This is a genomic window from Mesorhizobium sp. M0340 (genome assembly GCF_040321535.1).
In the GTDB taxonomy this organism is placed as follows: Bacteria; Pseudomonadota; Alphaproteobacteria; order Rhizobiales; family Rhizobiaceae; genus Mesorhizobium.
Map to the genome: position 1 here is coordinate 55,792 of NZ_JAMYRR010000008.1, position 54,502 is coordinate 110,293.

The 54,502-nt window shown below is 63.5% G+C and carries 62 protein-coding genes and 1 pseudogene (2 of these 63 running past the window's edge); 35 read left to right on the forward strand and 28 right to left on the reverse strand.

The features are described from left to right. The 6 genes from mtaB to NKI79_RS14005 form a co-directional block, all read left to right on the forward strand. Window positions 1-1,126, forward strand: partial view of a tRNA (N(6)-L-threonylcarbamoyladenosine(37)-C(2))-methylthiotransferase MtaB gene (gene mtaB, locus NKI79_RS13980; RefSeq protein WP_352802170.1) — the 3' portion only. The gene continues 176 nt to the left of window position 1, outside the view; 1,126 of the gene's 1,302 nt are visible here — the last part of the coding sequence; its start codon lies off the left edge, out of view; it ends in the stop codon at window positions 1,124-1,126. 11 nt (window positions 1,127-1,137) lie between these two features. Beyond that, window positions 1,138-2,970, forward strand: a complete 1,833-nt coding sequence (ftsY, locus tag NKI79_RS13985) for a signal recognition particle-docking protein FtsY (RefSeq protein ID WP_352802171.1) — start codon at window positions 1,138-1,140, stop codon at window positions 2,968-2,970. Window positions 2,971-3,030: 60 nt separating this feature from the next. Next, a complete protein-coding gene (locus tag NKI79_RS13990) occupies window positions 3,031-3,705 on the forward strand; it encodes a septation protein A (protein ID WP_352479735.1) in 675 nt (224 codons plus the stop codon). A 67-nt stretch (window positions 3,706-3,772) separates the two neighbouring features. Beyond that, window positions 3,773-4,393, forward strand: a complete 621-nt coding sequence (locus tag NKI79_RS13995; protein ID WP_352649358.1) for a pyridoxamine 5'-phosphate oxidase family protein — start codon at window positions 3,773-3,775, stop codon at window positions 4,391-4,393. Between the two features lie 33 nt (window positions 4,394-4,426). After that, window positions 4,427-4,687 (forward strand): NADPH-dependent FMN reductase, encoded by a 261-nt coding sequence (locus tag NKI79_RS14000; protein ID WP_352802173.1) that lies wholly within the window; start codon window positions 4,427-4,429, stop codon window positions 4,685-4,687. Further along, window positions 4,672-4,959 carry an NADPH-dependent FMN reductase gene (locus NKI79_RS14005; RefSeq protein WP_352802174.1) on the forward strand — a complete coding sequence of 96 codons (288 nt, stop codon included), beginning with the start codon at window positions 4,672-4,674 and terminating at the stop codon, window positions 4,957-4,959. The genes NKI79_RS14000 and NKI79_RS14005 overlap by 16 nt, the downstream gene beginning before the upstream one ends. A 7-nt stretch (window positions 4,960-4,966) precedes the next feature. Here NKI79_RS14005 and NKI79_RS14010 read toward each other — a convergent pair whose 3' ends face one another. Both NKI79_RS14010 and NKI79_RS14015 read right to left on the reverse strand, forming a co-directional pair. Continuing rightward, the gene (locus tag NKI79_RS14010) at window positions 4,967-5,176 is read right to left on the reverse strand and encodes a tautomerase family protein (protein ID WP_352802176.1); all 210 of its coding nucleotides are present in this window, start codon (window positions 5,174-5,176) and stop codon (window positions 4,967-4,969) included. Between the two features lie 32 nt (window positions 5,177-5,208). Beyond that, window positions 5,209-6,126 (reverse strand): SMP-30/gluconolactonase/LRE family protein, encoded by a 918-nt coding sequence (locus NKI79_RS14015; protein ID WP_352802177.1) that lies wholly within the window; start codon window positions 6,124-6,126, stop codon window positions 5,209-5,211. Between the two features lie 263 nt (window positions 6,127-6,389). Between NKI79_RS14015 and NKI79_RS14020 the strand changes: the two genes are divergently transcribed. Beyond that, the gene (locus NKI79_RS14020) at window positions 6,390-6,557 is read left to right on the forward strand and encodes a hypothetical protein (RefSeq protein ID WP_254817861.1); all 168 of its coding nucleotides are present in this window, start codon (window positions 6,390-6,392) and stop codon (window positions 6,555-6,557) included. A 34-nt stretch (window positions 6,558-6,591) separates the two neighbouring features. Here the strand turns inward: NKI79_RS14020 and NKI79_RS14025 are convergent, their stop codons facing one another. From NKI79_RS14025 to ccmA, 4 genes are all read right to left on the reverse strand, one after another. After that, window positions 6,592-7,167 (reverse strand): DsbE family thiol:disulfide interchange protein, encoded by a 576-nt coding sequence (locus NKI79_RS14025; protein WP_254817862.1) that lies wholly within the window; start codon window positions 7,165-7,167, stop codon window positions 6,592-6,594. Beyond that, window positions 7,164-7,331 (reverse strand): heme exporter protein CcmD, encoded by a 168-nt coding sequence (ccmD, locus tag NKI79_RS14030; protein WP_352802178.1) that lies wholly within the window; start codon window positions 7,329-7,331, stop codon window positions 7,164-7,166. Before ccmD ends, NKI79_RS14025 begins: the two co-directional genes overlap by 4 nt. Window positions 7,332-7,457: 126 nt before the next feature. Beyond that, a complete protein-coding gene (gene ccmB, locus NKI79_RS14035) occupies window positions 7,458-8,123 on the reverse strand; it encodes a heme exporter protein CcmB (RefSeq protein ID WP_352479674.1) in 666 nt (221 codons plus the stop codon). 88 nt (window positions 8,124-8,211) lie between these two features. Then, a complete protein-coding gene (ccmA, locus tag NKI79_RS14040) occupies window positions 8,212-8,820 on the reverse strand; it encodes a heme ABC exporter ATP-binding protein CcmA (RefSeq protein WP_352802366.1) in 609 nt (202 codons plus the stop codon). A 283-nt stretch (window positions 8,821-9,103) separates the two neighbouring features. On the opposite strand from ccmA, the gene acnA reads away from it, so the two are divergent. Next, window positions 9,104-11,794, forward strand: a complete 2,691-nt coding sequence (gene acnA / locus NKI79_RS14045; RefSeq protein ID WP_352802180.1) for an aconitate hydratase AcnA — start codon at window positions 9,104-9,106, stop codon at window positions 11,792-11,794. Between the two features lie 18 nt (window positions 11,795-11,812). Here acnA and NKI79_RS14050 read toward each other — a convergent pair whose 3' ends face one another. Then, on the reverse strand, window positions 11,813-12,499 hold the full coding sequence (locus tag NKI79_RS14050; RefSeq protein WP_352802181.1) for a ceramidase domain-containing protein: 687 nt from the start codon (window positions 12,497-12,499) through the stop codon (window positions 11,813-11,815). A gap of 175 nt (window positions 12,500-12,674) precedes the next feature. Between NKI79_RS14050 and NKI79_RS14055 the strand changes: the two genes are divergently transcribed. Both NKI79_RS14055 and NKI79_RS14060 read left to right on the forward strand, forming a co-directional pair. Further along, window positions 12,675-13,424: a DUF1223 domain-containing protein gene (locus tag NKI79_RS14055; RefSeq protein WP_352802182.1), complete on the forward strand. Its 750-nt coding sequence runs from the start codon at window positions 12,675-12,677 to the stop codon at window positions 13,422-13,424. A gap of 477 nt (window positions 13,425-13,901) precedes the next feature. Next, a complete protein-coding gene (locus NKI79_RS14060) occupies window positions 13,902-14,288 on the forward strand; it encodes a DUF2794 domain-containing protein (protein WP_254817869.1) in 387 nt (128 codons plus the stop codon). Window positions 14,289-14,292: 4 nt separating this feature from the next. Here the strand turns inward: NKI79_RS14060 and NKI79_RS14065 are convergent, their stop codons facing one another. From NKI79_RS14065 to NKI79_RS14080, 4 genes are all read right to left on the reverse strand, one after another. After that, window positions 14,293-14,862: a GNAT family N-acetyltransferase gene (locus tag NKI79_RS14065; RefSeq protein ID WP_352802184.1), complete on the reverse strand. Its 570-nt coding sequence runs from the start codon at window positions 14,860-14,862 to the stop codon at window positions 14,293-14,295. 109 nt (window positions 14,863-14,971) lie between these two features. Further along, entirely contained in the window at window positions 14,972-15,751 is a 780-nt protein-coding gene (locus NKI79_RS14070; protein WP_254817871.1) for a Bax inhibitor-1/YccA family protein, read from the reverse strand. Window positions 15,752-15,970: 219 nt separating this feature from the next. Further along, window positions 15,971-18,520: an ABC transporter permease gene (locus tag NKI79_RS14075; RefSeq protein WP_352802185.1), complete on the reverse strand. Its 2,550-nt coding sequence runs from the start codon at window positions 18,518-18,520 to the stop codon at window positions 15,971-15,973. Beyond that, the gene (locus NKI79_RS14080; protein ID WP_352802187.1) at window positions 18,520-19,230 is read right to left on the reverse strand and encodes an ABC transporter ATP-binding protein; all 711 of its coding nucleotides are present in this window, start codon (window positions 19,228-19,230) and stop codon (window positions 18,520-18,522) included. Before NKI79_RS14080 ends, NKI79_RS14075 begins: the two co-directional genes overlap by 1 nt. A gap of 109 nt (window positions 19,231-19,339) precedes the next feature. Here NKI79_RS14080 and NKI79_RS14085 point away from each other — a divergent pair, with 109 nt between their 5' ends. The 4 genes from NKI79_RS14085 (at window position 19,340) to NKI79_RS14100 (ending at window position 21,476) form a co-directional block, all read left to right on the forward strand. Beyond that, window positions 19,340-19,984 carry an arylesterase gene (locus tag NKI79_RS14085; RefSeq protein ID WP_352802189.1) on the forward strand — a complete coding sequence of 215 codons (645 nt, stop codon included), beginning with the start codon at window positions 19,340-19,342 and terminating at the stop codon, window positions 19,982-19,984. A 137-nt stretch (window positions 19,985-20,121) separates the two neighbouring features. After that, on the forward strand, window positions 20,122-20,718 hold the full coding sequence (gene thpR / locus NKI79_RS14090) for an RNA 2',3'-cyclic phosphodiesterase (protein WP_352507345.1): 597 nt from the start codon (window positions 20,122-20,124) through the stop codon (window positions 20,716-20,718). 6 nt (window positions 20,719-20,724) lie between these two features. Beyond that, on the forward strand, window positions 20,725-21,021 hold the full coding sequence (locus NKI79_RS14095; RefSeq protein ID WP_352802191.1) for a 4a-hydroxytetrahydrobiopterin dehydratase: 297 nt from the start codon (window positions 20,725-20,727) through the stop codon (window positions 21,019-21,021). A gap of 92 nt (window positions 21,022-21,113) precedes the next feature. Then, window positions 21,114-21,476, forward strand: coding sequence for a YkvA family protein (locus tag NKI79_RS14100; RefSeq protein ID WP_352802193.1), 363 nt, complete (start codon window positions 21,114-21,116; stop codon window positions 21,474-21,476). A 40-nt stretch (window positions 21,477-21,516) separates the two neighbouring features. On the opposite strand, the gene NKI79_RS14105 is transcribed toward NKI79_RS14100, so the two are convergent. Next, window positions 21,517-22,125 carry a methyltransferase family protein gene (locus NKI79_RS14105; RefSeq protein WP_352479686.1) on the reverse strand — a complete coding sequence of 203 codons (609 nt, stop codon included), beginning with the start codon at window positions 22,123-22,125 and terminating at the stop codon, window positions 21,517-21,519. 360 nt (window positions 22,126-22,485) lie between these two features. Here NKI79_RS14105 and NKI79_RS14110 point away from each other — a divergent pair, with 360 nt between their 5' ends. The 3 genes from NKI79_RS14110 to NKI79_RS14120 all read left to right on the forward strand — a co-directional run bounded on the left by NKI79_RS14110 (window position 22,486) and on the right by NKI79_RS14120 (window position 24,934). Beyond that, on the forward strand, window positions 22,486-22,992 hold the full coding sequence (locus NKI79_RS14110) for an invasion associated locus B family protein (RefSeq protein WP_352802194.1): 507 nt from the start codon (window positions 22,486-22,488) through the stop codon (window positions 22,990-22,992). Window positions 22,993-23,252: 260 nt separating this feature from the next. Next, entirely contained in the window at window positions 23,253-24,485 is a 1,233-nt protein-coding gene (gene rlmN / locus NKI79_RS14115; RefSeq protein ID WP_352802196.1) for a dual-specificity RNA methyltransferase RlmN, read from the forward strand. After that, the gene (locus NKI79_RS14120; protein WP_352802198.1) at window positions 24,482-24,934 is read left to right on the forward strand and encodes a hypothetical protein; all 453 of its coding nucleotides are present in this window, start codon (window positions 24,482-24,484) and stop codon (window positions 24,932-24,934) included. Before rlmN ends, NKI79_RS14120 begins: the two co-directional genes overlap by 4 nt. Before the next feature lie 46 nt (window positions 24,935-24,980). Here NKI79_RS14120 and NKI79_RS14125 read toward each other — a convergent pair whose 3' ends face one another. Continuing rightward, window positions 24,981-25,622 carry a LysE family translocator gene (locus NKI79_RS14125; RefSeq protein WP_254817881.1) on the reverse strand — a complete coding sequence of 214 codons (642 nt, stop codon included), beginning with the start codon at window positions 25,620-25,622 and terminating at the stop codon, window positions 24,981-24,983. Between the two features lie 168 nt (window positions 25,623-25,790). On the opposite strand from NKI79_RS14125, the gene NKI79_RS14130 reads away from it, so the two are divergent. Both NKI79_RS14130 and NKI79_RS14135 read left to right on the forward strand, forming a co-directional pair. After that, entirely contained in the window at window positions 25,791-27,014 is a 1,224-nt protein-coding gene (locus tag NKI79_RS14130; protein ID WP_352802200.1) for an argininosuccinate synthase, read from the forward strand. Further along, the gene (locus NKI79_RS14135; RefSeq protein WP_352802201.1) at window positions 27,011-27,823 is read left to right on the forward strand and encodes a hypothetical protein; all 813 of its coding nucleotides are present in this window, start codon (window positions 27,011-27,013) and stop codon (window positions 27,821-27,823) included. Before NKI79_RS14130 ends, NKI79_RS14135 begins: the two co-directional genes overlap by 4 nt. On the opposite strand, the gene NKI79_RS14140 is transcribed toward NKI79_RS14135, so the two are convergent. Continuing rightward, window positions 27,775-28,572, reverse strand: coding sequence for a lytic murein transglycosylase (locus NKI79_RS14140; protein WP_352802368.1), 798 nt, complete (start codon window positions 28,570-28,572; stop codon window positions 27,775-27,777). The two genes, NKI79_RS14135 and NKI79_RS14140, sit on opposite strands and share 49 nt — an antisense overlap. Window positions 28,573-28,757: 185 nt before the next feature. Between NKI79_RS14140 and NKI79_RS14145 the strand changes: the two genes are divergently transcribed. The 7 genes from NKI79_RS14145 (at window position 28,758) to rpsP (ending at window position 35,797) form a co-directional block, all read left to right on the forward strand. After that, window positions 28,758-30,005 (forward strand): flavin monoamine oxidase family protein, encoded by a 1,248-nt coding sequence (locus tag NKI79_RS14145; RefSeq protein WP_352802203.1) that lies wholly within the window; start codon window positions 28,758-28,760, stop codon window positions 30,003-30,005. 90 nt (window positions 30,006-30,095) lie between these two features. Then, window positions 30,096-31,190: a zinc-binding metallopeptidase family protein gene (locus tag NKI79_RS14150; RefSeq protein WP_352802204.1), complete on the forward strand. Its 1,095-nt coding sequence runs from the start codon at window positions 30,096-30,098 to the stop codon at window positions 31,188-31,190. 63 nt (window positions 31,191-31,253) lie between these two features. Next, window positions 31,254-31,856 (forward strand): DUF1236 domain-containing protein, encoded by a 603-nt coding sequence (locus NKI79_RS14155; protein WP_352479695.1) that lies wholly within the window; start codon window positions 31,254-31,256, stop codon window positions 31,854-31,856. 147 nt (window positions 31,857-32,003) lie between these two features. After that, the gene (locus NKI79_RS14160) at window positions 32,004-32,972 is read left to right on the forward strand and encodes a CPBP family intramembrane glutamic endopeptidase (protein WP_352802205.1); all 969 of its coding nucleotides are present in this window, start codon (window positions 32,004-32,006) and stop codon (window positions 32,970-32,972) included. 410 nt (window positions 32,973-33,382) lie between these two features. After that, entirely contained in the window at window positions 33,383-35,011 is a 1,629-nt protein-coding gene (ffh, locus tag NKI79_RS14165; protein ID WP_352701218.1) for a signal recognition particle protein, read from the forward strand. Window positions 35,012-35,018: 7 nt separating this feature from the next. Next, window positions 35,019-35,345, forward strand: coding sequence for a chorismate mutase (locus tag NKI79_RS14170; protein WP_254817890.1), 327 nt, complete (start codon window positions 35,019-35,021; stop codon window positions 35,343-35,345). 50 nt (window positions 35,346-35,395) lie between these two features. Beyond that, a complete protein-coding gene (rpsP, locus tag NKI79_RS14175; RefSeq protein ID WP_254817891.1) occupies window positions 35,396-35,797 on the forward strand; it encodes a 30S ribosomal protein S16 in 402 nt (133 codons plus the stop codon). Between the two features lie 71 nt (window positions 35,798-35,868). Here rpsP and NKI79_RS14180 read toward each other — a convergent pair whose 3' ends face one another. Then, a complete protein-coding gene (locus tag NKI79_RS14180; protein WP_023680734.1) occupies window positions 35,869-36,132 on the reverse strand; it encodes a YMGG-like glycine zipper-containing protein in 264 nt (87 codons plus the stop codon). 206 nt (window positions 36,133-36,338) lie between these two features. Continuing rightward, a complete protein-coding gene (locus tag NKI79_RS14185; RefSeq protein WP_352802207.1) occupies window positions 36,339-36,749 on the reverse strand; it encodes a DoxX family protein in 411 nt (136 codons plus the stop codon). Between the two features lie 252 nt (window positions 36,750-37,001). Between NKI79_RS14185 and NKI79_RS14190 the strand changes: the two genes are divergently transcribed. Further along, on the forward strand, window positions 37,002-37,409 hold the full coding sequence (locus NKI79_RS14190) for an ACT domain-containing protein (protein ID WP_352802209.1): 408 nt from the start codon (window positions 37,002-37,004) through the stop codon (window positions 37,407-37,409). A gap of 185 nt (window positions 37,410-37,594) precedes the next feature. On the opposite strand, the gene NKI79_RS14195 is transcribed toward NKI79_RS14190, so the two are convergent. Both NKI79_RS14195 and NKI79_RS14200 read right to left on the reverse strand, forming a co-directional pair. Beyond that, window positions 37,595-38,629 carry an aspartate-semialdehyde dehydrogenase gene (locus NKI79_RS14195; protein ID WP_352802211.1) on the reverse strand — a complete coding sequence of 345 codons (1,035 nt, stop codon included), beginning with the start codon at window positions 38,627-38,629 and terminating at the stop codon, window positions 37,595-37,597. A 106-nt stretch (window positions 38,630-38,735) separates the two neighbouring features. Then, window positions 38,736-38,885, reverse strand: a complete 150-nt coding sequence (locus tag NKI79_RS14200; protein ID WP_254817894.1) for a hypothetical protein — start codon at window positions 38,883-38,885, stop codon at window positions 38,736-38,738. A gap of 201 nt (window positions 38,886-39,086) precedes the next feature. Here NKI79_RS14200 and NKI79_RS14205 point away from each other — a divergent pair, with 201 nt between their 5' ends. The 3 genes from NKI79_RS14205 (at window position 39,087) to NKI79_RS14215 (ending at window position 42,488) form a co-directional block, all read left to right on the forward strand. Beyond that, the gene (locus NKI79_RS14205) at window positions 39,087-40,934 is read left to right on the forward strand and encodes a DEAD/DEAH box helicase (protein ID WP_254817895.1); all 1,848 of its coding nucleotides are present in this window, start codon (window positions 39,087-39,089) and stop codon (window positions 40,932-40,934) included. Between the two features lie 87 nt (window positions 40,935-41,021). Continuing rightward, entirely contained in the window at window positions 41,022-41,735 is a 714-nt protein-coding gene (locus NKI79_RS14210) for a DUF805 domain-containing protein (protein ID WP_254817896.1), read from the forward strand. 108 nt (window positions 41,736-41,843) lie between these two features. Beyond that, window positions 41,844-42,488 carry a DUF805 domain-containing protein gene (locus NKI79_RS14215; RefSeq protein ID WP_352802214.1) on the forward strand — a complete coding sequence of 215 codons (645 nt, stop codon included), beginning with the start codon at window positions 41,844-41,846 and terminating at the stop codon, window positions 42,486-42,488. Here NKI79_RS14215 and NKI79_RS14220 read toward each other — a convergent pair. The 6 genes from NKI79_RS14220 to leuD form a co-directional block, all read right to left on the reverse strand. Further along, window positions 42,478-42,963 (reverse strand): GNAT family N-acetyltransferase, encoded by a 486-nt coding sequence (locus tag NKI79_RS14220; RefSeq protein WP_254817898.1) that lies wholly within the window; start codon window positions 42,961-42,963, stop codon window positions 42,478-42,480. The genes NKI79_RS14215 and NKI79_RS14220 overlap by 11 nt on opposite strands. A gap of 4 nt (window positions 42,964-42,967) precedes the next feature. Next, complete coding sequence (gene leuB / locus NKI79_RS14225) at window positions 42,968-44,071, reverse strand: 3-isopropylmalate dehydrogenase (RefSeq protein ID WP_254817899.1); 1,104 nt, start codon at window positions 44,069-44,071, stop codon at window positions 42,968-42,970. A 138-nt stretch (window positions 44,072-44,209) separates the two neighbouring features. Next, a complete protein-coding gene (locus tag NKI79_RS14230) occupies window positions 44,210-44,560 on the reverse strand; it encodes a VOC family protein (RefSeq protein WP_352802370.1) in 351 nt (116 codons plus the stop codon). A 51-nt stretch (window positions 44,561-44,611) separates the two neighbouring features. Then, window positions 44,612-44,995, reverse strand: coding sequence for a RidA family protein (locus tag NKI79_RS14235; protein WP_352802216.1), 384 nt, complete (start codon window positions 44,993-44,995; stop codon window positions 44,612-44,614). 305 nt (window positions 44,996-45,300) lie between these two features. Beyond that, a complete protein-coding gene (locus NKI79_RS14240) occupies window positions 45,301-46,227 on the reverse strand; it encodes an Ivy family c-type lysozyme inhibitor (protein WP_352802218.1) in 927 nt (308 codons plus the stop codon). 61 nt (window positions 46,228-46,288) lie between these two features. After that, window positions 46,289-46,894 carry a 3-isopropylmalate dehydratase small subunit gene (gene leuD, locus NKI79_RS14245; RefSeq protein ID WP_254817902.1) on the reverse strand — a complete coding sequence of 202 codons (606 nt, stop codon included), beginning with the start codon at window positions 46,892-46,894 and terminating at the stop codon, window positions 46,289-46,291. Between the two features lie 155 nt (window positions 46,895-47,049). Here leuD and NKI79_RS14250 point away from each other — a divergent pair, with 155 nt between their 5' ends. The 4 genes from NKI79_RS14250 (at window position 47,050) to NKI79_RS14265 (ending at window position 48,851) form a co-directional block, all read left to right on the forward strand. Beyond that, entirely contained in the window at window positions 47,050-47,475 is a 426-nt protein-coding gene (locus NKI79_RS14250; protein ID WP_352802220.1) for a GNAT family N-acetyltransferase, read from the forward strand. Window positions 47,476-47,567: 92 nt separating this feature from the next. Further along, entirely contained in the window at window positions 47,568-47,879 is a 312-nt protein-coding gene (locus NKI79_RS14255) for an ArsR/SmtB family transcription factor (protein ID WP_352802372.1), read from the forward strand. Beyond that, on the forward strand, window positions 47,879-48,325 hold the full coding sequence (locus tag NKI79_RS14260) for an SRPBCC family protein (protein WP_352650262.1): 447 nt from the start codon (window positions 47,879-47,881) through the stop codon (window positions 48,323-48,325). Before NKI79_RS14255 ends, NKI79_RS14260 begins: the two co-directional genes overlap by 1 nt. A 37-nt stretch (window positions 48,326-48,362) precedes the next feature. After that, window positions 48,363-48,851: an SRPBCC family protein gene (locus NKI79_RS14265; RefSeq protein ID WP_352802222.1), complete on the forward strand. Its 489-nt coding sequence runs from the start codon at window positions 48,363-48,365 to the stop codon at window positions 48,849-48,851. A gap of 36 nt (window positions 48,852-48,887) precedes the next feature. On the opposite strand, the gene NKI79_RS14270 is transcribed toward NKI79_RS14265, so the two are convergent. From NKI79_RS14270 to NKI79_RS14285, 4 genes and pseudogenes are all read right to left on the reverse strand, one after another. Then, window positions 48,888-50,054, reverse strand: a complete 1,167-nt coding sequence (locus tag NKI79_RS14270; RefSeq protein WP_352802224.1) for an NAD(P)/FAD-dependent oxidoreductase — start codon at window positions 50,052-50,054, stop codon at window positions 48,888-48,890. 30 nt (window positions 50,055-50,084) lie between these two features. Next, the gene (locus NKI79_RS14275; RefSeq protein WP_352802225.1) at window positions 50,085-51,671 is read right to left on the reverse strand and encodes an ATP-binding protein; all 1,587 of its coding nucleotides are present in this window, start codon (window positions 51,669-51,671) and stop codon (window positions 50,085-50,087) included. After that, window positions 51,659-52,350: pseudogene (locus tag NKI79_RS14280) on the reverse strand (response regulator). The gene NKI79_RS14275 and the pseudogene NKI79_RS14280 overlap by 13 nt, the downstream one beginning before the upstream one ends. Before the next feature lie 4 nt (window positions 52,351-52,354). Continuing rightward, window positions 52,355-53,899, reverse strand: a complete 1,545-nt coding sequence (locus tag NKI79_RS14285) for a DUF4153 domain-containing protein (RefSeq protein WP_352802227.1) — start codon at window positions 53,897-53,899, stop codon at window positions 52,355-52,357. A gap of 281 nt (window positions 53,900-54,180) precedes the next feature. On the opposite strand from NKI79_RS14285, the gene NKI79_RS14290 reads away from it, so the two are divergent. Further along, window positions 54,181-54,502, forward strand: the 5' portion of a protein-coding gene (locus NKI79_RS14290; RefSeq protein ID WP_352802374.1) for an HpcH/HpaI aldolase/citrate lyase family protein. Its footprint extends 557 nt past the window's final position; the window shows 322 of its 879 coding nt (coding positions 1-322); it begins with the start codon at window positions 54,181-54,183; its stop codon lies off the right edge, out of view.

Genomic DNA, 54,502 nt, shown 5'->3' on the forward strand with positions numbered 1-54,502 from the left:
GCAGTCGATCAGAAAAGCCCGCCGTGAGAACCCGGCCGCCCGCATCATCGTCACCGGCTGCGCCGCGCAGACCGGCCCGCAGGATTTCGTCGCCATGGACGAGGTCGACCTCGTCCTCGGCAATGAGGAAAAGCTGAAGGCGCATTCCTATCGTGCGCTGCCGGATTTCGGCGTCAACGACACCGAAAAGGCGCGCGTCAACGATATTTTTTCGGTGCGCGAGACGGCCGCCCACATGGTCGACGCCATCGAGGGCCGGGCACGCGCTTTCGTCCAGGTGCAGAACGGCTGCGACCACCGCTGCACCTTCTGCATCATTCCTTACGGTCGCGGCAATTCGCGTTCGGTGCCGATGGGCGCCGTGGTCGAGCAGGTCAAGCGACTCGTCGGCAATGGTTATGCCGAGATCGTGCTGACCGGCGTCGACATGACCAGTTTCGGCGCCGATCTGCCGGGCGCGCCGAAGCTTGGCAAATTGGTCAAGACCATCCTAAAGCAGGTGTCGGACGTGAAACGCCTGCGGCTTTCCTCCATCGATTCGATCGAGGCCGACGACGATCTGCTGGACGCCATCGCCACCGAGCCCAGGCTGATGCCGCATCTGCATCTGTCGCTGCAATCGGGTGACGACATGATCCTGAAGCGGATGAAGCGCCGGCACAGCCGCGACCAGTCGATCCGCTTTTGCGAGGATGTGCGCAAACTGCGCCCCGGTATCGTTTTCGGCGCAGACATCATCGCCGGCTTCCCGACCGAGACGGACGCAATGTTCGAAAACTCGCTGGAGATCGTCGAGGAATGCGGCCTGACGCATCTTCATGTCTTCCCGTTTTCGCCGCGCGAAGGCACGCCCGCCGCGCGCATGCCGCAGCTGCGCCGCGACGTCGTCAAGCAACGAGCGGCACGCCTGCGCACCGCCGGCGAGGCCGCCTATCGCCGCCATCTTGCCTCGCTCGCCGGAACGCATCAGTCGATCCTGGTCGAGCGTGACGGCCTTGGCCGCACCGAGGGGTTTACGCTGGCAGTGTTGTCGGCGGGCGCGCCTGGCGACATCGTCGAGGCTGATATCGCCGGCCATGACGGTATCAGACTGATCGCCGCGCCGCTTGCCGCCCGCGGCGTCTGAGAGCGCAAGACATGGCTGGTTTTTTCAAGAAGATATTTTCGTTCGGCAAGAAGGAAGTGGTCGAGGAGCGGCCCGACGAGACCGCACCGCTGCCGCCGATCAAATGGGACGAACTGGAGGCGCTGAAGCCGGCCGCCAAGCAGACCGTTCCGGAGTTTTTGAAACGCGAAGAGCCTCGCCCCGAGACCGAAGCCGTACCGCCGGTCGAGGCGGAAGCACCTGCGCCGCAGCCGGCGCCTGTTGAAGAGGCCGAGCCCGAACCTGCGCCGACCCTTCCGCCCGAGCAGGACACCCAGCCAGAACCCGCTCCGGTCGAGGAGCCAGAGGCGCCTGCCGAACAGGCGGCGTCAGACGCCGCTCCCGTCGTTCCCGAGCCAGCCCCGGAGCCAGAGCCGAAGGAAATTCCTGAGCCAGAGCCGACGCAGCCAGAAATCGTCCAGACTGAGCCTCCGCCATCCGAACGTGGCGCTGCCCCTCATCCGCCTGCAGGCACCTTCTCCCCGTATAGTGACGGGGAGAAGGGTGCTGATCGTCACGCCGAGCCTCGTTTTGAAAGCGGCAAAGAAAAAGCTCCGGCGCTGACGCCCCCCTCTCCCCGTCCCTTACGGGGGTCCGAAGGACGGGTGAGACAAGCGGCTCGCCCCGGAACGGGTAGGGGTGAGGGGCAGCGCCAACCTGGGCAAGACGCGGCACCCACTGCCGAAATCACGCCACCAGCACCCGAAGCGCCGCCGCCGGCCGAAATCCCGCCGCCGATCCGCCAGCCAGCGCCCGTCGAGACGAAGCCGCCGCTCGCCGAGATCGCGCCCGAGCCGGAGGCCGTCCCGCAACCATCGCCGGAGCCAAAGCCCGCCCCCGGCAAAGTCACCGTAACCAAGAAGGTCGAGCAGAAAGCCGAGCCGCAGAAGGCGCCCGAACCGGCGCCGAGGCGCTCCTGGTTCCAGCGCATGCGAGACGGGCTTGCGCGCTCTTCCCGGGAGTTGTCCGGCAACATCGCCGGCGTCTTCACCAAGCGGAAACTCGACGAGGACACGCTGCAGGACCTGGAGGACGTGCTGATCCGCGCCGATCTCGGCATGGAGACGGCTTTGCGCGTAACCGATGCACTCTCCGCCAGCCGCTACGGCAAGGACGTCTCCGATACCGAAGTCCGCGCCATCATGGCGGCCGAGGTGGAGAAGGTGCTGTCCCATGTCGCCATGCCGCTGGAACTCGACCTCAGCCATAAGCCGCATGTCATCCTGGTGGTCGGCGTCAACGGCACCGGGAAAACAACGACTATCGGCAAGCTCGCCGCAAAGCTCACCGATGGCGGCCTTTCGGTGATGCTCGCCGCCGGCGATACTTTCCGCGCAGCCGCCATAGAGCAGCTGAAGATCTGGGGCGAGCGCACCAACTCGCCAGTCATTGCCTCGAAGCTCGGCGCCGACGCCGCCGGCCTCGCCTATGACGCATTCGAGCGGGCGAAGGAGGCCGGCTCCGACGTGCTGATCATCGACACCGCCGGGCGGCTGCAGAACAAGACCGAACTGATGGCGGAACTGGAAAAGATCGTCCGGGTGCTGGGCAAGCTCGATCCGGAAGCGCCGCACACGGTGCTGCAGACGGTCGATGCCACCACCGGCCAGAACGCGCTCAACCAGGTCGAGATCTTCCGCAATGTCGCCGGCGTCAACGGCCTGGTGATGACCAAGCTGGACGGCACGGCGCGCGGCGGTATTCTGGTGGCGATCGCGGCAAAGCATAAATTGCCGGTCTATTTCATCGGCGTCGGCGAACAGGTCGACGACCTCGAACCCTTTTCCGCAAGCGAATTCGCCAGGGCGATCGCTGGCGTGGCTTGACGAGCATGATCCCAATAAGGTGCAGGCTTTTTGGATTGAATCGTGCGTAAGAAGGACCTTATGAGCCCACCCATTCTCGAACGCGACCCATCCGACCCGCAAAAGCAGAAGAAGGAAGCCGTCAATCCGCTGCTCAAGCTGGTGCTGGAGCTTGGCCCGCTGATGGTATTCTTCTTCGCCAATGCGCGCGGCGCATGGCTGGTGCAGAAATTCCCGGCGCTGGGCGAGTTCGGCGGACCGATCTTCGTCGCGACCGGCCTGTTCATGGCCGCGACCGCGATCGCGCTGATCGCTTCCTGGCTGCTGACCCGTACCTTGCCGATCATGCCGATGGTGTCGGGCGTCGTCGTCTTCATCTTCGGCGCGCTGACGCTCTATCTGCAGGACGATATCTTCATCAAGATGAAGCCGACCATCGTCAACACGCTGTTCGGCGGCGTGTTGCTCGGCGGCCTGTTCTTCGGCAAATCGCTGCTCGGCTATGTCTTCGAATCGGCCTTCAATCTCGACGCCGAGGGTTGGCGCAAGCTCACCTTCCGCTGGGGCCTGTTCTTCCTGTTCCTAGCCCTTGTCAACGAAGCGGTCTGGCGGAATTTTTCCACCGATACATGGGTTACCTTCAAGGTCTGGGGCATCATGCCGATCACGCTTCTGTTCACCTTCAGCCAGATGCCGCTGATCCTGCGCCATTCGCTCGAGGACAAGACCGAGAAAGCGGGAAAGGCCAGCAAGTAGCAATTCCAGGAAAAGGTGTGTGCTACGGTTTCCCTGGGGAATTGCGTCAGAATAGGAGGGGACGAGGATGGAATTCATCATCACGCGCGACGAGCTGAGGACGATCTACAAGACGCCTCGGCCGACCGACGGCTCGATCCGCAAGGAATTGAAGACATTGGACGGCCACTGCCGTTCCTTCATCGGCAAGAGCCCGTTCGTGCTGATCGGCTCGTCCGACGGCGCCGGCAATGCCGATGTGACGCCCAAGGGCGACAGGCCGGGCTTTGTGGCAGTGCTCGACGAGAAGACCATCGCCATCCCCGACCGGCCGGGCAACAACCGGCTCGACACGCTGGAGAACATCCTTCTCAATCCCTCGGTCGGGCTGCTCTTCCTCATTCCCGGCATGAACGAAACGCTGCGTGTCAACGGCGATGCCCGCATCACCGTCGATGCGGCATTGCGCGAGCGACTGGCGGTCGACTGCAAGGCACCGCAAAGCGTGGTCGTGGTGACGGTCAAGGCTGCCTACATGCATTGTGCCAAGGCCTTCATGCGCTCCGAACTGTGGAAGCCCGAAACCTGGTACGACCGTGCGACGCTGCCGACGCTCGGCCAGATCCTGCGCGACCAGCTGGCGCTTGCCGAAACGGCGGAGGCCACCGACCGCTGGCTTGACGAGGATTACAAGCAGACCATGTGGTAGCGTGCCCGGCAACGAATCGCCGAGCCGGTCCCTTTGCTGAACATTCTCGCCATTTCCGGCAGCCTGCGCGCCGCCTCGACCAATTCGGCCCTGGTCGCGGCCCTCACGCAAAACGCGCCGCCTGACTGTCACGTCTCCGTCTATGACGGGCTTGGTCGGCTGCCGATCTTCAACCCCGACGACGAAGGCGAGCGGACGCCGCCGCAAGCAGCGGCGCTGATCGATGCCGTCCCGCCGCTGACGGCGTCATCGTCTCCTGCCCGGAATACGCACACGGCGTGCCAGGCGGCCTGAAGAACGCGCTCGACTGGCTGGTGTCGCGCGATGCCGCCGTCGGCAAGCCAGCCATGCTGGTGCATGCCTCGCCGCGCTCGCTGTTTGCCCGCGCCGCACTGGTCGAGGTCATGCGGACAATGTCTTTCGCGCTCTATGAGGAAGCAGCGCTCGAAATCGCCCTGCTCGGCAAGAGGCGGCCGGAGGTGGAGAAAATCCTGGCGGAACCGGAAAACCGGCTGGCGATGCGCGGCGCCGTTTCGGATTTCGCCGAGTTCATCCGCGTCGGCTGAGCGGCGCTCAAACCTTGCCTCTGCGCGTCTCGACGTCGGTCTCGCCGACGAACCAGTCGCGTGCGGCGACCTCCTCGAAGACCACCCAGACATCGTTGTTGGTCAGGCCGGTGACGCCGGTTATGGCCGCTGTCACCTGGGCGGCGATCGCGGCCTTTTTGCCGGCCGGGTCATCGGCAATCACCTCCTTGACCAGGCGGATGTTCACGAATGGCATGGGTCCCTCCCTTGGATATGCCTGGCGTCCGCTCAGTAGGTTTTGGCGCCGTTGACCATGAGCCGGACCATGTAGAGCGAGGTCGTGCCGGCGATATAGAGGCAGTTCAGCTTGTTGCCGCCGAACACGCAATTGGCAACGACTTCCGGTACCTTGACCTTGCCGATCAGCGTCCCGTCTGGATCATAGCAGTGCATGCCGTCGGCGGCGCTGGTCCAGATGCGGCCGTCCGCATCCAGCCTGAAACCGTCGAACAGGCCGGCGGTGCAGTCGGCAAAGACCTTTCCGCCTGAGACCGTCTTGCCGCCCTGGCCGACATTGAACACCCGGATGTGCGCCGGGTTTTGCGCACCATGCGTGCGGCCGGTGTCGGCGACATAGAGTTGGCGCTCGTCGAGCGAGAAGGCGAGTCCGTTGGGTCTGACCATGTCGGTGATCACCGCCTCGGTCTCGCCGGTGCCGGGATCGACCCGATAGACATGGCAGGCGCCGATCTCGCTTTCGGCCTTGTCGCCCTCGTAATCGGTATCGATGCCGTAGCTCGGATCGGTGAACCAGATCGAGCCATCGGACTTGACCACCGCGTCATTGGGCGAGTTCAGCCGCTTGCCGCGCCATTTGTCGGTAATGGTGATGACCGAGCCGTCATGCTCGGTGCGGCTGACGCGGCGGCCGGAATGCTCGCAAGTAACCAGCCGGCCTTGCCGGTCGACGGTGTTGCCGTTGGAATTGCCCGACGGCTGACGGAACACGCTGACACTGCCGTCGGTCTCGTCGTAACGCAGCATGCGATTGTTCGGGATGTCGGACCAGACCACATAGCGCCCGGCTGCAAACCAGGCCGGTCCTTCCGCCCATCGGCAGCCGGTGAACAGCCTGTCGACCTGTGCATTGCCGTTGAACAGCCGCGAAAAGCGCGGATCGAGAACTTCGTAGAATTCGCTGGCCATGGTTCCTCCCGGTAGCAGTCGCTTGGCGAGGCGCGATCAAGCCAGCCCGCGATCGATATGGCAAGATCGATGATGCGTCAGAAGCATTGTGGAAGCGAATGCTGGCCCGAACGGCAGGTCACATCCGGTTAACCGGCTATGCGCCCAGCGCAATGGTGCATTGCAACATCTTATTTTTGCAACGCACCATAACTATGTCATGCTTCGTATCGATCAAGGGGAGGAACAACTGGCCGCAAATGCGGCGCAAAAGGAGACTCGCTATGATCATCGACAGCCTCATGAGCCGCGCTCGCGCCAGCATCGCCAAGCGCCGGCATTACAACCGCCTCGTCGCCGAAATCGACAGCTTCACCAGCCGCGACCTCGCCGACATGCGCGCCGACCGCTCAGAAATGCTCTACCAGGTCCACAAGCAGATCTACGGCTGAGTCTTTCATCGACCTATGACGAAACGGCGGGCAATCAGCCCGGCACGGCCAGCGCCTTCTCGATCTCCGGCAGCAGCAGCGTCTGCGCCGAGTCCGGCGTCAGCGGCCCGACATGCTTGTAGGCGATCTTGCCATCCTTGCCGATGACGAAGGTCTCCGGCACACCGTAGACACCCCAGTCGATCGCCGTGCGCCCGGCCTGGTCGACGCCGATCGCCTGGAACGGATTGCCGAGATCGCCAAGGAACCGACGGGCGTTTTCCGGCTGGTCCTTGTAGTTCAACGCTGCCATGACGAAGCGTCTGTCCTGCGACAGCGCCAGCAGCACCGGGTGCTCTTCGCGGCACGGCGCGCACCACGACGCAAAGACGTTGACCAGCGTCACCTTGCCGGCGAACTGTTTTGAATCGAGGCCCGGCAAATTGGTGCCCTCGAGCGCCGGCAGGTTGGTCTGCGGCGCCGGCAGGCCGATCAGCGCCGACGGCACTTCCGACACGTCGCGCCCGGACAAGAGCTGCGCCAGGAACAATCCCGCCAGCCCGAGAAAGACCAGCAGCGGCAGCAGCACGATCAGGCGTCGGCGCGCCGGTGTTTCCGTTTCCGTGCTCATGGCTTGACTGCCCTATCGGAGCGCCGGCGCACGCCGGATGCTTCCAGCTCGGCGAGTTCTCGCTTGCGGCCGCGCTGGTCCAGCAGGATCCAGCCGATCAGCCCGCCCAGCACCACGGCCGTGATCGCATAGGCGGCGGCGACATAAAGCGCGTGTACGCTCATGCTTTTCGCTCCGCGGCGCTTTCCAAACCGTCCGTCTCGCCTTGTTCCGACATGTCTTCTCTTAACGCCGCGCCATCGGCTCCGCAATTGTTCGCCGCGCCGCAGGGATGAGCTGAAGCCAACACATCAATCCGTTCCGTGCCGCAGCGCTAGCGCCGCCGCCACCGGCCCGAGCACGGCAAGGAACAGGGTCAGCGCGGCAAGAATGAGGAAGGGCTGCAGGAACGGATCGGGGTCAGCTACCGCGCCATAGCTTGCCGATACGCCGAAGATCAGCACGGGAATGGTCAGCGGCAGTACCAGCACCGAGATCAGCAGCCCGCCGCGCGGCAACGCTACCGCCACCGCAGCACCGGCGGCACCGATGAAGGTAATAGCCGGCGTGCCGACCAGCAGCGTCAGCGCCGTGGCGCCGATGCCGGCCGGCTCCATATTCATGAACAGGCCGAGCAGGGGAGCGGCGACGACCAGCGGCAGCACGCTTCCCGCCCAATGCGCCAGGCATTTCGTCAGCACGGTCAAGGCCAGCATTTGCCGGTCGTTGCCAAGCACCAGAAGATCGAGAGAGCCGTCTTCCCGATCAGCCTGGAACAGCCGGTCGAGGCCGAGCAGGCAGGCAAGCAAGGCGGCAATCCACAGGATCGCCGGGCCGATGCGGGCCAGCAGCCTCAGGTCGGGACCGACGCCGAAGGGGATGGTCGCGATGACGGCGAGAAAGAAAATCACTCCAGTCAGCGCTCCGCCGCCGGCGCGGATGCTCAGGCGGATGTCGCGCAGGAAGAGAGACCACATTATGGTTTGGTCCCGATGCAGGCGTGAAGGCCAAGCAAAGGATGGAGTTCCGTCGCAGGACGGAGGGCGGCGCCGTAGAGCACCAACATCAAACGGCCTCGCCCATCACCAGCCCTTGTGCCCGCTCGATCCCCAGCGGCAAATGCGTCGCCGCGACCACGATCCCGCCACTCTCGAGGTGCTTCTCCATCAATTCGCCGACTCTCTCCTCCGAAGCCTTGTCCAGTCCTGCGGTCGGCTCATCAAGCAGCCACAATGGCCGATGGCTGACCAGCAGTTTTGCGATCGCCGCGCGCCGGCGCTGCCCGGTCGAGAGATAGCCGAACGGCAGATGGCCGATGCGGCCCAGGCCGACGGTTTCCAGCGCCTCCTCGACACCCGCAGAACCCGCGCCCGAAAAATCGCGCCAAAAGCACAGATTCTCCTTAACGCTCAGCGCCGTCTTCATCGCGTTGAGGTGGCCGAGATAGTGACAGGCCGAGGCGACCGACGGGAAGTCTTCGCCACCACCTTCGAACCGCACACGGCCTGCCGCCACCGGCAACAGACCGGCGACGATCCTGAGCAGCGTCGATTTGCCGGCGCCGTTCGCCCCGGTGACGACCAGCGCCTGGCCATCCCCCAGCGCGAATTCGATGCCGGAAAATACCGTCTCGCCGCCGCGTTCGCCGCCCAGATTTTCGGCGATCAGCCGCATCCGTTCCCCTTCGCCGAAAAGTTCAAGTGCGGCTTCGGTGCGCCGCAGCAAAAATGGCGATTCCGTGTCTAGAACTATTCCAGAAAATTCTCTATATCCGCATCATCCGTGCCAGCGGTCGGCGCGGGAACCGAATTTGCGCCGAACCAGCGCGCGTGCCGCCTTGAACGGCCCGGACGCTTGGGAACGGACAGCGGAAATGGCCGTACCCGCACCTTTGCGCGTGATTTGCATGCCCACTGGCGTCCGTTCCCTCCCGGCAACCGACAGTTAGGGATCGCACGTGTCCAAATCACTCGACAGCTTCAATTGCCGCCGCACGCTGACCGCCAGCGGCACCGAGTACATCTACTATGACCTTGTCGAGGCCGAAAAGAACGGCCTCACAGGCATTGGCCAACTGCCTTATTCGATGAAGGTGCTGCTGGAGAACCTGCTGCGCAACGAGGACGGCCGTTCCGTCACCAAGGAGAGCATCCAGGCGGTCGCCGGCTGGCTGACCGACCGGGGCACTGCCGGCGTCGAGATCGCCTATCGCCCGGCCCGCGTGCTGATGCAGGATTTCACTGGCGTTCCGGCTGTGGTCGACCTTGCCGCCATGCGCGACGCCATGGCCTCGCTCGGCGGCGACCCGCAAAAGATCAATCCGCTGGTGCCGGTCGATCTGGTCATCGACCATTCGGTCATCGTCGACGAATTCGGCACGCCGCTGGCTTTCGCCCGCAATGTCGAGCTTGAATATGAGCGCAACGAGGAACGCTACAAATTCCTGAAATGGGGCCAGCAGGCGTTCCGCAATTTCCGCGTGGTGCCGCCCGGCACCGGCATCTGCCATCAGGTCAATCTCGAGTACCTCGGCCAGGTGGTGTGGACCAACAGCGAAGACGGCGAGACCACCGCCTATCCCGACACCTGCGTCGGCACCGATTCGCACACCACCATGATCAACGGCCTTGGCGTGCTCGGCTGGGGCGTCGGCGGCATCGAGGCGGAGGCCGCGATGCTCGGCCAGCCGGTTTCCATGCTGCTGCCGGAAGTCATCGGCTTTCGCCTCACCGGCAGGCTGAGGGAAGGCGTCACCGCCACCGACCTGGTGCTCACAGTCACCCAGATGCTGCGCAAGAAGGGCGTCGTCGGCAAGTTCGTCGAATTTTTCGGTCCGGGCCTGTCCAACATGACGCTGGCCGATCGCGCCACCATTGGCAACATGGCGCCGGAATATGGCGCCACCTGCGGCTTCTTCCCGGTCGACAGCGAAACCCTCCGCTATCTCACCATGTCCGGTCGCGACGAAGGCCGCATCGCCCTGGTCGAGGCTTATTCGAAGGCGCAAGGCTTGTGGCGCGATGCCGGCTCGGCCGATCCGGTCTTCACCGACCTGCTGGAGCTCGATCTCGGCAGCGTCGTCCCGTCGATGGCCGGCCCCAAGCGGCCGGAAGGCCGGGTCGCACTTGAAGACATTCCGGCTGGCTTCGCCAAGGCGATGGAGACCGAATACAAGAAGGCCGCCGAAATCGACAAGCGCTATGCCGTCGAGGGGACGGACTACGATCTTGGCCATGGCGATGTCGTCATCGCCGCCATCACCTCCTGCACCAACACCTCGAACCCGAGCGTGCTGATCGGCGCCGGGCTGTTGGCGCGCAACGCCAACCGGCTCGGCCTCAAGCAGAAGCCGTGGGTCAAGACCTCATTGGCGCCGGGCAGCCAGGTCGTGGCCGAATATCTCGAGAAATCCGGCCTGCAGAAGGAACTCGACCAGATCGGCTTCAACCTGGTCGGCTTCGGCTGCACCACCTGCATCGGCAATTCCGGCCCGCTGCCGGCGCCGATCTCCAAGACCATCAATGATAAGGGCTTGATTGCCGCGGCAGTCTTGTCCGGCAACCGCAATTTCGAAGGCCGCGTCTCGCCCGACGTGCAGGCGAACTATCTCGCCTCGCCGCCACTGGTCGTCGCCCACGCGCTGGCTGGGACCGTGACCAAGGATCTGACCACCGAGCCGCTCGGCGAGGATCGCAACGGCAATCCGGTCTATCTCAAGGATATCTGGCCGAGTTCGGTCGAGATCCAGGAATTCATCGAGAAGAACGTCACGCGCGAATTGTTCGCCCGCAAATATGCCGACGTCTTCAAGGGCGACGAGTACTGGCAGAACGTCAAGGCGCCGGAAGGCCAGACCTATGCCTGGGACGACAATTCCACCTATGTGCAGAACCCGCCCTATTTCGCCGGCATGACGTCAGGCTTCGGCAAGATCGGCGATATCAAGGGCGCACGTGTGCTCGGTCTGTTCGGCGACAAGATCACCACCGACCACATTTCACCGGCCGGTTCGATCAAGGCGGCCTCCCCGGCCGGCAAGTACCTCACCGACCACGGCGTCGGCGTCGCCGATTTCAACCAGTACGGCACGCGCCGCGGCAATCATGAGGTAATGATGCGCGGCACCTTCGCCAATATCCGCATCCGCAACCACATGCTGGGCGAGAACGGCCGCGAGGGCGGCTACACCATCCATTACCCGTCGAAAGAAGAGGAATCGATCTACGACGCCGCCATGCGCTACAAGAAGGAAGGCGTGCCGCTGGTCATCTTCGCCGGCGTCGAATATGGCAACGGCTCGTCGCGCGACTGGGCGGCCAAGGGCACCAATTTGCTGGGCGTCCGCGCCGTCATCGCCCAGTCCTTCGAGCGCATCCACCGCTCCAATCTTGTCGGTATGGGTGTCATCCCCTTCGTCTTCGAGGAAGGCACCTCATGGGCCTCGCTCAACCTCAAGGGCGACGAGCTGGTTGAGATCGACGGACTGGGCAACATCAAGCCGCGGCAGAAGATGACCGCCAGAATCACCTACGGCGACGGCAGCGTCAAAGAGGTTCCGATCATCTGCCGCATCGATACGCTGGACGAGCTCGACTACTTCAAGAATGGCGGCATCCTGCAATACGTGCTGCGCGATCTGGCAGCATAGAGAGAGGAGTAGGGGCAGTCAGGGAGTAGGGAACGCTTCCCCTATTCCCGGCTTTCCAAACCGTGCTGTCGCCGCCAGCAGCACACCGAGCATCAGCCCGTTGAGGATGTGCCACAGGAAGTGCGTGCCGAGCGGGAAGCTGCCGCAGACCAGCGGATCGATCATCCGGCAGATGACCGACACGACGAAGATCGCCGAGCCCGCCAGATTGTACCAGCCGGCACGGTTGCCGCTCGCCGCCACCAAGGCGCCGAAGAAGGCGAGCGCCAGGAAGGGCGGCAGATAGCCGGTCGTGCCGTTCGACGCCTCGCGCAGCCAGTCCGGCACGGCAAAGGTCACCAGCCCGGCGACGGCATAGAAGGCGACGAAGATGGCGATCGCCTTGCCCCATTTCATGCCGAGAAAACGCCGCAGGTTGAACAGCGTGTAGGCCAGCGTGAACCCGGCGATCGGCAGCACGTCGGCCCAGACCGTGCCACGGTTGGCAAAGGTGTGGAACAGCGACGAGCCGACGCCGATCGCCACCACCCACCAGGCCAGCACTTCGGCGAAGATACCGGTGCCGCGCTTGCGCACCTGCCAGACACCCCACAGCCCGGCGGTAAAAAAAGCCAGATTGCTCAGCGCATTGAGCGGTTCGGCCCAGAGTTCCGGCCCGGTCCGCTCGCAGTACAGGTCGACCGGCGCCAGGAGAGATTGCCACATGCTGATTGCCGCCCGAATCGCTTCCATCGTCTAGTGCAAGTCCACCTATTGCGCCCTTGCCAGCGGTTGCAACGGCAAAATTTCACCGCAACGTGACTTCCCGTTGACTGCCGCTTCTGCCACATATTTCGACAACCAGAACAAAGCCGGCGTCACCGGCGGGATCGGAACGGCCATGCCATCTCGAAGACCATTGCGGCTTGCGGCCCTTGCGCTGGCCCTCTCGGCATTTGCCGGAAGTGCCTTTGCCGAGCCAACCGACAAGCCATTAGGCGTCGTCGAGCTCTTCACCAGCCAGGGATGCAACTCCTGTCCGCCGGCCGACGAATTCTTCGCCGAGCTCGCCGCCAAGGAGGATATCGTCGCGCTCGCCTATCATGTCGATTATTGGGATTACCTCGGCTGGCAGGACACGCTGAGCCGCAAGGAAAATACCGAGCGGCAATACGAGTATATGCGCGCCTTCGGCAGCCGTTCCGTCTACACCCCGCAAGCCGTCATAAACGGCCGCAGCCATGTCAACGGCGCCAGCCGCAAGGAAGTCGACGGCGCGCTGGCCCGCATGGAGAGAGTCGGCGAAGGCATGCGCGTCGGCATCAAAGTCAGCCGGACCAGCGATCGCGTCATGATCGATGCCGGCGACGCCGTGACCGGCCCCGCCGACGCGCATGTCGTCATCGTCTATTTCAACCCGCCGCAGACGATAAAGATCGGCAAGGGCGAAAACAGCGGCCGCAGCATGACCTACTGGAACGCCGTCTCCAGCATCCAGACCGCCGGCATGTGGCACGGCAAGGCGCAGCGCTACGAACTGCCGATGAGCGAGATCGCCAAGAAGGGCGGCTGCGCCGTGCTGCTGCAGTCGGTCGGCAAGGACGGCATGCCCGGTCCGATCCTGGGCGCAGCCTTTATCCGCAAGCCTTAAATAGAGCGCTCCTCCTGCTTCCCTGTGGGAGAAAGGATAACCGCGCTCAAGCCTCCGACGACAGCCTGTCTGGAGGGATCGCATCGCCACGGCTCCGGCCAATAAAAAACCGGCGTCAGCTTGCTTCTGACGCCGGTCATTTAGGTTTTGGGATCGTCGCACCCGATCTTTCCAAGGAAAAACCGAGGTTGGTTCGATCCGACGCAGACCCGTGGGCGGGGGGCTTGGGGTTTACGAGCCGGTGCCGGACCGAACCGTCTCAGGCAACACCGGTAAATTCGTCGGACATTGGGGCATGAGCACGGATAAAAAAAGGCAGGATTGTGGCGAAGCATCACCAATTCCAACAGGCGTTTCGCAAACGTGACTGGACGCTGGAGAAACCGCACGGCGCTGCCCTTGCCCGGCCGGGCCTTGCAATTCGGCAACGAAAGCGCCAACTTTGGTCGGCGTACGATTCATTGCGAGGATCCAGGCATGACTGATCGCAGCAGCGGGATGGAGGATGGGGACGCATCCGCAATACTGATCCCGCTGCATGAGGCAAGACGCGAACGCCTCGACCAGCCGGTGCAGTTCGACCGGCGCGAACTGGACCAGATCCTCAGGCTCTACGGCCGTATGGTTGCCGCCAATGAGTGGCGCGACTATGCCATCGACCATCTCGCCGACCGCGCCGTTTTTTCTGTCTTCCGCCGCACCAGCGAAGTGCCGCTTTTCCAGATCGTCAAGGATCCGAAGCTGGCGCGCCGGCAAGGCGCGTTCGCCGTCATCGCCGCCGGCGGGCGCATCCTCAAGCGCGGCCAGGAGCTCGGCCGGGTGCTTGGCGTGTTCGACCGAACGCTGAAGCTGGTCGAAGCGTAACCTCTTATTTTTGTTCGCGGAACTTCCGCTCGGGCAGCGACTGCGGATCAGGCTGGATCGACGCCCCGCCATTGATCGGCAACTGCATGAACACCGTGTCGAGCCAGCGTCCGTGTTTATACCCTGAGCCTTCCAGGCGGCCGGAATGACGAAAGCCGAGCTTCTCGTGCAACCGTACCGAGGCGCTATCGGGCCGGCCGTCGCCGATCACCGCGATGATCTGGCGAAAACCTGCCGCCTTGGCCGCTTCGATCAGCCCTTGCATCAAGAGCAGCCCGACGCCTTGCCCTTTGGCCTCGGGCGCGACATAGACGGAATCCTCAACGACGAAGCGGTAGGCCGGGCGCGGCCGGAACGCCCCGGCATAGGCATAGCCGAGCACGCTGCCGGCCTTTTCCGCAACGAGATAGGGAAAGCCGCCCGCCATCAGGTTGTCGAAGCGCGCGCCCATCTCGGTGCGGCTTGGTGGCTCGAGTTCATAGCTGGCAGTGCCATTCGTCACCGCGTCGGCATAGATTTCCGTGATCCGGTCGAGATCGGCCGACGTCGCGGCCCGCAAGGTGATGCTGCTCATAATTTAGGCACGTCGTTCATCTGCCCTATATCACAGCAAAAGCCTGCACAAAAGAAAAGGGCGGCTATTGGGCCGCCCTTTCCAAACTCGCTGGTCCAGGAAAACCGTACTAGCGACGGTCGCCCATGAACTGCAGCAGGAACATGAACAGGTTGATGAAATCGAGATAGAGCCTCAATGCGCCCATGATCGCCTTGCGGCCGGCGACATCAGTCTCGTCACCCTCGAAATACATCTCCTTGATGTTCTGCGTGTCGTAGGCGGTGAGGCCTGCGAAGATCAGCACGCCGATCGCCGAAACGGCGAAGGAAAGCGCCGACGACTGCAGGAAGATGTTGATCACCATCGCGATGATCAGGCCGACCAGGCCCATGACCAGGAACGACCCGAACGCCGAGAGATCGCGCTTGGTCGTGTAGCCGTAGAGGGACAGCCCGCCAAAGGCGGCGGCGGTGGCGAAGAAGGTCTGCGAGATACTGGCGGTGGTGTAGACCAGGAAGATCGACGACAGCGACAGGCCGACGAGGCCGGCATAGACCCAGAACGTCGTCTGCGCGGCCGAAACGCTCATCGACTGGACGCGGAACGACAGGAACATCACCGCTGCCAGCGGGGCAAAGATCACCAGCCATTTCAGCGGCGAGCCGAAGATCGCGTAGCCGAACGAGGTCAGCATCTCGCCGCTTGGCAACGTCGCGACCGCCGAGGCGGGATCGCTGGTCGTGGCCAGCATGATTGTGCCGACTGCGGCAAGGCCGGTGATGAGGAGGCCAAGCCCCATCAGATTGTAGACCTTGATCATGTAGGCCCGCAGGCCCTGGTCGATGGCAGCATCGACGCCGGCGCCGGGCACGGCGCGCGTCTGATAATTGCGAACGGGATCAGCCATGGAAATCCTCATATTGCTTCTGCCCCGTCCGGTGTCAGGTCCATTTGAACCCAGGCGCCGCTGGCGGGGCTCCAGCATGCCTGCGCCGAAATATGATGGTTCTTGGTGTAAAGGACAAGACCGTAACCAAACGTAATGCTCCGTGAAGTGCGAGAGATCCGGTTTTATTGGCCTTCCCGCCCGAAACATTAACGAGATTTAATCAAAACCGGCTCTGGCTCAAAGATTCCGCAGCACCGGCGCCGCCTTGTGGCCCAGCACCCGCCACGTGCCGGCAAGGCCGATGCCGACGGTGACCACCAGTGAAAAGCCGATGGTCGCCACCGCCACCTCGGGCATGAAGTGCGATGGCAGCGCCATGATGCGCGCGACGACGAACCATGCCGCTACACCGCCCGCCGCCAGTGCGAAGATCGCGGTGGCAAGGCCGATCAGCATGTATTCCAGCGAAAACGCGGCGATCAGCGTTTTCCTGGTCGCACCCAGGGTCTTCAGCACCACCGCGTCGTGGATGCGAGCCCGGTTGCCGGCGGCGAGCGCGCCGGCCAGCACCAGCACCGAGGCGATCAACGCCACGCCCGCTGCCGCCCTGATTGCTGTGCCGAGCTGCGCCACCAGCCGGTTGACGATTTCGAGCGCGTCCTTGACCCTGACCGTCGTGACCGCGGGAAAGGCACGCGTGACGGCATTGAGAAGATGCGCGTCGTCGGCTGCCGACGCATTCGTCTCGGTCAGCGTCGCCAACCAGCCGTACGGCGCTCCGGCGAATGTATTGGGCGAGAACACCATGACGAAATTGATGCCCATGGTTTCCCATTCGACCTGGCGGAAATTGGCGATCTTGGCCGTGATGTTGCGGCCGAGCACGTTGACGGTGATGGTGTCGCCGAGCTTCAGCCCGATCTCGTTGCCTTCCTTGGCGGAAAACGAGACCAGCGGCTCGCCGGCATAGTTCTCCGGCCACCAGCTGCCCTCGGTCAGCGTCGCATTCTCCGGCATCTTTGCGTCATAGGTCAGGCCGCGATCGCCGCGCAGCACCCAGGCGCCCTCGGCCGGAACCTTGACCTTGTCGACAGCGACGCCGTTGAGCGCCATCACCCGGCCGCGCAGCATCGGCACCTTGATCAGCCTGCCCTGCGGCGCCTCTTTGGCGACCAGCGCAGAGAAAGCATCGACGTCGCCGCTCTGGATATCGACGAAGAAGAAGTTCGGTGCCCGTTCCGGCAGGCTGCCCGAGATCTGCCGCCTGAGATTGCCGTCGATCAGCGCCAGCGTCACCAGCAGCGTCAGCCCGAGGCCAAGCGACAGAACCACCGATGGCGTCAAGGCGCCTGGCCGATGGATGTTGCCGATGGCGAGCCTGAGCGCGGTCGAACGCACGCGCGGGCTTTTCTTTGCCGCCCACTGCACCAGCGAGCCGACGACACGCAGCACCAGGAACGACACCACCGTGGCCCCAATGAAGATCGAGGCAATACGGCGGTCGCCGGAAAACAGGATCACCAGTACCGCCAGGAGCAGGGCGATGCCCAATGCCGCGGCGATGTAGAGCGGGTGGGGAAAACCGCGGCCCTCGAAACCCATTTCGCGAAACAGCGCCGTTGCCGGCACGTCGCGGGCGCGGCCGAGCGGAAGCAAGGCGAAAGCCAGCGTCACCAGCAGCCCGAACAGCGCTGCCATGCCGAGGGCGCCGGGATAGAACCCACCTTCCGCCGGCACAGGAATAACCGATTGGAGTGCGGCGCTGGCCGCGAATGGCATCAATGCGCCGAGCACCAGGCCCAGCGTGATTCCGAGGGTGGCGATCATCAGGATCTGGACCAGATAGACGGCAAAGACGAACCCGCCCGAAGCCCCTAGGCTCTTGAAGGTGGCGATGACGCCGCGCTTGCCGTCGAGATAGGCACGCACGGCATTGGCCACGCCGACGCCGCCGACCACCAGCGCCGTCAGCCCAACCAGCGTCAGGAATTGCGAGAACCGCTCGATGTTCGAGGACAACGCCGGCGCCGCATTGCTGCGCGTGCGGATCGACCAGCCGGCCTGCGGGAACTCTTTTGCCGCCTGCTCCTGGATCGCCTTGATCTGTGTCTCGCCGGTGCCGCCGGGCAGCCGGACCTTATAGGCGTTCTCGACCAGGCTGCCCGGCTGGATCAGGCCGGAAGCGGCAAGCCCGTCGGTCGACACCATCAGCCGCGGCGCAAAGCCGAAGCCATCCGACACCGCATCCGGCTCGTTGACCAGCCTTGCACGCAGCTCGAATGTCGCGCTGCCGAGCTTCAGCCGGTCGCCGATGCCAAGATTCAGCCGCTCGAACAAAAGGTCCGGCGCGGCGGCGCCGAAGACGCCGGATTTTTCGCCGAACAGATCCTCTCGCGACAGCACCGGCTCAGTCTCCAGCGCGCCATAGAGCGGATAGGCGCCGTCGACCGCCTTGGCCTCGACCAGCGCCTGGTCGGAGCCGTCCTCGAGCCTGGCCATCGAGCGCATGTTGGCACTGTGCGAAACCGCGCCAAGCCGGTCGAGGAAGCTGCGTTCGGCTCTGGTAAGATCGCGCTGGTTGAGCTGGAAGCGGAGATCGCCGCCGAGCAGCGTCTGGCCCTGGTCGGCAACACCAGCGGAAATCGCTTGCGCGACCGAATTGACGCCGCCGATTGCCGCGACGCCGAGCGCGATGCAGGCAAGGAAGATCAGGAAGCCGGACAGCCCGCCACGCATTTCGCGCAGCGAAAACCGAAAGGCGAGCCTCAGTGTTTGCGACAGCGGCATCAGGCGGTCACCTTGCCGGCCCTGGTGGCCGGCTCAGGCGCGTCCTCGATCAGCCCCGACCGCATCGACACCTGGCGCGAGCAGCGCGCCGCGAGTACCGGGTCATGTGTGACCAGCACCAGCGTCATGCCGCGTTCGGCCGCCTTGGCAAACAGCAGGTCGGCGACGTGCCGCCCCGTCGCCTGGTCGAGATTGCCGGTCGGCTCGTCGGCGATCAGGATGCGCGGCGACGGCGCCAGCGCCCGGGCGATAGCCACGCGCTGTTGCTCGCCGCCAGACAATTCGCCGGGGTAATGGGTGACGCGATCGCTGAGACCGACCGCCGCCAGCTCGCGCGCCGCCCCGCCGAACGGATCGGCATGGCCGGCAAGCTCCAGCGGGACGGCAACGTTTTCCAGCGCCGTCATGTTGGGGATGAGATGGAAAGACTGGAATACGATGCCGATGTTTCGCCCCCGAAACGATGCGATCTGGTCTTCGCTTTTGCCGTTGAGCAGCTCGCCGGCAATTCGAACCGTGCCCGAATCGACCCTTTCAAGCCCAGCCAAAACCATCAGCAATGTCGACTTTCCCGAACCTGAGGGTCCAACGATGCCTGTCGCTTCGCCGCCCGCCACATCGAGGCTGACGCCCTTCAGCACATGGACCGAGGAGCCACCTTCACCAAGCGTCAGCGATACGTCTTTCAGCGAAATGACGGCTTCTTCCAAAATCAAATCGTCCTATATGGAGGATGAAGGCTAGAGCATCCGATGCTCGACAAAAGATGAAAACCTGCCTTCGCCAACAGATGTTCCTGGTTCATATGGGGCCTGCCGCATGGCTTTCAAACACACCTTTGCCGCAGCCTTCGCCCTTTTCCTCGCCGTTTGCGGCGCCATTTCGTCGGCGAGCGCCGAACCGTTCACCATTGTCGGTTTGGGCGACAGCTTGATGGCGGGTTATGGCCTCGGGCCAGGTCAGGGCTTCACCGAAAAGCTGCAGGCGGCGCTTCGCGCCAAGGGCTACGATGTCACGGTCGCCAATGCTGGCGTCTCCGGCGATACGACGAGCGGCGGCCTGTCACGGCTCGACTGGTCGGTGCCGGACGGAACGCAACTCGTCATCCTGGAGCTCGGCGCCAACGACATGCTGCGCGGCGTTTCGCCCGCCATAGCGGAAAAAAACCTGGACGCCATGCTGGCAAAACTGAAGCAGCGCAAGATCGCCGTTTTGCTTGCCGGAATGCGCGCGGCGCCCAATCTCGGCGCCGACTACCAGAAGGCGTTCGACGCAATCTTTCCGCGACTGGCTGAAAAATACGGCGTGCCGCTCTATCCTTTCTTTCTCGAGGGCATCGCTGGTCAATCCGTCCTGCAGCTCGAGGACGGCCTTCATCCGAACGCCGGAGGCGTCGACCGCATCGTCGAGGGTATCCTGTCCGGTGTGGAGAAGGCCATTGCAACGGTGCGGGGTAATTCCTGAAGGCGAGGGTTCGCCGCCGCACCACATTCCGTTGGGGAAGCTTTTAGGCAGCCCTGCGACCAACAAACCGCTTGCCCCGTTCGAATATCGATGATTCGCTAGGTGCAAGAGTTCGATTCGAGGACAGGAGGCTTCCCATGCCGCGTCTTTTTACCGCCCTCGAAATACCGCGTGATGCCGCTCTTTCGCTGTCCCTGCTCAGGGGCGGCCTGCCCGGAGCCCGCTGGATCGACGTCGAGAACTACCATCTGACGCTGCGCTTCATCGGCGATGTCGAGGGCCATGTCGCCGACGAAATCGCCAACGCGCTCGACCGTGTTCACCGCTCCTCCTTCCCGCTGACGCTGTCCGGCGTCGGCGCCTTCGGCCAGAAGAAGCCGCATGCGGTGTGGGCCGGGGTCGCCGCTTCGCCCGATCTTTCCGCATTGCAGGCCGAGATCGAGCGCATCTGCCAGCGGCTCGGCATCCCGGCCGACCCGCGCAAGTTCATGCCGCATGTGACGCTGGCCCGCCTGCGCAATTCGAGCCCGCTCGATGTCGCCCAGTACCTGTCGGCACGCGGCAATTTTTCGACGCTGCCGTTCCGGGTCGGCCGCTTCGTGCTGATGTCGTCGCGCGATTCGGTCGGCGGCGGGCCTTACGTCGTCGAGGAGGCCTGGCCGCTTTCAGGTGCCGACAACCGCGTCGCCAGCCGTTTGGTCGGCGCCGCCGACGCTTCGCGGATCATGCGGTAGGCGGATATGACCTGGGAGAAACTAGCAAAAGAGGCGATCCGCGCCGAACTTGCCGGCCTCGAAGGCTGGTCGCTTGCCAAGGATGGCGGCTCGATCACCCGCACCTTCACCTTCAAGAATTTCTCCGAAGCCTTTGCCTTCATGACCCGCGTCGCCCTGGCGGCGGAGAAGATGGACCACCATCCCGACTGGTCGAATGTCTACAAGACGGTAAACGTGACCCTCAACACGCACGACGCCGGCGGCCTGACGGCGCTGGATTTCGATCTGGCCAGAAAGATGAACCGCTATTTCGGCGGCTGAGCCTAGCTACACCTTGCAGCGAGGTTCGGCTTTCACCACATTTTGCCTCGCGGTCATGCGTGAAGTCACGCGACGGCCGCAAGGAGAGATTAATGGCGCAAAAATCCGGTTTTGATTTCTTCGGCCTCGGCAGCAAGCCGGGCAACGAGAGTGAAGTGCGCGACAAGTTCTGGCGTACGGCGAAGAAAGCTGCCCGGCATATCCCGTTTATTGAAGAGGTGGTCGCCGCCTATTACTGCGCCATGGACAAGAAGACGCCGCTTCGCGCCAAGGGCACATTGCTGGCTGCGCTCGGCTATTTCGTGCTGCCGACGGACGTCATCCCCGATTTCATGGTTGGGCTTGGCTTCACCGACGACATCGCCGTGCTGACCGCCGCGATCACAACCGTCAGCGCCCACATCACGCCCGCGCACCGGCTCGCCGCCAAACAGGCCATCGCCGACGAGAGCTGAGCCGGCACGGCGCAAAAAATCGCGCGAGACTTTCCGGCCGTCAAACCCACCGCCGCACCCGCGCCTTGTAGGCGCGATAGGCATCTCCGAACTTCCGCTCGAGATAGCGCTCTTCCGGCGCGATGACGCCGGTATTGATCACCCACAGCAGGGGGATGACGAGCGCGATAGCCCAAAGACTTCCGGCAGCGACGCCGAGGCCCAGATAAATGAGGGTCGCTCCCAGATACAATGGGTTTCTGGTCCGCCGATAGATACCGTCGACGACCAGCGCCGTCGTTGGCAAGGTCGGTGGTATGTTGGTTCCAGCGGCCTGAAAGCGGCCCGCCGCCATAAAGAGGAACACGAAGCCGCACACCGCGAGCACGGCGCCGGCCAGATAGCGGGCGAGCGCCTGCCCGGCCATGACCGGGAGCGGCGCGAGCACCTCGAGCACGGTTGCCGCCGCCAGGAAGCCGAGGAAAATCAAAGGCGGTAGCGCAATGACCCCGGGCACGTCGGACGCGCCCGATCCGCCCGCCGCCTCTCCGCCATCCGACCGGGGCACCGCGCCGCTAGCCGCCGCGCGGACGGCGACACGAATGCCGAACACGATCGCCAGGACGACTGTGCCGCCCGCGAGGATCAGGACTGTCTCGGAAATGGCCATGGCCAAATCTCCCGTAAGCCGCCAAGGAGGGCACCCTGGCCGAGTGCCGTGGCGACGAACGCAGACATGGTACCGCCTGCAGGGAAATTCGTCACGTACCTCAAGAAAAGCGGGTATCGCCGCGAAACCTAGCTGCTTGAAAAGTCAAACTCTTGCCGTTTTCGTGGCCTCCAAGTCGCGGAGGGACAGTGCGCCAGCCGCTTTTTCGAGCGGCAGCGCGAAGACGGCGGCGGTTTCCTGGCGTGAACATCCTTTTCTTAGGGAAATTCACCGTTTGGTAACCCAGATTAAATCAAAATGAAGCGACGGGCAGGACGCCGAGCCGGCCTGCCGCCGCACCAGTGGAATACGGGAAAAGCGATGCGCGGATTGATTGCTATAGTTTCCAGCCTGGCCCTGGTGGCCTTGACGGCGCCCGCGCTGGCGCAGTCGGCAACCAAGATCGGCCAGCATAATGCCTGGGGCACCTACAGTTATCAGGCGTCGGGCGGCGGCAAGGTCTGCTATGTCCTGACGGTGCCAACCGACAAACAGCCGCCGACGCTCGATCACGGCGACATGTTCTTCTTCGTCAGCCAGCGGCCGGGGCAGCAAGTGTCCTACGAGCCGCAATTCATCGCCGGCTACGCCTTCCAGGAAGGTTCCAAGGCCACCGTCACTATCGACAAGAAGTCTTTTTCGATGTTCACGCGCGGCAAGTCGGCCTGGGTCGAGAACGCCGCCGAGGAGCCGGTGCTGATCGCCGCGATGAAGACCGGCACCGACATGAAGGTGTCGGCCAAGTCCGGCCGCGGCAACACCACCACTTACGTCTTCTCGCTGAAGGGCATCTCGGCGGCGCTGGCCTCGATCGCCAAGTGCAAGTAGGCGGTTAGGCACGGTCTTCCCTTCCCTCCTTGTGGGAGAAGGTGGATCGGCGCGCAGCGCCGAGACGGAAGAGGGGTGTTGGACGGAACGCGGTCGGCGCCAAGCTGGAACACCCCCGACCGAGCTACGCTCGGCCACCTTCTCCCAAGGGAGAAGGGAAGACCACCTGCATGACTCCGCCGCTAACCTGTGCTATGCGCCGCGCTTCATTTCGGGCACGATGCTGTATTCGGCCGTAAATCGCTTATATTGGCGCAACAATGACCCTTTCATTCGATCTTACCACTGAGGGCGCGCGTGACGCGTTGCGCACCCGCACGACGCCTGAAAAGCCGTCGCTGATCGGCCTGACGCGCGCCGAACTCGGGGCCGCCCTCGTCGCCGCCGGCATCGTGCCGGTGCGCCAGGCGAAAATGCGCGCCCAACAGCTCTGGCATTGGATCTATGTGCGCGGCGTTTCCGACTTTGCCGGCATGTTCAACATCTCCAAGGATCTGCGCGCCGCGCTCGACAGGCATTTCACCGTTGCCAGGCCCGAGATCGTCGAGGAGCAGATTTCCTCCGACGGCACGCGCAAATGGCTGTTCCGCTTTCCGCCGCGCGGCGCCGGCCGGCCGGTCGAGATCGAGACCGTCTACATTCCCGAAGAAGGCCGCGGCACGCTCTGCATCTCGTCGCAGGTCGGCTGCACCCTGACCTGCTCCTTCTGCCACACCGGCACGCAGAAGCTGGTGCGCAACCTGACCGCCGAGGAAATCCTCGCCCAGCTTTTGACCGCCCGCGACCGGCTCGGCGATTTCCCCGACCGCGACACACCCGACGGCGCCATCGTGCCGGCCGAGGGCCGGAAAGTGTCCAACGTCGTCATGATGGGCATGGGCGAGCCGCTCTATAATTTCGAGGCGGTGAAGAAGGCGCTGCTGATCGCATCCGACGGCGACGGGCTTTCCCTGTCGAAGAGGCGCATCACGCTCTCGACATCGGGCGTCGTGCCCGAGATCTTCCGCACCGGCGAGGAGATCGGTGTGATGCTGGCGATCTCGCTGCACGCCACCAATGACGATCTGCGCGACCTTTTGGTGCCGATCAACAAGAAGTATCCGCTGAACGAGCTGATCGCTGCCTGCCGGGCCTATCCCGGCCTGTCCAACGCCAAGCGGATCACCTTCGAATATGTGATGCTGAAGGACGTCAACGATTCGATCGAGGACGCCAAGGCGCTGGTCAAGTTGCTCAAGGGCATCCCCGCCAAGATCAATCTGATTCCGTTCAATCCGTGGCCGGGCACCAACTACCAGTGCTCGGACTGGGAGACGATCGAGAAATTCGCCGACTACATCAACAATGCCGGCTATGCTTCGCCGATCCGCACGCCGCGCGGCCGCGACATCCTCGCCGCCTGCGGCCAGCTCAAGTCGGACTCCGAGCGTATGCGCAAGGTCGACCGGCTGGCGCTGGAAGCGATGATGATCGCGGGGCATGGCGAGGTGTGAATCGCGTCGTCGCCTATCTGATCCGCTTCGCCGTCATCCTTGTCGGCTATGGCGTTGCTTCGCTGGCGGCAAGCGCCTTCCTTAACATCATGTTCCTGGCGTCTCTTGGGCTGATGACGGACGAGACGCAACCGGCGGCGCAGGCTTCGCTGTGGTTTTCAGTCCCCTTCGTCGGGCTGTTCGTCGCCTATTTCGCTTTCATGCCGGCGGCGATCGCCATCCTGGTTTCCGAGATCCTTGGCCGGCGGGACTGGCTGTTCTATGCACTGGCGGGCGCGGCGGTAGCGGCGGTCTTCCTCGGCTTCGTCCACCAGACGGCCGATGCCAATTTCGAGGTTACCAACACAAGCGTCATGCTGGCGGTGATCGGCTGCGGTATGGTCGGCGGTATTTTCTACTGGCTGAGCGCCGGGCGCTCGGCCGGAAGCTGGCGCCAGATCAGCGCATGACCCCGCACCAAAGGTTCGGAAAGGATCATGCGCAAAATGAAAGTACCTATTTCGCCTGGGCCGTCAGGATCTTGAGAGCGAAGGCCGAAAAAACTCCGGCAAACAGATAGTCGACGACGCGGGTCACACGCGGGCTGGATTTCATCGCGGCCGAGAATTTTTCCGCCGCCAGTACCATCGGCGCCGTCACCGGGATCGCCAGCACGACGAACATCACGCCGAGGAAGAACAGCTTTCCCGGCGCGTTGGGATCATGCGCGGAGACGAATTGCGGCAGGAAGGTCATGAAGAACAGGATGATCTTCGGGTTGAGCAGATTGACCCCGAGCCCCGCGGCCCAGCTGCGGAACAGCGAGATCTGCGGCCCGCTCTTCTTCTCCGGTGAAAACGCCGACCCTTTTGTGATCGCCTGCCATGCCAGGAAGACCAGATAGCCGGCGCCGAAAATCTTCAGCACGAAGAACGCCATCGGCGAGGCGACGATCAGCGCCGAGACGCCGACCACCACCAGCGTGGTGTGAATCAGTGTGCCGCACAAGGCGCCGGCCATCGAGGCAAAGCCGGTGGCACGGCCCTGGCTCAGCGTGCGCGAGACGAACAGCGTCATGTCAGGCCCGGGCGTGATCGCCAGGATGAAGGTGGCGATGGCGAACTGGATAAGCGTCGTACTGTCGGGGATGAAGGACATGGCTCGTCTCGTAGCGGCAAAAGACGGCGCAGCCATAGCGCAGGACCCGTGTGCTCGCCAGCCTCTGAGCGATACAGCATCTGGTCCAAGCATCGTTCGTCCCTTGCGCTGGCCTAAAACGCCGTGATACCTCGCCCGCGAAGAACCCCTGTCGCGGAACTGCCCACCATGTCGAAAGCAAAAGCCGTCAAGAAAGTCGTGCTCGCCTATTCCGGCGGCCTCGATACCTCGATCATCCTGAAATGGCTGCAGACCGAGCTCGGCGCCGAGGTCGTCACCTTCACCGCCGATCTCGGCCAGGGTGGCGAACTGGAGCCGGCTAGGCGCAAGGCCGAGATGATGGGCATCAAGGACATCCGCATCGTAGATGTCCGCGAGGAGTTCGTATCCGATTTCGTCTTCCCGATGTTCCGCGCCAACGCCGTCTATGAAGGCAGCTATCTGCTCGGCACCTCGATCGCCCGGCCGCTGATCTCGAAACATCTTGTCGAGATCGCCAGGGAGACCGGCGCCGACGCGATCGCGCATGGGGCCACCGGCAAGGGTAACGATCAGGTGCGTTTCGAGCTTTCCGCCTATGCGCTGAACCCCGACATCAAGGTCATCGCACCCTGGCGCGACTGGTCGTTCAAGTCGCGCACCGACCTGATCAACTTCGCCGAGCAGCACCAGATCCCGGTGCCGAAGGACAAGAAGGGCGATGCGCCGTTCTCGGTCGACGCCAACCTTCTGCACTCCTCCTCCGAGGGCAAGGTGCTAGAGGACCCGTGGAGCGAGCCGCCGGAATTCGTCCACCAGCGCACCATCTCGCCGATGGATGCACCGGATGAGGTCACCGAGATCGAGATCGAGTTCCTCAAGGGCGATCCGGTTGCGCTCAACGGCAAGAAACTGTCGCCGGCGACGATGCTGGCGGCACTTAACGATCTCGGCCGCGACAACGGCATCGGCAGGCTAGATCTGGTCGAGAACCGTTTCGTCGGCATGAAATCGCGCGGCGTATACGAGACCCCCGGCGGCACCATCCTGATATCGGCCCACCGGGCGATCGAATCGATCACGCTCGACCGCGGAGCCGCCCATCTCAAGGACGAGTTCATGCCGCGCTATGCCGAGCTGATCTATAACGGCTTCTGGTTCGCGCCCGAGCGGCTGATGCTGCAGGCGATGATCGACAAGAGCCAGGAAGACGTTGAAGGCACCGTGCGGCTGAAGCTCTACAAGGGCAACGTGATTGTCACCGGCCGCAAGTCGAGGAAGACGCTCTATTCCGATGCGCTGGTCACCTTCGAGGACGACCGCGGCGCCTACGACCAGAAGGACGCCGAAGGTTTTATCCGCCTCAACGCGCTCAGGCTTAGGACATTGGCCGCGCGCAGCCGCACGGGTTGAGCCAAACACTATTCCAGGAAAACCCGGCGGAGACGCCGGGTTTCTATTTGGTATCCCTCGCGGGACGGAGGGATTCTGATAATGAAAACGCCATTTTTCTCCTGCTTGCGGCAGCCATCGTCTTTATTGGATGCCAGTCCTCGCAGGCGGCCTCGAAACGCGAGCAGAATCCAGACGGGTGCATCTCTGCTGTCCACCTGTGGAGCATCACGCTCAAGCACGATATCGCCTCTTTCATGGGCGTCTCGCAGGAGCACATGCCGGCCCTGTTCTGCCAGCGCCTTGCCGAAGGGGTGCGCACCGGACGCATCAGCTACTCCGACATAAACAGCCTGCAGCTAGATCAACCGACCGAAATCTGGATGGTCATCAAGGGCAAGTCAAAGGCGGCTGCTAGGGCCACCCCGGCGCCGCGGAACCCCAAATTCCGTACCTGCTCAAATGTTATCACCGGCTCCTTCGAGGTTGCCGCTTCCGAGAAATGCCCCTTGGGCGGCAGCTACTCGCAAGCTGCCGGAGTCCCGACGGTGATCGAGGGCAGGCCAAAGGCGGCTCCTTCAACGCCACGGAACTCCAAGTTCCGTACCTGCTCAAATGTTTACGCAGGCTCCTTCGAGGTTCCCGCTTCCAAGAAATGCCCATTGGGCGGCGGTTACGTGAACAATGGAGAGCCCAGGCGCTCGCCTCTCTTGGCATGCCACACGCACCGACAAAAAAGCCCGGCACACGGCCGGGCTTTTTGTCGAACGGACATTTCTAGTCAGCCGCCGTCGATCGCGTCGGCGATCTGGGCGATGGCCTGTTGGTAGACGCTCGCGGAATTCCAGCCGGCAATTGCACCGATATTCGCCTGCGCGCTGGCGCCCGGTCGCCAACCATGACTCTTGAGGAAATTGGCGGTAGAAGCCAACGCAGTGGCCTTGTCGCGCAGGTTTTTGTTGCCTACGCCATATGTCAAAACATTTCCGGGCAGGAACTGCGTGTGACCAATCTCGCCATGCGCGGCACCGACCGACGAGGCGCTCAACGCTCCGCGATCAACCAGCTTCAGGGCCGCAATGGCATGCGGGTAGAAGAACTCCGGACGGCGGCAGTCATAAGCGAGCGTTAAAATGGCGGAGACCGTATTCTGGTTGCCCATGGCGGAACCGAAGCCGGTTTCCATGCCCCAGATGGCGAGCAACACGCCCGGCGACACGCCGTAATTCTGTTCGATCTTGTCGAACAGCGCAGCATTGGCCTTCTTCAGCGCACGGCCCCTGGCAATGATCGCGGACGCGCCACGGCGCTTCATGAAAGCTTCCACCGAGCCGCTGAAAGCCTTATGGATGGCGCGGTCGACGGAGATCGTCTTTGTCGCGTAGGTTGCGCGAGCCAGAGCGGCCAGACCCTTCGAGCCGACGCCGTCGGCCTTGGCCTCTGCAGCGAACTCCGGTTTCCACGCCTCGAAGCCGGCGCCGCTCTTGCCACAGCTGGCCGCCTGCGCGCCCGTCGCCAGCGCAAGCACCGCCACCACCGTGGCCACTACAAACATCTTCCCCTTGGCAAGAAATGCCATGCTGCTCTCCTGGTTGCCTGAATCACGTTCCCAATTGCGAACTTGCCTGCGAAACACCTGCTTGTCACTGCCCCGGCGCCACGCCGATGCACTCAATACAGCAGGAACCTCAAATCCACCACACTGGCGGACGCCCGGGAATTTGCCTACGATCAAGTAATTATTGTGGCGGGGGCAGAATAAGCATGGAAGACGTTGATGTCGTGATCATCGGCGCCGGTTCAGCCGGGCTTTCGGCTGCCAAGAGCCTGCGCGCTGCCGGTTTTTCCTTCAAATTGTTGGAAGCGATGAACCGCATTGGCGGCCGCGCCTGGACCAGCGATCAGCATTTCGGCGTGCCGTTCGACATCGGCTGCGCCTGGTTGCATGCCGCGGACCGCAATCCTTATTTTCCCGAGGCGAAAGCCGCCGCCTGGACGCTTCACCATCACGACATGAATGTCGATCATCTCTACTACCGCGAGCGAAAGGCAAGCGAAGCCGAAGAGGCGGCGATGAAGGTGGCCGACGCAAGGCTGTTCGAACTGGTGGCGGCACATCAGGTGAGGGAAGGCGACGACGACCGTCTTTCGGCATTGCTCGCCAAGGGACACGCGCCGCGCGCCGCCGCAACCTTCGCCGGGGCGATGGATTTCGGCGCCGACGAGGACGAGATATCGATCCGCGACTTTCAGGCCGCCGCCGATCTCGATCCGAACTATTTCACCAGGGAAGGCTTCGGTACGCTGGTTGCGCGCTTCGGCGCCGATGTGCCGGTGGAACTGTCGACGCCGGTGCGCAAGATCGTCTGGGATGGGCCGGGCGTAGCCTGCGTCACCGATCGCGGTACCATCTGCGCCAAGGCGGTTATCGTCACCGCCTCGCCGGCAGTGCTCGCCTTCGAGGAGATTGCGTTCTCGCCTGCACTCCCCGATGCGCATTTCGCCGCCTTCTTCGACCTGCCGATGGGCATGCTGACCAAGCTGCCGGTCGAAATATCCGGTACAAGGCTCGGCCTGGAGCCGTTCGACGATTTGCTGATCGAGCGGCTGGCCAGACACGACATCTACTTCCTCTGCTTTCCCTTCGACCTCGATCTGATGGTCGGTTTCGTCGGCGGCGATTTCGCCTGGGAGATGTCGGCGGCGGGCGAGGCGGCCGGCATCGACTTCGTCGTCGACCGGCTCTGCGGCATCTTCGGCGGCGACATACGGAAGCATGTCGGACGCGCGATGATGACCAATTGGGGCGCCGAGCGGTTCGTGCGCGGCGCCTATGCGGCGGCGCGGCCAGGCCGCTCGCAAGCGCGCGCCACGCTGATGCAGCCGGTGGCGGAAAAGATCTTCTTCGCCGGCGAGCATTTGGCCGGTCCGCTGATGCAGACGTGCGGCGGCGCCAGGCTATCGGGCGCGGCAGTGGCCAAGGAGGTCGTCGCCCAGCTTGCGGCAAAATAGCGTCGGCCGGCAGGAACGTGGGCAGCTGACAGGCGTTTGGCGTTCTCCTGTTCGTATTGTCCTTCGCATTTCGAATGATTTGAGACGCCAATGAAGCTTTTCGACTGCCCGCATTGCGGCCACCGTCTCTATTTCGAGAACGCGCAATGCTTGAACTGCGCCAGCCTCGTGGTCTACGATCCCGAGCATGCGTGCTTCGCGCTGTCCGGCGGCGACGTCTTCCATTGCACCAATGCCGACGAATGCGCCTGCAACTGGATGGCGGAGCCCGGCCACGCCTTCTGCCGCGCCTGTGCGCTGAACCAGCTGATTCCGGATCTGTCGGTCGACGGCAACCGCCGCCGCTGGATCCGTGTCGAGGCGGCAAAGAAGCGTGCCGTGTATTCGCTGCTCGCCTTCGGCCTGCCGGTCGCACCCAAGCAGAATCCCGGCGACGAGATCGGCCTCGCTTTCGATTTTCTTGCCGATCCGATCGGCGGCGGTCCCGGCGGCGAGCGTATCTTGACCGGCCACGACAACGGCCGGATCACGCTCAACGTCGCCGAGGCGGATTCGGCAGAGCGCGAGCGACGGCGCGTCGAGATGGGCGAGAACTACCGCACGCTGCTCGGCCATTTCCGCCATGAACTCGGCCATTATTACTGGGACCGCCTGATCCGCGACGATCCGCAAAGGCTTGCCGGTTTTCGCGCTTTGTTCGGCGACGAGCGCGCCGATTACGAACAGGCGCTGAAGACCTATTATGCCGATGGCGCGCCGCCCGACTGGCAGCAGCGCCATATCTCGGCCTATGCGACGTCGCACCCATGGGAGGACTGGGCCGAGACATGGGCGCATCACATGCACATCACCGACACGCTGGAGATGGTGCATGCCCTGAATTTCCCGCTCGGCCGGCTGGCGACCGTTGAAGCCAACGAGCTGCCGCGCGCCGATACCGGCGGCAAGTTGCAGCCGGCACCATCGGAACCCGCCCCCAGGCCAGAGCCCTTCGAAAGGATTCTCGAGCGCTGGCTGGTGCTGTCGGAGGCATCCAACTCGATCAACCGCTGCATGGGCCTGCCCGATCTCTATCCGTTCGTCATCTCGGACGTGGCGGCGCAAAAACTTGCTTTTGTTCACGAGCTTTTGACCGACCTGCCGAAAACGACTGGAACAAATCGTGAGCCGGCCGAAGCCTTTTAGCCGGAACGCATGCGGCTTTGCTTCGTTTTCGGTCCCGAGGGACTGTGAAACGGAGAGAAAACCATGAAACGCATATTGTTTCCGGCGGTGGCCGGAGCGCTCATAGCGATGTCGGGCTCTGCTTTGGCCGACACCGCCGTCTCGGCCATCACCGATCTCAATGTACGCGCCGGCCCCGGCCCACAATATCCGGTCATCGGTGTGCTCGCGGCCGGCCAGTCGGCGACGCTCGACGGCTGCATCGCCAATAGCAAATGGTGCACCATCGCCGAGGCCAACGGCCAGGGCTGGGTCTATTCCGACTATGTGACGGCCGATTTCGGCGGCAGCCGTGTGGTCCTGACACAGCGTCCGGCCAGCGCCGACATTGCCGTCGTGACACCGCCTGCCGATAGCGCCGAGTATTCCGACACCTATACCGGAGCGATCGTTGCCGGCGAGGCGATCGAGCCCATCCGCAGACCGCCGGCCGAGATCCGCACCTATGTCCGTACGCATCGGCTCGAACCGGTCTATCTCGAGGGCGAGGTGGTGACCGGCGCGACGTTGCCTGACACCGTCGAGCTGCGCGAGATTCCGGACTATGATTACCGCTATGTCTATGTGAACGGCCAGCCGGCACTGGTCGATCCAGGCACCAGGCGCATCATGTACGTCGAGCGCTGACAATACAAACAGGGCGGTCGCCCTATAGCGGCGGCCGCTCGCACTGCCGACATTGCCACAAGCCCGTACTGCCGCTGCAATACCGGTTTCCACATTGCGGCCGATGTTCTAGACCTTGCGAGCCGAAGCACCAGCCAGCGAGCCCGCGTGACGATCGACCCAACCGCCTTCCAACAGTACCGGCACACCACCAACAACAAGACCACTTTGCCGCGGCTTCTGCTTGGAGCGGTGGTCGTCATCCTGTTCTGGCTCGGAACCACTGCCGCCGTGCTGTTCGGCGGCACATATGCCTTTGCCGTTTGGCAGGCGTCATCTGGCACCGCCTCGCCAGGTGGAGGAGCGGTGCAGGATTTCATGGCCTCTCCTGCGGGCATCCTCGCGGCGCTGGCTTCATTTGCCGGAATCTGGCTCGGCCTTTGGGCTGCAATGCGCTGGATCCATCGCGAGAAGCTGACCGCCCTGGTTGGCGTCAGCCGGCGGATTTCTTGGGCGGGGTTCCTGAAAGGGTTGACCGCGGTGCTGATCACGTCGCTGCTTTCCGAGATCCTGCTTTATGGTTTGCAGCCCGACATCGCGCGCGGCGCGATCGGCCTGTCCTCGTGGCTTTTGTTCCTGATCCCGATCACCGCCCTGACCTTTCTGCAGACCTCGTCGGAGGAGATGCTTTTTCGCGGTTATCTGCTCAGGGGCCTGGCGAGCCGGTTCCAGAACCCTTTCATCTGGGCGCTGCTGCCGGGATTGCTGTTCACCGCCCTGCACTGGAGCCCAGGTTCGAGCGCCGCCATCAATGCCTGCGTGCTGGCCTCGATCGCCGCCTTTGCGCTGTTGCTGACGCTTCTGGTCTATGCGACCGGCAATCTCGGTGCCGGCTTCGGCGCCCATCTCGGCAACAATCTGACCGGTTTCCTGCTGATTTCGCACCAGCAAAGCTATAATTCCTTCGCCCTGTTCAACGCCAAGCCGCTCGAATCCGCCGGCTGGACGACTTTAGACGCCGTCCTCATCGCCGTGATCGGCATCGTCAGCAGCCTGTTGACTGTTCTGTTGCTTTTGCATCCGCGCTCATCGCTGAAGGTCGAGCCGGATATGCCGCTCGCCGGCGGCGTGCGCTGATGCGCCTTGCCTGCCGCCCCGAGCATATTTGGCGCAAAGCCTGACCAAAGCTTGACTCTGCAGCCGATTTCCTGTCTACACGCCGCGAAATCCGCGACGAGTATTCCTCCGAGCAAACCGACCGGGACGCCGAAACCTCCTTGAGGTGAAGTGCTGTAAATCGATCCCGGAGGCCAACACCCGGCAGCGCTATGCGCCCCCGGGTGCTTTTTGGCTTTGGGCTTTTGCCCGGACCGGCTTTTGCTTGGACAGTTGGCGCGAACGCATTACCTCTCGGGCATCATCCGGGTGCCAGGGAAAAGGAAAAAGAATGTTTGAATCGCTACAGGAACGCACAAGAGGCGTGGAGGGCCATCGGCCCGACAGGGATCAAAATCAATCCAAGGCGCTGTCGCGCGGTGGGTTGACCAATGTTTGAGTCCCTGCAAGAGCGCCTTGGTTCGATCCTGAACGGCCTCACCGGCCGCGGCGCCTTGTCGGAGGCTGACGTCTCGGCGGCGCTGCGCGAGGTACGCCGTGCGTTGCTCGAGGCCGACGTGGCCCTGGAAGTGGTGCGTTCCTTCACCGACAAGGTGCGCGAGAAGGCCGTCGGCGCCGCCGTGGTCAAGTCGATCAAGCCCGGCCAGATGGTCGTCAAGATCGTCCATGACGAATTGGTCGAGATGCTCGGCGCCGAGGGCGTCGCCATCGATCTCAATGCACCGGCTCCGGTCGTCGTCATGATGGTCGGCTTGCAGGGTTCCGGCAAGACGACGACCTCGGCCAAGATCGCCAGGCGCCTCACCGACCGTCAAAACAAGAAGGTTTTGATGGCCTCGCTCGACACGCGGCGTCCCGCCGCGCAAGAGCAGCTCCGCCAGCTCGGCGAGCAGGTCAAGGTCGCCACATTGCCGATCGTCGCCGGCCAGACGCCGGTCGATATCGCCCGCCGCGCCGTGCAGGCGGCCAAGCTCGGCGGCCATGACGTCGTCATCCTCGACACTGCCGGCCGCACCCACATCGACGAGCCGCTGATGGTCGAGATGGCCGACATCAAGAAGATGTCGTCGCCGCACGAGATCCTGCTGGTTGCTGATTCGCTGACCGGCCAGGACGCCGTCAATCTGGCAAAAAGCTTCGACGAGCGCGTCGGCATCACCGGCCTCGTGCTGACTCGCATGGACGGCGACGGCCGCGGTGGTGCGGCGCTCTCGATGCGCGCCGTTACCGGCAAGCCGATCAAGCTGATCGGCACCGGCGAAAAAATGGACGCGCTGGAGGAATTCCATCCCAAGCGTATCGCCGACCGCATCCTCGGCATGGGCGACATCGTCAGCCTCGTCGAAAAGGCGGCCGAGAACATCGACGCCGAACAGGCGGCGGCGATGGCCAGGAAGATGCAGTCGGGCAAGTTCGACCTGAACGACCTCGCCGGCCAGCTTCAGCAAATGTCGAAAATGGGCGGCATGGGGGGCATCATGGGGATGATGCCCGGTATGGGCAAGATGAAGGATCAGATGGCCGCCGCCGGTCTCGACGACAAGATGTTCGGCCGCCAGCTCGCCATCATCTCGTCGATGACCAAGGCGGAGCGCGCCAACCCCGATATTCTGAAGCACTCGCGCAAGAAGCGCATCGCCGCCGGCTCGGGCACCGACGCGGCCGAAATCAACAAACTGTTGAAGATGCATCGCGGCATGGCCGACATGATGAAGGCGATGGGCGGCAAGGGCAAAGGCGGCGGCCTGATGCGCGGCATGATGGGCGGCCTCGCTTCCAAGATGGGGCTCGGCGGCATGATGCCTGGCGGCCCAGGCGGTCCCGGAGGCGGCATGATGGGCGGCGGCATGCCGGATCTCTCCAAGATGGACCCCAAGCAGCTCGAAGCCTTGCAGAAGCAGGCGCAGGCGGCCGGGCTCGGCGGCATGAAGGGCCTGCCCGGCGGTCTTCCCGGTGGCGGTGGCCTGCCTGGGCTGCCCGGCGGCATGAAACTTCCCGGCCTGCCGGGCGGTGGCGGGCTGCCAATGCTTGGCAAGAATGGCCTCGGCAAGAAGAAGTGAGGGCGCCATGAACGAAGAGAAGGACATGGCGGACGCACGTGCGGCGCTGGCCAATTATCGCGCCTCGATCGACAACATCGACGCGGCGCTGATCCACATGCTGGCCGAGCGCTTCCGCTGCACCAAGGCAGTCGGTGTGCTGAAGGCGGAACATGGCCTGCCGCCTGCCGACCCGGCGCGTGAGCAGGAGCAGATCGCCCGTCTTCGCCAACTGGCCAAGGACGCCCATCTCGACCCGGATTTCGCGGAGAAATTTCTGAACTTCGTCGTCCGCGAAGTGATCCGCCATCACGAGCAGATCGCCGCATCCAACGGCGTGACGAAAACCGGCTGAGGACCAGCCACCAACCGATCAACCAAATCAGAGCTTTTAGGAGAAGAGAAATGCCACTGAAAATCCGATTGGCCCGTGCGGGCTCGAAGAAGCGTCCCTATTACCATGTCGTCGTCGCCGACGCGCGTTCGCCGCGTGACGGTCGTTTCATCGAGTCGCTAGGCTCGTGGAACCCGCTGCTGCCCAAGGACGGCGAACGCGTCAAGGTCGACGCCGAGCGCGTCAAGCATTGGCTGTCGCATGGCGCCCAGCCGACCGACCGCGTGCTGCGCTTCCTCGATGAAGCCGGCATCGCCAAGCGCGAAGCTCGCTCCAACCCGAAGAAGGCCGAGCCCGGCAAGAAGGCGCAGGAGCGCGCAGCCTTGCTGAAGAAGGCGCAGGAAGATGCCGCCGCGGCCGTTGCCGCCGCTGCAGCCGCGCCGGCCGAGGCGGAAGCCGCCAGCGCCGAATAAATCATCTCCACAACCACGAAACGGCGGGCCTTGCCCGCCGTTTTGCTGTTCGTCCGCATGGTGCGGCCCGATCAATAGCCCTCTGGGCAACTCGCAACGTACACACGACCGTTACGATCGCGATAACGGCACTGGCCGCTTTCGCTGGCACGGCCGATCAGCGCACCGGCCAAAGCGCCGGCCGCACCACCGATCACCGCGCCCTTGGTTGGGTTGCCGGCCACCGCAGCGCCGACCGCCGCACCGCCCAGGCCACCAACTGCCGCGCCTTGCTCAGTGCGGGAGCAGGCACCGAGCGGTACCAGCAAGGCCATCAAGATCATCACCTTTTTCATTGTCGTTCCTCTCCAACAGGGTGCCGTCCTCGCCGCTGAACCTCCTAACTCGCAACCAGGCGATTTGATCCAAAGAAGAAGATCGGCTGCCGCCCGGCGGCGCTCGATTTGATCCAACTCGATTTGATCCAAAGAGTAGAAAAGCGGCGGCAGATCGCGCCCGCTCTGGCGGCGTGGCCACCATCGAACCGCTTTCGAAGTCGCCGCTATTGGTTGAATGGGAACAACCCGCGCACCCTTGGATCGCGCAGATACAGGCCACCCCAGAGGATGGCGCCGAGATAGACGCCGAACAGTATGTGCGAGAACAAAGGGCTGCCGATCCGCACATGCGTGGCGAGGGCGCCGCCGAGATAGGCGGTGAGCAGGATGGCGCCACGCACCGAGGTGCGCGGCAGCGCGTAAAGCGCTGTCGAGACCAGTCCGATGATGCCGAGCATGCGCGAGACATTGGCATCGGCCGGCCAGCCGAGCTGCACCATAGTCTGGGTGACGATTTCGAGCGGCGGTAGCTTGATCACGCCGTCGAAGATCATGAACAGCACGATGACGGCGCTGAGCACGCGGCCGGCCCACAAGGCACGCGATGAGACGGGTGCTGCCTGAGACATAGTCATTGATGTTCCCTCCGGTCGTTGTGAGCACTGGCTCCTCCGCCAGCTCGAACCAAGGACGCGGCCCGTGACGGCGACCCGACATGCCTCCAGTTTTTCACCCCAGCGGCGAACCTTGGGTGTGTACGTTCAGTCAGCAACGAACCTGGCCAAGTCCACCTTGCGGGGTGAGGTGGAGGGCGTTATCGAAAATCCATAGAAGTGTCTTCGAGCGCTCGACGCAGCAGCCGCCTAGTCGCACAACGAAAGCAATCGATGGCCGGAGCGACCGACCTGAAACAGTTGCTGGCGGCAATGACGCCGGAATTGCTTGCCGGGGTTCATGTGTTCACCACGTTGCCACCCGATGCGCCCGTTCCCGACAGGCTCCACCCGGTGATACTATTTCGCGAGCGCGAGGGCATCACGCTGATCGTGCATGAAGACCATGCCAAGGCCGCTGGACTGAAAACCGTGTTCCGCTGCCGGATGCTGACGCTGAACATCCATTCGTCGCTGGAAGCGGTCGGCTTCCTCGCCGCCATCACCGCACGACTGGCCGCGGCCGGCATCGGCGTCAATCCGGTCTCGGCCTTCTACCACGATCACCTGTTCGTGCCCGCCGACCGGGCGGAGGAGGCGCTGGAGTTGCTGTTGGACCTAGCGGAGGAGAACCGGCTGTGACGCCGGCACCTTGCTGCCTATTTGAGACGCCTGCGCTGCCCCTCATCCTCCAGCCGGAACCTTCTCCCCGTGAGCGGGGAGAAGGGCGCTAACGGCCGAAGGCCGTGCCTGCGACCGCAGGCCGCCGGTCGTCCGGCGCCCCGCGGAGGCCAGCCGCGTTAGCGGCGATACGGCCGTGAGCGAAACTACGCCGCCTTCTTCTTTGGCTGGATCAGCCCGCGCTCGACCAGCATCTCGGCGATCTGAACCGCATTGAGTGCCGCGCCCTTGCGCAGATTGTCGGAGACGATCCACATCGACAGGCCGTTGTCGATGGTCGAATCCTCGCGGATGCGCGAGATGAAGGTGGCGTCCTCGCCGGCCGATTCCAGTGGCGTGATGTAGCCTCCGTCCTCGCGCTTGTCGATGACCTGGCAGCCCGGCGCCTCGCGCAGGATCTCGCGCGCCTCATCGGCGGTGATCGGCTTTTCGAACTCGGTGTTGACCGCTTCCGAATGACCGATGAACACCGGCACCCGCACGCAGGTCGCCGTCAGCTTGATCTTGGGGTCGAGCATCTTCTTGGTCTCGGCCACCATCTTCCACTCTTCCTTGGTGAAGCCGTCGTCGAGGAAGACGTCGATATGCGGGATGACGTTGAAGGCGATACGCTTGGTGAACTTCTTGACGTCGACGGTGTCGGCGACGAACACCGCGCGCGTCTGCGTGAACAATTCGTCCATGCCTTCCTTGCCGGCGCCGGAGACCGACTGGTAGGTGGCGACGACGACGCGCTTGATGGTGGCAGCGTCATGCAGCGGCTTCAGCGCCACGACCAGCTGCGCCGTCGAGCAGTTCGGGTTGGCGATGATGTTCTTGCGCGTGAACAGCGAGATCGCATCCGGGTTCACTTCCGGAACGATCAGCGGCACGTCCTGGTCGTAACGGAAGGCCGACGAATTGTCGATGACGACGCAGCCCTGCTTGCCGATCTTCGGCGACCATTCCTTGGAGACGTTGCCGCCAGCCGACATGATGCAGATGTCGGTGTCTGAAAAATCATATTGGTCGAGCGCCCTGACCTTCAGCGTGCGGTCGCCGAACGACACTTCCGTGCCCTGGCTGCGCCGCGAGGCCAGCGCCACCACCTCGCTCACCGGAAAGCCGCGTTCCTCCAGTATGTTGAGCATTTCCCGGCCCACATTGCCCGTGGCGCCGACGATCGCAACCTTAAAACTCATCGAAATCTCCTGTCCCTCTCCGCTCGGTTTCTGGAGAAAACCCGCCGGCCGATGCGGGTTTCAACCCCCGGGCCGGACCCGGGAGAGGGTGGTTAGGCCAAGGGAATCAGACCGTTTTGGTGGTCGTTTTGCCGGTTTTTTTGAGCAACAACGTGGGTTTGCTGGAACGAGGAGACGCAGCGACGCACCCGGCCCAATGGTTCGCATTGGGGCCGGGGATGTCGAATGCAAGGAGCGCCATCAGAAGGCCGCGCATCGAAACTATCCCGTTCGGTGCCGGCTTTTACGCGGTTTGCGTCCAGAGTCAATCGCAACCAGGCCGACCCGCCCGCCCTGTACAATGCCAGCGGCACCAAGTACGAACGGGTATCGTCTGGCTCGTGGCGCCCGTCCGTGGCGCTTGCCGACACTTGACCCGTCGCCGGGTATTTAAGAATCCGAATTTCGAAAGAGCAAGATGTCCAATTTCGAAGCTATCGTTCCCGCGCTGGCAAAGGCGCTGGAAAAACGCGGCTATGTCGAGCTGACGCCGGTGCAGAAGGCGGTTCTCGAGCTTGGCCAGGCCGATGCGCTGGTTTCGGCCCAGACCGGCTCCGGCAAGACCGTCGCCTTCGGGCTGGCTTTGGCGCCGACCCTTCTGGACGGCGCGGAACGCTTTTCCCACAGGGCGGCACCCCTGGCACTGGCCGTCGCGCCGACGCGGGAACTGGCCCTGCAGGTGACGCGCGAGTTGGAATGGCTTTACGAACTGACCGGCGCCACGGTGGCGTCCTGCGTCGGCGGCATGGACATGCGCACCGAGCGGCGCACGCTGGAACGCGGCGCCCATATCGTCGTCGGCACGCCCGGCCGCCTGCGCGACCACATCACCCGCAACTCGCTCGACATGTCGGCGCTCAAGGCAGTGGTGCTCGACGAAGCCGACGAGATGCTCGATCTCGGCTTTCGCGAGGATCTGGAATTCATCCTCGATGCTGCCCCTGCCGATCGCCGCACGCTGATGTTTTCCGCCACTGTGCCGCGCTCCATCGCCACGCTGGCCAAGGGCTACCAGCGCGATGCGGTACGCATCTCGGCTGGTGGCGAGGAGAAACAACATCTCGACATCGAATACCGGGCGCTGAGCGTCGCCCAGGCGGATCGCGAAAACGCCATCATCAACGTGCTGCGCTTTTACGAAGCCAAGAACGCGCTGGTGTTCTGCAACACCCGCGCCGCCGTCAACCATCTGACGGCGCGCTTCAACAACCGCAACTTTTCCGTCGTGGCGCTGTCCGGCGAGCTTAGCCAGAACGAGCGCAGCCACGCGCTGCAGGCGATGCGCGACGGCCGCGCAAAAGTCTGCATCGCCACCGACGTCGCGGCACGCGGCATCGACCTGCCCAACCTCGAACTGGTCATCCACGCCGACTTGCCGACCAACCCGGAGACGCTCCTGCACCGAAGCGGGCGGACGGGACGGGCAGGACGCAAGGGCGTCAGCGCGCTGATCGTGCCCAACAATGCCCGCAGGCGCACCGAACGCCTGCTGCAAAGCGCCGGCCTTGCAGCGACGTGGGCGAGCCCGCCTTCGGCCGACGACGTCTTGCGCCGCGACGACGAACGCATCCTCGCCGACCCGGTCTTCAGCGAGCCGGTGGCGGACGATGAGCGCGGCTTCGTCAACGCGCTTCTCGCCCAACGTGGCGCCGAACTGGTGGCGGCGGCCTTCGTGCGTCTCTGCCGCTCCAGCCGCTCGGCGCCCGAGGATCTCTTGGAGGTCGCTCCGTTCACGCCGTCGGGCGACAGACCCGCTGGCGACAGAGCCGCCCGCCGCGACGAGCCACCGAGCCGCCGCGACGATTTCGGCGACAGCGTCTGGTTCTCGCTGTCGGTCGGACGCCGGCAGAACGCCGAGCCGCGCTGGCTGATCCCGATGCTGTGCCGGACAGGCGGCATTTCCAAGCGCGAGATTGGCGCGATCAAGATGCAGCCGGAGGAAACCTTCGTGCAGATCGCGGCGGACTGGGCCGAGCGCTTCCTCGCTGCGATCGGTCCCGACCGCAAGCTGCAGGGCAACATTGCGGTCAACCGGCTGGACGGCACGCCGGATTTGTCGCGAGCCGGTTATCAGGAACCGCGGCCCGACAAGAAGCCCCACCGCGGCAAGCGCACCTTCGATCAGCATGCGCCCAAATTCGAGAAGCGCGCACCGGCCGACCAGCGCCCGGCATTCGAGGCGAAGCCCTGGGCCGGAAAACCGGCCAAGGCGAAGTTCGAAGGCGGACCTGCGAAACACAAGAAATCGAAGAAACGGCCGGGGTAAATAGCCAACACTCTCCATTTCCGCACGCCCTTGCGGTCTGCCGGAACTTTGCACACTCTGGGGCAGGGAAATGGGGGTGGGCAGGACATGCGCGGCGAAGTTCTTCATTACGACGAAGACCAGGGTTTTGGTTTCATCACCGGAGCCGACGGCAACCGCTACACTTTGGCGCGCGAAGATTTGCGCCGCGAAGCATCGGTTGCCGGAGGTACGACCGTCGAATTCCAGCCGGCTGGCGGACGGGCACGCGATGTTTTTTCGATCCGCGCCCAACCTCGCAGTGCGCCTGCCGACGCCTCCACTGCAACCGCCGTGCCATCTCAGGCCGGCAATGCGCCAGCGGCATGTCAGCCGCAGCATTTCGGCCGTTCCGCTGAGCAAAGTCCGGCCGAATCCGCCGGCCTGTGGAACGATTTCTGGCTGGGTCTAACCGAGAATTACTTCAACTTCGCCGGCCGTGCCCGCCGCAAGGAATATTGGGGGTATTGCCTGTTCTGGACGATCGCGCTGATCGTGGTCATAGGCATCGGCGTCTTCATCGACGACGCCATGGGCAATCTCGACAACAGTGAATTGCCGGCAGTGACGGTCGGCCTTTTCGGCCTCTTTCTACTGGCGACAGCCCTGCCGTGGTTCGGGCTGAACGTGCGTCGCCTGCACGACATCGGCCTGACCGGCTGGCTCTTCCTTCTTTTCCTGATCCCGACCTTCGGCATCGTGATCATCCTGATCTTTGCGCTGATCCCGACCCAGCCGCGTGAAAACCAGTGGGGTCCGGTGCCGGCAGGCGTCAGGGTTTAGCCGGCGCCGCGCCTCGCAGCCGCTCCATTCGCACATGTCATGCGTGCATATTGCAATTGAAAACAACCTTGGATAGTATCCGTACGGCACAGTATTTGGGGGCAAGCAATGCGCGGCGCGATTTATCATTATGACCAGGATCAGGGTTTCGGATACATCAATGGAGCCGACGGCAAGCGTTACATCGTCGGGCATGAGGATCTGAGTCCCGGCGTGGCGTTGGTCAGAGGCGCACCCGTCGAGTTCCAGCCGGACGATGGGACTGCGCGCGCCGTCATTGCAGGAAGGCCAAGGGCTGCCGAATCCCGCAGCCTCATTCCCAACGGCGTTGAACCTGCCCAATCCACCGGATTATGGGCTTATTTCTGGCGCGCATTCAAAGTGAGACATGTCAGCTTCACCGGCCGCGCCCGCCGCAAGGAATTTTGGGGCTTTTTTCTGTTCACGCTGATCGTGTTCTTCGCGCTTTTTGCGTTCGGCGTCCTCATCAATGCAGCGATCACAGCTGTCAGAGGCGACCTGGAATTTGGAGCTTTGGGTTATGCGCCAGCCTTCGTGTTCCTGCTACTGACTGTCCTGCCGTGGTTTGCCCTTATGGTACGACGCCTGCACGACATCGGCCTGAGCGGCTGGTTCGTTTTGCTGTACTTCGTTCCCGGCTTCAACACGCTGGGTCTGTTGGCGCTTGGGCTTATCCCATCCAAGGTCGGTGAAAACCTTTGGGGGCCGGTGCCGGCGGGCGTCAGGGTTTAGCGATCGCCTTCAGCGCCTCGCTCGAAAGTCTGAGGAAGACCTTCCGGGCCTGGCGCTCCGCGCCGAGCCCGACGTAGAAGCGCAGCGCACGCTCGTTCCAGTCCTCGGCGGTCAAGTCGATGCGGCCGATGCCTTCGCGCAGGCAATGGCCGGCAAGGAATGCCATCAGCGCTCGACCGACACCGCCATTGCGGGCATCATCGCGTACGAATAGGTCCTTGAGGAACAGCAGCCGCTCGAGATCGATGCCGGGATGCGCGATCGCAACCGAGGCCAGCCCGCAAACTTCACCATCGACGAAGGCGAGCGCAAAATGCGGATAGGCCGGACTTTCGTCGCCAAGCCATTTCTGCGCCGCCGACAAAGCTTGGCTGGCGTCGAGTGGCGGCTGCCGGTAATGCACTGCCATTTCGCAAAGCATGGCGGCGAGTGCGGCGGCATCCCCGGTCGTCGCCCAGCGGACGTCGACCGACACGGGATCAGCCCAGGAACTTGGCGATGATCGCGTCGCCCATCTCAGCGGTGCCGACCTCGGTCATCCCCGGCGAATGAATATCCCTGGTGCGCAAGCCCTGGTCGAGAACGGCGGCGATCGCGCCTTCCAGCCGGTCGGCCTCTTCAACCATGCCGAAGGAATAGCGCATGCACATGGCGAAGGAGGCGATCATGGCGATCGGATTGGCGATGCCCTTGCCGGCGATGTCGGGCGCCGAGCCGTGCACCGGCTCGTAGAGCGCCTTGCGCTTTTTTGTCTTCGCATCCGGCGCGCCGAGAGAGGCGGACGGCAGCATGCCGATCGAGCCGGTCAGCATGGCGGCGATGTCGGACAGCATGTCGCCGAACAGATTGTCGGTGACGATGACGTCGAACTGCTTCGGCCAGCGCACCAACTGCATGCCGCCGGCATCGGCCAACATGTGATCGAGCTTGACGTCGGCATAGCGCGCCTTGTGCGTCTGGGTGACGACCTCGTTCCACAGCACGCCAGATTTCATCACATTGCGCTTTTCCATCGAGGTGACGTGGTTCTTGCGCGTGCGTGCCAACTCGAAGGCAACGCCCGAAATGCGCTCGATCTCGAACGTATCGTAGACTTGGGTGTCGATGCCGCGCTTCTGGCCGTTGCCGAGATCGATGATCTGCTTCGGCTCGCCGAAATAGACGCCGCCGGTGAGCTCGCGCACGATGAGGATATCGAGCCCTTCGACCACCTCCTGCTTGAGCGAGGAGGACGCCGCCAGCGCCGGATAGCAGATTGCCGGCCTGAGATTGGCAAACAGCTCCATGTCCTTGCGCAGCCGCAGCAGACCCGCCTCCGGGCGCACCTCGTAAGGCACCGCATCCCATTTCGGTCCGCCGACGGCGCCGAACAGCACTGCGTCCGCGGCCATCGCCTTGGCCATGTCGGCATCGGAGATCGCCGCGCCATGCGCGTCATAGGCGCAGCCGCCGACAAGGCCCTCATCGGTGACGAAATCGCTGCCGAGCCTGTCGTTCATGGCGGCGATCAGCTTCTTCACCTCGGCCATCGCCTCGGGGCCGATGCCGTCGCCGGCAAGCAGGAGAAGATTTTTCGAAGCCATGAGAACCGTCCCGATTGTTTAGCGCATGAACGCGGCCTTGCTAAACGCCAAGCAGCCGGCGCGCAAGCCTGCGGCTCATAGCATCGGACCAAAGTGGAAACCGGTTTTGGGAGAATCCGATGCTCAAAGCCAAAGCGCCTACAGATGCGAAAGAATATTGACCAGCCTGCCGAACGGGTCGCGTACGAAGAAGCGCCGCACGCCCCAGGATTCGTCCGCCGGACCGTATTCGATGGCAAAGCCGGCCGTCCTCATGCTTTCAAGCGCGGCATCGACGTCATCGACTTCGATAGAGATGTCCGGCACCGGCGTTCCTGATCCCCCTTCGGCCATGAAACTGACCTGCACGGACATCGTCTCTTGCGAGCCGTAGGTAGCGATCCAGCCCATATCCATCTTGAGATCGAGGCCGAGCACATCCTGATAGAAGGGTTTTGCCGCCGCGATATCCTGCGTGTCTATGTTTGCAACGATGCGCCTGACCTTCACCATTGGCCGATCCTCGTGCTAACCGTGTCGTTGTCGCAACCGTGACAGGCATCAGGCTGTACGCCGCAGCGCCGTCACCTCGATCTCGATCTTCATCTCCGGCTTGTTGAGCTGGCACACGATCATCGTTGCCGCCGGCCTGATCTCGCCAAAGGCCTCGCCGAGGATCGGGAACACCACATCCACGAAAGCCGCATCGGTGATATAGTAATGTGCCCGCACCACATCGGCCATCTCGAAGCCGCCGTCTTGCAATGCCTTGGCGATGGTAGCGAGGCAATTACGCGTCTGCGCCTCGACCGTCTCCGGCATCGTCATAGTGGCATAATCGTAGCCGGTCGTTCCGGACACGAAACACCAGTCGCCCTGCACCACGACACGCGAATAGCCGGCGGTCTTCTCGAAGGGCGAACCGGTGGAGATGAGTGTGCGCATGGGGCGGCGTCGTTGGGTTGCTGAGCATCGTCTAGCAGAGGGGGCCGGGCGGGTCATGAGTTGTCACGAGGCGGCAAGACACAAACCTTGGAGATTGGCCGGAGCATCTATCCCGTCGTCATCCTATGGCGGAGCAAGGAGCGTAGCGACGCAGCGTAGACCATAGGATCCATGCCGAGACATCATGGGCTTTGCCACGGTGCAGAATTTCTGCTCAGCCGCGCCTTCCGACAACGGTCGCGGCATGGATCCTCGGGTCAAGCCCGGGGATGACGAATGCGCAGTTGCGACCCCTTGTCGAAACCTTAATTCGCCGACCCCAGCGCCTTGTCCAGCGCTTCCTTGACGTCGGCCGGCCATGTATTCACCGCCGGCCACGCGTCCGGCTCGGGCTTGTCGCCGCGGCGGGCAAAATAGAGCTTATGGTTGACCGGGTCGACGGCCATGAAACCGTCATTGCCGCCGCAGTCATGCGGTACGCAGCCGCTGGCAAAAAAGGCGCCCGAAGCGGTCTCCTCAGTACCGCCGCCGACCAGCAGGCTGGTCGCCATGTCGGGCATGTCCTTGCCGAGCAGCGTCTCGGCTAGCCTGTAGACGGCCTCGTTGTGAAAGGCATCAATGATGTTGTCGTATTTCGACGGATCGACGTCTTTCCAGTCGGTGCCCGGCTCCGGCATGTAGGTCAGAATACCGGACGTCGTCAGCCCGTCCGTCGGCGACCATTGCAGCGCCGGCTTGGAATCGCCCGGCAAAAGATAGGGTACGAAATAGATGGCGCTATCGGAGATCGCGGCCGGCGGTGCGCCGCATTCATCCTGCTCGACCGTGGTCGTCTGGATCGTGCCGCCTTCCGGCTTCCACACGATCACCTTGGCCGGGCCGCATTGATTGCCGCCGTCGCCGACATCGACAAGCGCCACCTTGACACCGCCGACCTCGACGACCTTGTCGAAGAAGACGTCGTAATTGCGCGCCAGTTCCTTGCCGTCGAAGGCGAGCACCCGTTCCCCGTACTCTTCTTCCTGGGTAATGGTCAGCTGGCCGCCCTCGAACGGGATCGGCGCCTGTTTGTCATTGTCGGCTAGGGCCGCATTGCTCAACGCCCCCTGGTCGGCCCCGCCGGACGCATCGTCAGCCGGCACGAGCACCATATCGGTCTGTGCATGCGCGCCTGCCACTGGCATCAGAATCCACGCCAGCGCGCAGGCCCCTGCAAGAAGCGAACGTGTCATGACTGTCCCCTCCGTTCAGCCGCCACGAACCCGGTCTGTCGCGGCCAGGTCATCGTACCGCTCAGGCCCAGGGGCGCTCAGCAGCATTCTTCTTCTCGAACGAAGCGATGGCGCCAGCCTTCTCCATGGTCAGACCGATATCGTCGAGCCCGTTGAGCAGGCAGTGGCGCTTGAACTCGTCGAGGTCGAACTTGACCACGCCGCCGTCCGGCCCGCGGATTTCCTTGGTCTCGAGATCGACCGACAGCGTCGCGTTGGAACCGCGCGACGCATCGTCCATCAGCTTCTCCAGGTCTTCAGCGCTGACGGTGATCGGCAGGATGCCGTTCTTGAAGCAGTTGTTGTAGAAAATGTCGGCGAACGAGGTCGAGATGACGCAGCGGATGCCGAAATCGAGCAGCGCCCACGGTGCATGTTCCCGGCTCGAACCGCAGCCGAAATTGTCGCCGGCGACCAGGATCTGCGCCTTGCGGTAGGCCGGCTTGTTGAGCACGAAGTCCGGGTTTTCCGAACCGTCGTCCTTGTAGCGCATTTCGGCGAACAAGCCGGTGCCGAGCCCGGTGCGCTTGATCGTCTTGAGATAATCCTTGGGGATGATCATGTCGGTGTCGACATTGACGATCGGCATCGGCGCGGCGACGCCGGTGAGCTTGGTGAATTTTTCCATGGTTCTTGCCCGTCTTCTTCTCGTTGCGGGGAATTGCTGGCGCCCGGTTTACACAAAGCCGCGGGCAAATAAAAGGCGGCTGTTTCTGGACTTCCGTCGTCGATCGAAACACAAAACGCTTCAAAACCACCGGCCCATGGTGCACTTTTATCGACATGACAACGCGATCCACGATCCTTTACGCCAGCGAACCGGACCTCGGCACCGCCGAGTTCCGCCGCGTGCTGGTGGAATCCGGCCTCGGCGAGACACGGCCCGTCGATGACAACACTCGATTGAAGGCGATGTTGTCAGCGGCCAATTTGGTGCTCACCGCGCGTCTCGACACAGAAGGCAAGCCGCTGGTCGGTGTCGCTCGCGGCATCACCGACTTTTCCTGGGTCTGCTATATCTCCGAGCTCGCTGTTTCTGCATCGGCGCAAGGGCTGGGTATCGGCAAGAGTCTGATGGATGAGGCACGCCGGCAACTCGGACCGTCCGTCGCCATCAGCCTGATCTCCATGCCCGACGCCGTCGGCTTCTATGAGCGTATCGGCATGGAGCGCATGCCCAACGCATTCTGGTTCGGCCGCAAGCGCTGAAATCCACTTTCAGCGACCTCAACCTGCGCATCCTCGGCCAAGGTTCTGCCTCTTGACATGCAACCAGATGGTTGCATATTAGGGTCATGAGCATGGATGCCGTCTTTCGCGCCTTGGCCGACCCGACACGTCGGCGATTACTGGACAGCCTTCATGCAAGGAACGGGCAGACGCTGAACGCGCTGTGCGGTGAGATGGACATGACGCGCCAGGCGGTGACCAAGCATCTGGCGATCCTAGAAGAAGCAAACCTCGTCACCACCATCCGCAAGGGACGCGAGAAGCAACATTCTCTGAATCCGGTTCCCATCAACGAGATCGCCGAACGCTGGATCGGCAAATTCGAGCGGGGGCGACTGGGCGCCCTCAGCGTTTTGAAGAAACGCCTCGAAAGGGAAGACTGATGAGCAACATTTTCGTTTATGTCACCTACATCCGCACCTCGCCCGAAAAACTCTGGCAAGCGCTGACCGAGCCGGAGTTCCATCGGCAATATTTCCTCGGCGCCCAGATGCTAAGCGACTGGAAACAAGGTTCGGCGTGGAAGATGGTTTACACCGACGGCCGCGTCACCGACAGCGGCGAGGTCCTCGAGATCGATCCACCCAAGCGCATCGTGCTCAAATGGCGCAACGAGTTCATGCCCGAGGTCAAGGCGGACGGCTACACACGCTGCACCTTCGCCATCGAGCAGGAGGGCGAGATGGTGAAGCTCGCCGTCACACACGAAGCCGATGGACCGCACAAGCTGCTTGGCCATGTGGCGAACGGCTGGCCGCTCATCCTGTCCAGCCTGAAGAGCCTGCTCGAAACCGGCAAAGGCCTGTCACGCCCGGCGTCGAAGACTTGAGGTTGTTTCGATAGCGAAACGTTTCTGGAGACAGGCGATGTACAGTTCCGCGGTGCACAGCATGACCAATGGCAAGACCGTTATGGCGAGCGCCGATGTTTGCGCGCCGGCCGAGCGGATCTTTGACGCGCTCGTTACACGTGAGGTCGAGCGCTGGTGGGGGTCCGCCGCGACCTACCGGATGACCGGATGGACGGCCGACCTCCACGTCGGCGGCCGCTGGAGCGTCACCGTCGAGACGGCGGCCGGCAGACACCTGCCCGCCAGCGGCGAATTCCTGGAGATCGAAGAGCCGCGCCGGATCGTGCAGACGCGGAGATACGGCTGGGACCATCCGACGCTTGGCCGCCGCGAAACCAAAGTCGCCTGGCTGCTGGCGCCGATCGCCGGCGGCACACGCGTCACCATCTGCCATGGCGGCTTCGCCGGCCTCGCTTCTGCGGCGACGAAGCATGCCGAAGGCTGGGCCCAGGTGCTGGGCTGGCTTCAGGCGTATCTTGGTAAGGACGGCTTGGTGGCGGCTTAATCCACCAAGCAACGGTAGCATCCCTTCGGGCTAGCGTTAAATTACATTCAATTCCCGAAACGGCCGCCCATCGGCGATCCGGCTATACCCGAACGCCGAGCAATCCACCGTGCGATAGCCGCCATGCACGATCAGTTCGGCCAGCGCCTTGCCGACCGCTGGAGCCTGCTGCAAGCCGTGACCGGAAAACCCGTTGGCGAAGAGGAAATTACCGACCTCGGGATGCGGGCCGATCACCGCATTCTGGTCGAGCGTGTTGTAGTCGTAATGGCCCACCCAGGCGCGCGTCGGCTTGATCGCCTCGAAGGCTGGAATGCGGGTCGCCAGCACCGGCCAGATCACCTCTTCGAACAGCGGCCAGTCGGGGTCGAAGTCGGCGGGATCGGCTGGTCCTTCGCCCTCTTCCGGCTCGGCGCCGCCGGTGATGTAGACCGAGCCCTCCGGCCGGACATAGATGCCGCTCGGGTCGACCAGCAGCGGCATGTCCTCATATTTCTCGCGCGCCTCAAAGACGAAGACATTGCGCTTGCGCGGCTCCACCGGCAGCGCCAGCCCGGCCATTGCCGCCACCTTGCCGGCATTCGGCCCGGCGGCGTTGACGACCCTGCCGGCCTCGAGCCGCTCGCCATTGTCCAGAAATACACCAGTGACGCGGCCGCCTAGCCGCTCGATACCCGTCACCGACGCCGTGATAAAGTCGATGTCCTTCGTCCGCAGTGCCTTGCGGAACAGCATCAGCATCGCATGCGCGTCGAACCAGCCTTCGCCGCTGCGGCCATATGCGCCGGCGGAAATGCCTTCGACCGACAGCCACGGAAAGCGGCGGACGAGCGCCTCCGCATCCTCGAGCAGGATGTCGGCGCCCTCGGCCATCTGCGCTTCGTGGTTGGCCCGCAGGATAGGCAGCCCGTTTTCGCCGGCAAGGATGAGATAACCGCCTTCGCGAAAGCCGATATCGGCATCCGCGCCAAACTCCTCCCTGAGCCGCCGGAACAGTTTCAGCGTGAACTGCGACAGACGGATGTTTTCCGGGATCGAAAACTGCTGGCGGATGGAGGCGCAGGACAGTGTGGTCGCCGCATGAGAAAATTGCGGGTCGCGCTCGACAAGTGCAACCGAGCCCGAAAACCCTTCCTCGCGCAGGTAATAGGCAACCGACGAGCCGACGATGGCTCCACCGATGATGACGATGTCGTAATGCACCTTTTCGCCCTTCCGGTCTGAATCGCCGAGTCACGCCGCCGGCAGGATGATCTCGAAGCGCGTGCCGCTCGCGGAGTCAACCAGCCGGATCGTGCCATCATGCGCTTTCAGGAGGGCCAGCACGATGCCGAGGCCCATGCCGCTGCCGCCGGAATCGCGGCGCGTGGTGAAGAACGGCTCGAAGATGCGGCCTCGGTTGCTGGGCGAAATGCCGGCGCCGTCGTCGTCCACCACAATGGTGGCCTTGCCGTCCGCGCTTGCGGCCGTGATCGAAACCAGCGTTGCGCCGTGCCGCGCCGAATTGTCGATGAGGTTGGCCAGCACGATCGCCGCGTTTTCGGCCGATATGCGCAGACCGATCCGGGCGCCCGCCTCGAGGCGCACCGCCAGCCTGTCGTCAGCCGGCAGCAGCGCCAGCGCAGCAGTGAGCGACGTGCTTTCGCCGCTGGGCTCGAGATTTTCGGCGCGCGCCAGGTCGAGCAGGCGGCGCACCAGCAGATTGAGCCGGCCGGCATCGGTGACGATATTGTCCGAAAAGCGCCGCCGTTCGGCCTCGTCCATCGCGCTGCCCGAATCGCGCAACAGTTCGGCGGCGCCCTGGATCGCCGTCAGCGGCGATTTGAGCTCGTGCGAGACGTGGGTGGCAAAAGTCTGGATGCCGTCGGAGCGTGCATGCAGTTTTTCGGCCATGTCGAGGAAGGCGGCAGAAAGCGCCGCCATTTCGCGCGTGCCGTGGTGATCGAGCGGCCTGATCGCCGCGCGGTCGCCGGCGGCGATGCGATTCGTGCGTTCCATCAGCGCATAGATCGGCCGGCTGACGGTGCGCAGGAAAACCAGCCCGATCAGCAGCGTGCCGCCTAGAATGGCAATTGCCGCCAGCGCCACCTTGCCGCGCTCGCCATAGAGATGCTTGACGATGTTGTTGGGCGTCCGCGACAGATAGACCACGCCGGCGACCTTGCCGGAAACGGCAACCGGCATGGCGACAAAGACGCGAACCTTGGTGCCGCGGCTGACCGAATAGAGCGGCGGCGAAGGCTGGTCCGGCACCCGCAGCCCGAGCGCGCTGGCGTAGCGGCCGGCAAGCGCTGCGCGCACTTCTTCGACAGCGGCGAGCGACAGGCCGGCCTCCTCACGGCCGGCGATGACCACGCCTCCGGGATCGAGCAGCCGGAAGCCGGCAAGTGTGGTTTTCTGCGTCTCGGCAAGAATGCCCGACAGCCGCGCGCCGATTGCCGCGAAGGCAGGATCGACGCTGGCCGCCGTGGCTGCTGGCCGGGTTGGCAGGATCCTGTCGGACGCAAGATCGAGGCGCGGTTCGATTGGCTGGTAGGGAGAAGCCCGATCCCTTGTACTGGGTGGAGGCATGGATGTGCCGAGCTTTTCCGGGGCAAGGCCGGCCTCACGGACCTCTTGCGCATAGATCGCGGCAAGGGCGGCACCTTGTGCGATCAGCTCGGCCTCGGTCTGGCGGATCAGCTGGTTCTCGTAGAGCCGGAAGAAGAACAGGCCGGCCAGCGGCAGCGCCATCACCATGATCAGGATGGCAATGACGACCGTGGCAAGCCGTGGCCGCCATTTGCTGCCAATCCATTTTCGGGCGCTCAACTCCCGCATCGGCCGAGCCGGAAGCCGACGCCATGCACGGTCTCGATCGCATCGACGCAGCCAATGGCCGCGAGCTTGGCGCGGATGTTGCGGATATGGCTGTCGACGGTGCGGTCGGCGACGTGGATGTTGGCGGCATAGGCATTGGCCATCACCATGTCGCGGCCGAGCACATGCGCCGGCCGCGCCAGAAACCCTTTCAGGATCGCGAATTCGATCGAGGTCAGCGCCAGCGGCTTGCCGTCGAAGCTGGCTGTATGGCTTGCCGGCACCAGCGCCAGTCTGCCATGAGAGAATTGCCGGTCGTCGGCTGGTTCGGGCGCAGGCCGGGCGCGACGCAGGATGACGTTGACGCGGGCGACCAGCTCGCGCGGGCTGAACGGCTTGGTGACATAGTCGTCGCCGCCCATTTCCAGCCCCAGTATGCGGTCGATCTCCTCATCCCGCGCGGACAGGAACAGCACCGGCACGTCGGATGTGTGGCGAAGCCGCCGGCACACTTCCAGCCCGTCCATTTCCGGCATGCCGATATCGAGCACGACAAGATCGGGAGCACGGCGTCGATCGCCAGCAAGGCAGCTGCGCCGTCCGGCACCGCCAGCGTTTTCATGCCGGCCTTTTCGAGCGCGAAGCAGATGATTTCGCGAATGTGCGGATCGTCGTCGGCGACCAGTATGTGGTGCGGCATCAAATCAGCGGCCCGGCATGAAGGGTTCGGACATCGGAGGAACCACAAACGGGCCACGCCTGTCGAGGGCGCGGTTGAGCCGCCAGTCACGAAAGCTCCAGCCGCGCCAGTTTTCCTGGCCGGCGCGGAAGCGTGCTTCGTCCTGTGCATACCAGTCGGCGAGTTCGCGGATGGAGGCATCCTCCGCGGAAACCGTCCTGCTCTGGTGCTGGACGAAACGATCGAGTGCCGGCAAGGCGCCGGGCCCGAGCGAGCGCAGGTACCAGGCGTCGAGCTGGGCGCCTTGGCCGGTCATTTCGAAGGAATGGTCGACATTGTAGCTGGCGATCAGCGCGGCAAAGTTGATGAAGGAGCAGGCATAGAGCGTCGCCGATAGCGTCAGAAGATTGGCGGAAAGCAGCCATTCGTTGGATTTTCCGCGCGCGATGCGGGCTATGATCAGGGCAAGGCCCGCCGCCACCAGCCCCATCCAGACGAAGGCGGCGACACGCCAGTAGGTCAGCGCATAGATGCCGATATAGAGATCGAGCCGCAGGATCGACGAGATCACCAGAACGATGTTCTGCGCCACCCAGACATAGACCAGCCGGCGGATGAGCGGATCGCCGGAGGTCGCGCTGCCCGGCCGCAGCGCCGCCAGCACGAAGCCGGCGGCCAGCAGTGCCGTGACGATCAGCGGGTAGGCACCGCGATGCGCGTAGGCGGCATAGGTCAGCCCGTCGGGAAGCGCGATGCCGCCCCACAGATAGGTGGCGTCGAGTAAGCTCTGCACCGCGAACAGGATGTTGAAGACGACGAGCGCGCGGAGGATAGCGGCCTTGCCGAAGACGATGTCCTCGATCGTGGTCCTGGTGGCCGGCGTCGCCGCTGCGCTGGCTGGCGACAGCCTGCGGCGGCGGAGAAACCGCGGCAGGCGCGGCCGCAGAAAGGCCCATACGCCGACGAGCACGGACAGCCAGAAGGCAAGACGCGGCAACTGCATGAGGTTGAGCAGGGCGAAGAGGTCAATCAGCGAAAACCAGTATTCGATGACCGGATTGGCGGCGCCGAACAGCGCGAGAAACACTGCGCCGAGGCTCAGCGGCATGACCCAGACGGCGATCGCCGCAAGGCGCACGCGCCGCCTGCCAAGCCGCCGCGCCGCCGTGCGCCAGCGGAAGAAATCGCGGATGAACCGAAAAGGCGCTGCGAGCAGGAAGGTCAAAAGCTGGCCGGCAATGCGGGCAAGGCCGCGCCGCAGCCGTCCGGCCAGTGAAAGCACGAAGATGGCCAGCCCCGCCAGCGCGATCGAGACGGACAGTGCGCTGACATTTTCCACAAGCGGCAGCAGCCCCACAAGCAGCGCAACCGGCTTGAACAAGAACTTGCCATCGTTGAAGACGCCGAGAGGATGGAGAGCCATGCTCGCCGCGGCAATCGCAACGCCGAACAGGAAAAGCGTGATGCCCGCCGGTTGGCCATAGAAGAAGAAATCGGCCAACGCGACGAGCAGGACGGCAACGCCGAAGCGGCTGCAATAGCTCGGCGCCGCCGGGAGGAATACTGTCATGATCGGGCTTTCTCGCCGGCTTTGATGCGGCCGGTGGGCAGGGATTTGCGAACGAAAGGGAGGAGGGGTGCCAAAGTCTGGGGCGGATCGACGAGCCACCAGCTTTCGCGGCGAAGCCGGTACGGCACGGACCAACGGGAGTTCGTTTGCTCTTGCATGCCGCCTTTGTCGCATTCTGCCGGGTGGCAAGCGGGGCGGAGACGAGGAGATTTTCCGAAATTGCGTGCAGTTTTTATGCACGGCTTGCCTCGGCTGGCTGCAGGCGGCATAGATCGAACATGATCACCGAAAGCTACCGCCCGCGCCGCTCGGTGCTTTACGTTCCGGCCTCGAACGACAAGGCGCTGGCCAAGATCCCGTCGCTGACCTGCGATGCCGTCGTCATCGATCTCGAGGACGCCGTCGCCCCGGCCGACAAGCTTTCCGCGCGCGAAAAACTGGCCGGGAATTTCGCCGGCCGTTCCAACCGGCGCTGCGAAATGGTGGTGCGCATCAATGCGCTGTCGAGCGAATGGGGCGCCGACGATCTGCTGGCCGCGGCAAAATGCACGCCCGACGCCATCCTGCTGCCCAAGGTCGACACGCCGCGCGACATCCTCGAGG

Coding starts and splice junctions, on each gene's coding strand:
- NKI79_RS14070 (WP_254817871.1), bottom strand. CDS start 15,751: ATGGCTGATCCCGTTCGCAATTATCAGACGCGCGCCGTGCCCGGCGCC.
- NKI79_RS14125 (WP_254817881.1), bottom strand. CDS start 25,622: ATGTCCTTCATCCCCGACAGTACGACGCTTATCCAGTTCGCCATCGCC.
- NKI79_RS14075 (WP_352802185.1), bottom strand. CDS start 18,520: ATGCCGCTGTCGCAAACACTGAGGCTCGCCTTTCGGTTTTCGCTGCGC.
- NKI79_RS14050 (WP_352802181.1), bottom strand. CDS start 12,499: ATGTGGCAATCTCTCCTGGCGCCGGTCGACCTGTACTGCGAGCGGACC.
- NKI79_RS14155 (WP_352479695.1), top strand. CDS start 31,254: ATGAAACGCATATTGTTTCCGGCGGTGGCCGGAGCGCTCATAGCGATG.
- NKI79_RS14200 (WP_254817894.1), bottom strand. CDS start 38,885: ATGCGCGGCCTTCTGATGGCGCTCCTTGCATTCGACATCCCCGGCCCC.
- NKI79_RS14255 (WP_352802372.1), top strand. CDS start 47,568: ATGGATGCCGTCTTTCGCGCCTTGGCCGACCCGACACGTCGGCGATTA.
- NKI79_RS14235 (WP_352802216.1), bottom strand. CDS start 44,995: ATGCGCACACTCATCTCCACCGGTTCGCCCTTCGAGAAGACCGCCGGC.
- NKI79_RS14285 (WP_352802227.1), bottom strand. CDS start 53,899: ATGACAGTATTCCTCCCGGCGGCGCCGAGCTATTGCAGCCGCTTCGGC.
- NKI79_RS14170 (WP_254817890.1), top strand. CDS start 35,019: ATGAACGAAGAGAAGGACATGGCGGACGCACGTGCGGCGCTGGCCAAT.
- NKI79_RS14065 (WP_352802184.1), bottom strand. CDS start 14,862: ATGAGCAGCATCACCTTGCGGGCCGCGACGTCGGCCGATCTCGACCGG.
- leuB (WP_254817899.1), bottom strand. CDS start 44,071: ATGGCTTCGAAAAATCTTCTCCTGCTTGCCGGCGACGGCATCGGCCCC.
- leuD (WP_254817902.1), bottom strand. CDS start 46,894: ATGGAAAAATTCACCAAGCTCACCGGCGTCGCCGCGCCGATGCCGATC.
- NKI79_RS14095 (WP_352802191.1), top strand. CDS start 20,725: ATGACCTGGGAGAAACTAGCAAAAGAGGCGATCCGCGCCGAACTTGCC.
- NKI79_RS14250 (WP_352802220.1), top strand. CDS start 47,050: ATGACAACGCGATCCACGATCCTTTACGCCAGCGAACCGGACCTCGGC.
- ffh (WP_352701218.1), top strand. CDS start 33,383: ATGTTTGAGTCCCTGCAAGAGCGCCTTGGTTCGATCCTGAACGGCCTC.
- NKI79_RS14215 (WP_352802214.1), top strand. CDS start 41,844: ATGCGCGGCGCGATTTATCATTATGACCAGGATCAGGGTTTCGGATAC.
- NKI79_RS14240 (WP_352802218.1), bottom strand. CDS start 46,227: ATGACACGTTCGCTTCTTGCAGGGGCCTGCGCGCTGGCGTGGATTCTG.
- thpR (WP_352507345.1), top strand. CDS start 20,122: ATGCCGCGTCTTTTTACCGCCCTCGAAATACCGCGTGATGCCGCTCTT.
- NKI79_RS14210 (WP_254817896.1), top strand. CDS start 41,022: ATGCGCGGCGAAGTTCTTCATTACGACGAAGACCAGGGTTTTGGTTTC.
- rlmN (WP_352802196.1), top strand. CDS start 23,253: ATGACCCTTTCATTCGATCTTACCACTGAGGGCGCGCGTGACGCGTTG.
- NKI79_RS14130 (WP_352802200.1), top strand. CDS start 25,791: ATGTCGAAAGCAAAAGCCGTCAAGAAAGTCGTGCTCGCCTATTCCGGC.
- NKI79_RS14145 (WP_352802203.1), top strand. CDS start 28,758: ATGGAAGACGTTGATGTCGTGATCATCGGCGCCGGTTCAGCCGGGCTT.
- NKI79_RS14190 (WP_352802209.1), top strand. CDS start 37,002: ATGGCCGGAGCGACCGACCTGAAACAGTTGCTGGCGGCAATGACGCCG.
- NKI79_RS14020 (WP_254817861.1), top strand. CDS start 6,390: ATGATCATCGACAGCCTCATGAGCCGCGCTCGCGCCAGCATCGCCAAG.
- NKI79_RS14010 (WP_352802176.1), bottom strand. CDS start 5,176: ATGCCATTCGTGAACATCCGCCTGGTCAAGGAGGTGATTGCCGATGAC.
- NKI79_RS14025 (WP_254817862.1), bottom strand. CDS start 7,167: ATGAGCACGGAAACGGAAACACCGGCGCGCCGACGCCTGATCGTGCTG.
- ccmB (WP_352479674.1), bottom strand. CDS start 8,123: ATGTGGTCTCTCTTCCTGCGCGACATCCGCCTGAGCATCCGCGCCGGC.
- NKI79_RS14105 (WP_352479686.1), bottom strand. CDS start 22,125: ATGGCCATTTCCGAGACAGTCCTGATCCTCGCGGGCGGCACAGTCGTC.
- NKI79_RS14085 (WP_352802189.1), top strand. CDS start 19,340: ATGGCTTTCAAACACACCTTTGCCGCAGCCTTCGCCCTTTTCCTCGCC.
- NKI79_RS14265 (WP_352802222.1), top strand. CDS start 48,363: ATGTACAGTTCCGCGGTGCACAGCATGACCAATGGCAAGACCGTTATG.
- NKI79_RS14195 (WP_352802211.1), bottom strand. CDS start 38,629: ATGAGTTTTAAGGTTGCGATCGTCGGCGCCACGGGCAATGTGGGCCGG.
- ftsY (WP_352802171.1), top strand. CDS start 1,138: ATGGCTGGTTTTTTCAAGAAGATATTTTCGTTCGGCAAGAAGGAAGTG.
- ccmA (WP_352802366.1), bottom strand. CDS start 8,820: ATGCGGCTGATCGCCGAAAATCTGGGCGGCGAACGCGGCGGCGAGACG.
- NKI79_RS14205 (WP_254817895.1), top strand. CDS start 39,087: ATGTCCAATTTCGAAGCTATCGTTCCCGCGCTGGCAAAGGCGCTGGAA.
- NKI79_RS14260 (WP_352650262.1), top strand. CDS start 47,879: ATGAGCAACATTTTCGTTTATGTCACCTACATCCGCACCTCGCCCGAA.
- NKI79_RS14140 (WP_352802368.1), bottom strand. CDS start 28,572: ATGGCATTTCTTGCCAAGGGGAAGATGTTTGTAGTGGCCACGGTGGTG.
- NKI79_RS14055 (WP_352802182.1), top strand. CDS start 12,675: ATGCCATCTCGAAGACCATTGCGGCTTGCGGCCCTTGCGCTGGCCCTC.
- rpsP (WP_254817891.1), top strand. CDS start 35,396: ATGCCACTGAAAATCCGATTGGCCCGTGCGGGCTCGAAGAAGCGTCCC.
- NKI79_RS13990 (WP_352479735.1), top strand. CDS start 3,031: ATGAGCCCACCCATTCTCGAACGCGACCCATCCGACCCGCAAAAGCAG.
- NKI79_RS14180 (WP_023680734.1), bottom strand. CDS start 36,132: ATGAAAAAGGTGATGATCTTGATGGCCTTGCTGGTACCGCTCGGTGCC.
- NKI79_RS14185 (WP_352802207.1), bottom strand. CDS start 36,749: ATGACTATGTCTCAGGCAGCACCCGTCTCATCGCGTGCCTTGTGGGCC.
- NKI79_RS14110 (WP_352802194.1), top strand. CDS start 22,486: ATGCGCGGATTGATTGCTATAGTTTCCAGCCTGGCCCTGGTGGCCTTG.
- NKI79_RS14275 (WP_352802225.1), bottom strand. CDS start 51,671: ATGCGGGAGTTGAGCGCCCGAAAATGGATTGGCAGCAAATGGCGGCCA.
- NKI79_RS14100 (WP_352802193.1), top strand. CDS start 21,114: ATGGCGCAAAAATCCGGTTTTGATTTCTTCGGCCTCGGCAGCAAGCCG.
- NKI79_RS14015 (WP_352802177.1), bottom strand. CDS start 6,126: ATGGCCAGCGAATTCTACGAAGTTCTCGATCCGCGCTTTTCGCGGCTG.
- NKI79_RS13995 (WP_352649358.1), top strand. CDS start 3,773: ATGGAATTCATCATCACGCGCGACGAGCTGAGGACGATCTACAAGACG.
- NKI79_RS14060 (WP_254817869.1), top strand. CDS start 13,902: ATGACTGATCGCAGCAGCGGGATGGAGGATGGGGACGCATCCGCAATA.
- ccmD (WP_352802178.1), bottom strand. CDS start 7,331: ATGAGCGTACACGCGCTTTATGTCGCCGCCGCCTATGCGATCACGGCC.
- NKI79_RS14150 (WP_352802204.1), top strand. CDS start 30,096: ATGAAGCTTTTCGACTGCCCGCATTGCGGCCACCGTCTCTATTTCGAG.